This is a genomic window from Allonocardiopsis opalescens (genome assembly GCF_003002095.1).
Classification (GTDB): Bacteria; Actinomycetota; Actinomycetes; order Streptosporangiales; family Streptosporangiaceae; genus Allonocardiopsis; species Allonocardiopsis opalescens.
In genome coordinates this window covers 617110-668869 of the sequence record NZ_PVZC01000004.1, presented here as the reverse complement: position 1 = coordinate 668869, position 51760 = coordinate 617110, and the positions used below count along the sequence as shown (strand labels likewise).

The 51760-nt window shown below is 75.9% G+C and carries 63 protein-coding genes (2 of these 63 running past the window's edge); 37 read left to right on the top strand and 26 right to left on the bottom strand.

From position 1 onward, the window contains the following. The 3 genes from CLV72_RS16715 to CLV72_RS16705 all read right to left on the bottom strand — a co-directional run. A protein-coding gene (locus CLV72_RS16715; RefSeq protein ID WP_281262424.1) for a sugar O-acetyltransferase crosses the window boundary here: on the bottom strand, window positions 1-44 show its start. The gene continues 511 nt to the left of window position 1, outside the view; the window shows 44 of its 555 coding nt (coding positions 1-44); the start codon lies at window positions 42-44; the stop codon falls past the left edge of the window. Between the two features lie 68 nt (window positions 45-112). Further along, window positions 113-1057, bottom strand: a complete 945-nt coding sequence (locus CLV72_RS16710) for an alpha/beta fold hydrolase (protein WP_106246824.1) — start codon at window positions 1055-1057, stop codon at window positions 113-115. 63 nt (window positions 1058-1120) lie between these two features. Further along, window positions 1121-1582, bottom strand: a complete 462-nt coding sequence (locus CLV72_RS16705) for a hypothetical protein (RefSeq protein ID WP_106246822.1) — start codon at window positions 1580-1582, stop codon at window positions 1121-1123. A gap of 131 nt (window positions 1583-1713) precedes the next feature. Here CLV72_RS16705 and CLV72_RS16700 point away from each other — a divergent pair, with 131 nt between their 5' ends. Further along, window positions 1714-3057, top strand: a complete 1344-nt coding sequence (locus CLV72_RS16700) for a DUF2252 domain-containing protein (protein ID WP_106246820.1) — start codon at window positions 1714-1716, stop codon at window positions 3055-3057. An 18-nt stretch (window positions 3058-3075) separates the two neighbouring features. On the opposite strand, the gene CLV72_RS16695 is transcribed toward CLV72_RS16700, so the two are convergent. Next, the gene (locus tag CLV72_RS16695) at window positions 3076-3774 is read right to left on the bottom strand and encodes a septal ring lytic transglycosylase RlpA family protein (RefSeq protein ID WP_245930247.1); all 699 of its coding nucleotides are present in this window, start codon (window positions 3772-3774) and stop codon (window positions 3076-3078) included. Window positions 3775-4225: 451 nt separating this feature from the next. On the opposite strand from CLV72_RS16695, the gene CLV72_RS16690 reads away from it, so the two are divergent. From CLV72_RS16690 to CLV72_RS16680, 3 genes are read left to right on the top strand one after another with little or no spacing between them, the layout of a single operon-like run. Then, a complete protein-coding gene (locus tag CLV72_RS16690; protein WP_106247123.1) occupies window positions 4226-5260 on the top strand; it encodes a sigma-70 family RNA polymerase sigma factor in 1035 nt (344 codons plus the stop codon). Between the two features lie 50 nt (window positions 5261-5310). Then, window positions 5311-5952 carry a LysE family translocator gene (locus CLV72_RS16685; protein WP_106246818.1) on the top strand — a complete coding sequence of 214 codons (642 nt, stop codon included), beginning with the start codon at window positions 5311-5313 and terminating at the stop codon, window positions 5950-5952. Window positions 5953-5959: 7 nt separating this feature from the next. Beyond that, window positions 5960-6736 carry an MOSC domain-containing protein gene (locus CLV72_RS16680; RefSeq protein WP_106246816.1) on the top strand — a complete coding sequence of 259 codons (777 nt, stop codon included), beginning with the start codon at window positions 5960-5962 and terminating at the stop codon, window positions 6734-6736. An 8-nt stretch (window positions 6737-6744) separates the two neighbouring features. Here the strand turns inward: CLV72_RS16680 and CLV72_RS16675 are convergent, their stop codons facing one another. Further along, window positions 6745-6966: a hypothetical protein gene (locus CLV72_RS16675; RefSeq protein WP_211302914.1), complete on the bottom strand. Its 222-nt coding sequence runs from the start codon at window positions 6964-6966 to the stop codon at window positions 6745-6747. Between the two features lie 73 nt (window positions 6967-7039). Between CLV72_RS16675 and CLV72_RS16670 the strand changes: the two genes are divergently transcribed. Next, window positions 7040-7990, top strand: coding sequence for a LysR family transcriptional regulator (locus CLV72_RS16670; RefSeq protein WP_106246812.1), 951 nt, complete (start codon window positions 7040-7042; stop codon window positions 7988-7990). Here CLV72_RS16670 and CLV72_RS16665 read toward each other — a convergent pair. After that, window positions 7987-8868: an EamA family transporter gene (locus CLV72_RS16665; protein ID WP_245930245.1), complete on the bottom strand. Its 882-nt coding sequence runs from the start codon at window positions 8866-8868 to the stop codon at window positions 7987-7989. The two genes, CLV72_RS16670 and CLV72_RS16665, sit on opposite strands and share 4 nt — an antisense overlap. A gap of 73 nt (window positions 8869-8941) precedes the next feature. Here CLV72_RS16665 and CLV72_RS16660 point away from each other — a divergent pair, with 73 nt between their 5' ends. Further along, window positions 8942-9913: a LysR family transcriptional regulator gene (locus CLV72_RS16660; protein ID WP_106246807.1), complete on the top strand. Its 972-nt coding sequence runs from the start codon at window positions 8942-8944 to the stop codon at window positions 9911-9913. Here the strand turns inward: CLV72_RS16660 and CLV72_RS16655 are convergent. After that, window positions 9888-10358, bottom strand: coding sequence for a GNAT family N-acetyltransferase (locus CLV72_RS16655; protein ID WP_106246805.1), 471 nt, complete (start codon window positions 10356-10358; stop codon window positions 9888-9890). The genes CLV72_RS16660 and CLV72_RS16655 overlap by 26 nt on opposite strands. 181 nt (window positions 10359-10539) lie before the next feature. After that, on the bottom strand, window positions 10540-11163 hold the full coding sequence (locus CLV72_RS16650; protein ID WP_106246802.1) for a class I SAM-dependent methyltransferase: 624 nt from the start codon (window positions 11161-11163) through the stop codon (window positions 10540-10542). A gap of 131 nt (window positions 11164-11294) precedes the next feature. Between CLV72_RS16650 and CLV72_RS16645 the strand changes: the two genes are divergently transcribed. Next, window positions 11295-11882 carry a helix-turn-helix domain-containing protein gene (locus CLV72_RS16645; RefSeq protein ID WP_106246799.1) on the top strand — a complete coding sequence of 196 codons (588 nt, stop codon included), beginning with the start codon at window positions 11295-11297 and terminating at the stop codon, window positions 11880-11882. A gap of 43 nt (window positions 11883-11925) precedes the next feature. After that, a complete protein-coding gene (locus CLV72_RS16640; RefSeq protein WP_106246797.1) occupies window positions 11926-12702 on the top strand; it encodes a maleylpyruvate isomerase family mycothiol-dependent enzyme in 777 nt (258 codons plus the stop codon). A gap of 11 nt (window positions 12703-12713) precedes the next feature. Here CLV72_RS16640 and CLV72_RS32850 read toward each other — a convergent pair whose 3' ends face one another. Beyond that, complete coding sequence (locus tag CLV72_RS32850) at window positions 12714-13061, bottom strand: winged helix-turn-helix transcriptional regulator (protein WP_245930244.1); 348 nt, start codon at window positions 13059-13061, stop codon at window positions 12714-12716. Between the two features lie 148 nt (window positions 13062-13209). On the opposite strand from CLV72_RS32850, the gene CLV72_RS16630 reads away from it, so the two are divergent. Continuing rightward, a complete protein-coding gene (locus CLV72_RS16630) occupies window positions 13210-14082 on the top strand; it encodes an NAD(P)-dependent oxidoreductase (protein ID WP_106246793.1) in 873 nt (290 codons plus the stop codon). Window positions 14083-14130: 48 nt separating this feature from the next. Here the strand turns inward: CLV72_RS16630 and CLV72_RS16625 are convergent, their stop codons facing one another. After that, window positions 14131-14550 (bottom strand): nitroreductase family deazaflavin-dependent oxidoreductase, encoded by a 420-nt coding sequence (locus CLV72_RS16625; protein WP_106246791.1) that lies wholly within the window; start codon window positions 14548-14550, stop codon window positions 14131-14133. Between the two features lie 95 nt (window positions 14551-14645). Between CLV72_RS16625 and CLV72_RS32255 the strand changes: the two genes are divergently transcribed. Together CLV72_RS32255 and CLV72_RS16620 are read left to right on the top strand one after the other, a co-directional pair. Beyond that, entirely contained in the window at window positions 14646-14792 is a 147-nt protein-coding gene (locus tag CLV72_RS32255; protein WP_170141000.1) for a hypothetical protein, read from the top strand. Window positions 14793-14826: 34 nt separating this feature from the next. After that, window positions 14827-15825 (top strand): helix-turn-helix transcriptional regulator, encoded by a 999-nt coding sequence (locus CLV72_RS16620; protein WP_106246788.1) that lies wholly within the window; start codon window positions 14827-14829, stop codon window positions 15823-15825. Window positions 15826-15865: 40 nt separating this feature from the next. Here CLV72_RS16620 and CLV72_RS32845 read toward each other — a convergent pair whose 3' ends face one another. Genes CLV72_RS32845 through CLV72_RS16605 form a run of 3 tightly spaced genes read right to left on the bottom strand, consistent with a single transcriptional unit; the run spans window position 15866 to window position 20062 of the window. Continuing rightward, a complete protein-coding gene (locus CLV72_RS32845) occupies window positions 15866-17713 on the bottom strand; it encodes a DUF998 domain-containing protein (RefSeq protein ID WP_106246786.1) in 1848 nt (615 codons plus the stop codon). A 22-nt stretch (window positions 17714-17735) separates the two neighbouring features. After that, window positions 17736-19340, bottom strand: a complete 1605-nt coding sequence (locus tag CLV72_RS16610) for a hypothetical protein (RefSeq protein WP_146159463.1) — start codon at window positions 19338-19340, stop codon at window positions 17736-17738. Continuing rightward, window positions 19322-20062, bottom strand: coding sequence for an ABC transporter ATP-binding protein (locus CLV72_RS16605; protein WP_211302910.1), 741 nt, complete (start codon window positions 20060-20062; stop codon window positions 19322-19324). The genes CLV72_RS16610 and CLV72_RS16605 overlap by 19 nt, the downstream gene beginning before the upstream one ends. A gap of 326 nt (window positions 20063-20388) precedes the next feature. On the opposite strand from CLV72_RS16605, the gene CLV72_RS16600 reads away from it, so the two are divergent. The 4 genes from CLV72_RS16600 (at window position 20389) to CLV72_RS16585 (ending at window position 23615) form a co-directional block, all read left to right on the top strand. Next, the gene (locus CLV72_RS16600) at window positions 20389-21507 is read left to right on the top strand and encodes a sensor histidine kinase (RefSeq protein WP_106246780.1); all 1119 of its coding nucleotides are present in this window, start codon (window positions 20389-20391) and stop codon (window positions 21505-21507) included. Window positions 21508-21539: 32 nt separating this feature from the next. Next, on the top strand, window positions 21540-22262 hold the full coding sequence (locus CLV72_RS16595; RefSeq protein ID WP_245930243.1) for a response regulator transcription factor: 723 nt from the start codon (window positions 21540-21542) through the stop codon (window positions 22260-22262). A gap of 106 nt (window positions 22263-22368) precedes the next feature. Continuing rightward, window positions 22369-22950 carry a Uma2 family endonuclease gene (locus tag CLV72_RS16590; protein WP_106246778.1) on the top strand — a complete coding sequence of 194 codons (582 nt, stop codon included), beginning with the start codon at window positions 22369-22371 and terminating at the stop codon, window positions 22948-22950. A gap of 89 nt (window positions 22951-23039) precedes the next feature. Next, window positions 23040-23615 (top strand): dihydrofolate reductase family protein, encoded by a 576-nt coding sequence (locus tag CLV72_RS16585; protein ID WP_106246775.1) that lies wholly within the window; start codon window positions 23040-23042, stop codon window positions 23613-23615. Window positions 23616-23637: 22 nt separating this feature from the next. Here the strand turns inward: CLV72_RS16585 and CLV72_RS16580 are convergent, their stop codons facing one another. Beyond that, window positions 23638-24408 (bottom strand): nucleotidyltransferase domain-containing protein, encoded by a 771-nt coding sequence (locus tag CLV72_RS16580; RefSeq protein ID WP_245930242.1) that lies wholly within the window; start codon window positions 24406-24408, stop codon window positions 23638-23640. A gap of 113 nt (window positions 24409-24521) precedes the next feature. On the opposite strand from CLV72_RS16580, the gene CLV72_RS16575 reads away from it, so the two are divergent. Continuing rightward, window positions 24522-25139, top strand: a complete 618-nt coding sequence (locus tag CLV72_RS16575; RefSeq protein WP_106246771.1) for a GNAT family N-acetyltransferase — start codon at window positions 24522-24524, stop codon at window positions 25137-25139. Window positions 25140-25149: 10 nt separating this feature from the next. On the opposite strand, the gene CLV72_RS16570 is transcribed toward CLV72_RS16575, so the two are convergent. Then, a complete protein-coding gene (locus CLV72_RS16570; RefSeq protein ID WP_106246769.1) occupies window positions 25150-25806 on the bottom strand; it encodes an MOSC domain-containing protein in 657 nt (218 codons plus the stop codon). A gap of 88 nt (window positions 25807-25894) precedes the next feature. Then, entirely contained in the window at window positions 25895-26527 is a 633-nt protein-coding gene (locus CLV72_RS16565) for a class I SAM-dependent methyltransferase (RefSeq protein WP_106246767.1), read from the bottom strand. Between the two features lie 77 nt (window positions 26528-26604). On the opposite strand from CLV72_RS16565, the gene CLV72_RS16560 reads away from it, so the two are divergent. From CLV72_RS16560 to CLV72_RS16525, 8 genes are all read left to right on the top strand, one after another. Further along, the gene (locus CLV72_RS16560; protein ID WP_106246764.1) at window positions 26605-27108 is read left to right on the top strand and encodes a MerR family transcriptional regulator; all 504 of its coding nucleotides are present in this window, start codon (window positions 26605-26607) and stop codon (window positions 27106-27108) included. 26 nt (window positions 27109-27134) lie between these two features. Next, entirely contained in the window at window positions 27135-28421 is a 1287-nt protein-coding gene (locus tag CLV72_RS16555; RefSeq protein ID WP_106247118.1) for an amidase, read from the top strand. A gap of 59 nt (window positions 28422-28480) precedes the next feature. Continuing rightward, window positions 28481-29740 (top strand): MFS transporter, encoded by a 1260-nt coding sequence (locus tag CLV72_RS16550; protein ID WP_106246761.1) that lies wholly within the window; start codon window positions 28481-28483, stop codon window positions 29738-29740. 13 nt (window positions 29741-29753) lie between these two features. Further along, window positions 29754-30113, top strand: a complete 360-nt coding sequence (locus CLV72_RS16545; RefSeq protein WP_106246759.1) for a MerR family transcriptional regulator — start codon at window positions 29754-29756, stop codon at window positions 30111-30113. 167 nt (window positions 30114-30280) lie between these two features. Next, the gene (locus CLV72_RS16540) at window positions 30281-31210 is read left to right on the top strand and encodes an ABC transporter ATP-binding protein (protein WP_106246756.1); all 930 of its coding nucleotides are present in this window, start codon (window positions 30281-30283) and stop codon (window positions 31208-31210) included. Continuing rightward, complete coding sequence (locus CLV72_RS16535; protein ID WP_211302887.1) at window positions 31207-31944, top strand: ABC transporter permease; 738 nt, start codon at window positions 31207-31209, stop codon at window positions 31942-31944. Before CLV72_RS16540 ends, CLV72_RS16535 begins: the two co-directional genes overlap by 4 nt. A gap of 5 nt (window positions 31945-31949) precedes the next feature. Further along, window positions 31950-33236 carry a sensor histidine kinase gene (locus tag CLV72_RS33660; RefSeq protein WP_281262423.1) on the top strand — a complete coding sequence of 429 codons (1287 nt, stop codon included), beginning with the start codon at window positions 31950-31952 and terminating at the stop codon, window positions 33234-33236. After that, the gene (locus CLV72_RS16525) at window positions 33229-33879 is read left to right on the top strand and encodes a response regulator (protein ID WP_281262422.1); all 651 of its coding nucleotides are present in this window, start codon (window positions 33229-33231) and stop codon (window positions 33877-33879) included. The genes CLV72_RS33660 and CLV72_RS16525 overlap by 8 nt, the downstream gene beginning before the upstream one ends. A 12-nt stretch (window positions 33880-33891) precedes the next feature. Here CLV72_RS16525 and CLV72_RS16520 read toward each other — a convergent pair whose 3' ends face one another. Beyond that, a complete protein-coding gene (locus tag CLV72_RS16520; protein ID WP_106246754.1) occupies window positions 33892-34494 on the bottom strand; it encodes a response regulator transcription factor in 603 nt (200 codons plus the stop codon). Window positions 34495-34513: 19 nt separating this feature from the next. Continuing rightward, window positions 34514-35659 (bottom strand): sensor histidine kinase, encoded by a 1146-nt coding sequence (locus CLV72_RS16515; protein ID WP_106246751.1) that lies wholly within the window; start codon window positions 35657-35659, stop codon window positions 34514-34516. Window positions 35660-35794: 135 nt separating this feature from the next. Between CLV72_RS16515 and CLV72_RS16510 the strand changes: the two genes are divergently transcribed. Continuing rightward, entirely contained in the window at window positions 35795-36679 is an 885-nt protein-coding gene (locus CLV72_RS16510; protein WP_106246749.1) for an ABC transporter ATP-binding protein, read from the top strand. Window positions 36680-36727: 48 nt separating this feature from the next. Continuing rightward, window positions 36728-37456 carry an ABC transporter permease gene (locus tag CLV72_RS16505; protein ID WP_106246746.1) on the top strand — a complete coding sequence of 243 codons (729 nt, stop codon included), beginning with the start codon at window positions 36728-36730 and terminating at the stop codon, window positions 37454-37456. A 48-nt stretch (window positions 37457-37504) separates the two neighbouring features. On the opposite strand, the gene CLV72_RS16500 is transcribed toward CLV72_RS16505, so the two are convergent. Both CLV72_RS16500 and CLV72_RS16495 read right to left on the bottom strand, forming a co-directional pair. Then, window positions 37505-38281 carry an SRPBCC domain-containing protein gene (locus CLV72_RS16500; protein ID WP_211302886.1) on the bottom strand — a complete coding sequence of 259 codons (777 nt, stop codon included), beginning with the start codon at window positions 38279-38281 and terminating at the stop codon, window positions 37505-37507. 147 nt (window positions 38282-38428) lie between these two features. Continuing rightward, a complete protein-coding gene (locus CLV72_RS16495; protein WP_106246741.1) occupies window positions 38429-39037 on the bottom strand; it encodes a TetR/AcrR family transcriptional regulator in 609 nt (202 codons plus the stop codon). An 84-nt stretch (window positions 39038-39121) separates the two neighbouring features. Here CLV72_RS16495 and CLV72_RS16490 point away from each other — a divergent pair, with 84 nt between their 5' ends. Continuing rightward, window positions 39122-39550: a nuclear transport factor 2 family protein gene (locus CLV72_RS16490; protein ID WP_211302885.1), complete on the top strand. Its 429-nt coding sequence runs from the start codon at window positions 39122-39124 to the stop codon at window positions 39548-39550. On the opposite strand, the gene CLV72_RS16485 is transcribed toward CLV72_RS16490, so the two are convergent. Then, on the bottom strand, window positions 39499-39948 hold the full coding sequence (locus tag CLV72_RS16485; protein WP_106246738.1) for a winged helix-turn-helix transcriptional regulator: 450 nt from the start codon (window positions 39946-39948) through the stop codon (window positions 39499-39501). The genes CLV72_RS16490 and CLV72_RS16485 overlap by 52 nt on opposite strands. Window positions 39949-40033: 85 nt before the next feature. Here CLV72_RS16485 and CLV72_RS16480 point away from each other — a divergent pair, with 85 nt between their 5' ends. Then, window positions 40034-40891 carry an SDR family NAD(P)-dependent oxidoreductase gene (locus CLV72_RS16480; protein WP_245930240.1) on the top strand — a complete coding sequence of 286 codons (858 nt, stop codon included), beginning with the start codon at window positions 40034-40036 and terminating at the stop codon, window positions 40889-40891. 248 nt (window positions 40892-41139) lie between these two features. On the opposite strand, the gene CLV72_RS16475 is transcribed toward CLV72_RS16480, so the two are convergent. Continuing rightward, on the bottom strand, window positions 41140-41508 hold the full coding sequence (locus CLV72_RS16475; RefSeq protein WP_106246732.1) for a winged helix-turn-helix transcriptional regulator: 369 nt from the start codon (window positions 41506-41508) through the stop codon (window positions 41140-41142). 68 nt (window positions 41509-41576) lie between these two features. On the opposite strand from CLV72_RS16475, the gene CLV72_RS16470 reads away from it, so the two are divergent. The 3 genes from CLV72_RS16470 to CLV72_RS16465 all read left to right on the top strand — a co-directional run bounded on the left by CLV72_RS16470 (window position 41577) and on the right by CLV72_RS16465 (window position 43388). Continuing rightward, entirely contained in the window at window positions 41577-42230 is a 654-nt protein-coding gene (locus CLV72_RS16470) for a DsbA family oxidoreductase (RefSeq protein ID WP_106246729.1), read from the top strand. 207 nt (window positions 42231-42437) lie between these two features. After that, the gene (locus CLV72_RS31790) at window positions 42438-42770 is read left to right on the top strand and encodes a hypothetical protein (protein WP_146159462.1); all 333 of its coding nucleotides are present in this window, start codon (window positions 42438-42440) and stop codon (window positions 42768-42770) included. Between the two features lie 69 nt (window positions 42771-42839). Continuing rightward, the gene (locus CLV72_RS16465; RefSeq protein ID WP_106246727.1) at window positions 42840-43388 is read left to right on the top strand and encodes an EF-hand domain-containing protein; all 549 of its coding nucleotides are present in this window, start codon (window positions 42840-42842) and stop codon (window positions 43386-43388) included. Between the two features lie 280 nt (window positions 43389-43668). Here the strand turns inward: CLV72_RS16465 and CLV72_RS16460 are convergent, their stop codons facing one another. Beyond that, window positions 43669-44580 carry an NADP-dependent oxidoreductase gene (locus CLV72_RS16460; protein ID WP_106246725.1) on the bottom strand — a complete coding sequence of 304 codons (912 nt, stop codon included), beginning with the start codon at window positions 44578-44580 and terminating at the stop codon, window positions 43669-43671. Window positions 44581-44861: 281 nt separating this feature from the next. On the opposite strand from CLV72_RS16460, the gene CLV72_RS16455 reads away from it, so the two are divergent. Next, complete coding sequence (locus tag CLV72_RS16455; protein WP_106246723.1) at window positions 44862-45080, top strand: hypothetical protein; 219 nt, start codon at window positions 44862-44864, stop codon at window positions 45078-45080. A gap of 62 nt (window positions 45081-45142) precedes the next feature. Here CLV72_RS16455 and CLV72_RS16450 read toward each other — a convergent pair whose 3' ends face one another. Continuing rightward, the gene (locus CLV72_RS16450; RefSeq protein WP_106246720.1) at window positions 45143-46174 is read right to left on the bottom strand and encodes an ankyrin repeat domain-containing protein; all 1032 of its coding nucleotides are present in this window, start codon (window positions 46172-46174) and stop codon (window positions 45143-45145) included. A gap of 217 nt (window positions 46175-46391) precedes the next feature. Next, window positions 46392-47066: an ArsR/SmtB family transcription factor gene (locus CLV72_RS16445; protein ID WP_106246717.1), complete on the bottom strand. Its 675-nt coding sequence runs from the start codon at window positions 47064-47066 to the stop codon at window positions 46392-46394. Between the two features lie 64 nt (window positions 47067-47130). On the opposite strand from CLV72_RS16445, the gene CLV72_RS33290 reads away from it, so the two are divergent. Together CLV72_RS33290 and CLV72_RS16435 are read left to right on the top strand one after the other, a co-directional pair. After that, window positions 47131-48654: an isocitrate lyase/phosphoenolpyruvate mutase family protein gene (locus tag CLV72_RS33290; protein ID WP_106246715.1), complete on the top strand. Its 1524-nt coding sequence runs from the start codon at window positions 47131-47133 to the stop codon at window positions 48652-48654. Between the two features lie 52 nt (window positions 48655-48706). Further along, window positions 48707-49366, top strand: coding sequence for a LysE family translocator (locus CLV72_RS16435; protein WP_106246713.1), 660 nt, complete (start codon window positions 48707-48709; stop codon window positions 49364-49366). Between the two features lie 13 nt (window positions 49367-49379). On the opposite strand, the gene CLV72_RS16430 is transcribed toward CLV72_RS16435, so the two are convergent. Then, window positions 49380-49964: a TetR/AcrR family transcriptional regulator gene (locus CLV72_RS16430; protein WP_106246711.1), complete on the bottom strand. Its 585-nt coding sequence runs from the start codon at window positions 49962-49964 to the stop codon at window positions 49380-49382. Window positions 49965-50065: 101 nt separating this feature from the next. Here CLV72_RS16430 and CLV72_RS16425 point away from each other — a divergent pair, with 101 nt between their 5' ends. The 3 genes from CLV72_RS16425 to CLV72_RS16415 all read left to right on the top strand — a co-directional run. Then, window positions 50066-51040 (top strand): aldo/keto reductase, encoded by a 975-nt coding sequence (locus tag CLV72_RS16425; RefSeq protein ID WP_106246708.1) that lies wholly within the window; start codon window positions 50066-50068, stop codon window positions 51038-51040. Window positions 51041-51073: 33 nt separating this feature from the next. Continuing rightward, entirely contained in the window at window positions 51074-51406 is a 333-nt protein-coding gene (locus tag CLV72_RS16420; RefSeq protein ID WP_106246706.1) for a YrdB family protein, read from the top strand. A gap of 188 nt (window positions 51407-51594) precedes the next feature. After that, window positions 51595-51760: the start of a DUF7507 domain-containing protein gene (locus tag CLV72_RS16415; RefSeq protein WP_170140999.1), read on the top strand. The gene runs 1172 nt beyond the window's last position; 166 of the gene's 1338 nt are visible here — the first part of the coding sequence; its start codon is at window positions 51595-51597; the stop codon falls past the right edge of the window.

Here is a 51760-nt window from a genome sequence, read left to right as displayed (position 1 = left end):
ATGTACAGCTCACCGGCGAGCATGCGCTCTTTCTGGCTGGCCACTGCGCTCCCTTCGGCGGGCCGCCCCGGCGGCGGCCCCGGTCCATCCAAGCACCGCCGGGGCGCGCCGCTCAGCCCGCGGCCGCGAGGAAGTCCGCCACCACGGCGGCCACCCGGTCGGGGTCCTCGGCGACCATGGCGTGGCTGGCGTCGGGCAGGTGGTGGCCGCTGAGGAGCGGGACGGCGGCGGCCGTGGCGGCCAGCCGCTCGCGCAGCCAGGCGCGGTAGGCGTCGTAGAGTCCGGCGAAGGGCTCCTGGTGCGGAAGGTTGCGGGTGGCGTGCAGGGCCAGTACCGGCACCCGGGCGTCACGGTAGAGCGCGAACACGTCCAGCTCGCGCAGCGCGCGCTGGATCTGGGCCAGTGTGTCCGGTGCCGGGCGCAGCCGCAGGACCTCGCCCTCGGGGACCAGGTTGCGCTCGGTGGTCGCCGCCCGGGCGTCCCCGGGGAAGGCGCCGCCGCCCAGCGCGGCCTGGCGCTGCTGCTCGATCAGGGCGTCGGCCTGTGCACGGGTCATCGGCGGCGGCCCGGCGCTCATGGCGTCGAAGAGGGCGTGCAGCCGGTCCAGTTCGGCGGCGGCCTGCCCGGGGTCCAGGCCGGGCAGCTGCTCGGGGCGGGTCGGAGTGGGGTTCCCGTCGATGTTCACCGCTCCGGGGCAGTCGGGGGTGCGGCGGGCCCAGTGCGCGGCGGCCATGCCGCCCAGCGACCAGCCGACCACCGCCGGGCGCTCCAGCCGCAGTGCGCCGGCCACGGCGGCGAGGTCGTCGAGCACCGCGTCCCAGTCCCACGGCCCGTCGCCGGAGCGGCCGTGCCCGCGCAGGTCGGGGGTGATGACCCGGTACCGGCCGCGCAGCCGCGCGGCCAGCGGGGTCATCGCCGCCAGGTTGGCGCCGCCGCCGTGCAGCAGCAGGAGCGGCGGCCCGTCGCCGCCGTGGTCGCGGACGGCGATGGGGACGGGTCCGGTGCTGACGACGGTGTCGGTGGCGGGGTGGGGCGCGAAGGGCGCAGGTGCGGTCACGGTGTCTCCGGATCGGGATGGGGGCGGCCGAGCGGTCGCCGGGGAAGGGGGCGGTGGTGGGGCTCAGGCCTTGGCGCGCTCGCGCACCGAGGCGGTGCTCACGCCGCCGTCGGGGTGGCGCTCCAGCCGGCCCCGCACGACGAGGTCGTGCACGAACTGCCTGCTGACGCCGAGCATCGCCCCGGCGGTGGCGTAGGAGACGGAGGCGGCGACCGGATGGCCGACGCGCCGCACCACCACCCGGCCCAGCGGTGTGCGCCACCACTCCGCGGGCGGGTCGAAGGGGCCGTCGTCGGGATACAGCGCCATCAGCAGCCGCATCACGGTGCGCATCGCCGCGTCGTCGTCGCCGCCGAGCAGCTCGCCGGCCCAGCCGGCCGCCTTGCTCGCCGTCCACACGCGCAGCTCCGCCAGGGCGTCGCTCTCGCCGAGCAGGATCTCGGCCGGGTCCAGGACCCGGATCTCGACCTGCCTGACCAGATAGTCGATCAGCTCGGTGCGCGACGGTGCCCGGTTGCCGCCCACGTCTCCTCCTGCGCCGGCGCGGGGCGGGCCTCATGCCCACCGCCTATTGACAGCAAGTGTCAACCTATTGACGCTTCATGTCAATAGACGGTCTTCCGGCGCGTTCCCGGCGGACCGGGCATCATCGGGGCATGGACTCCCTAGCGGACACCCTGCGCACCGACGACACCGCGTCCCGCCGCGAGTGGATCGTCACCACCCTGGTCGAGGCCTTCGAAGTGCTGATGCACGCCGACCCCGGCGCCTTCCGGACCAAGTTCCGCAAGATGGCCGCCGACCCCTTCGCCTTCTACCGGGGCAGCGCCTGCCTCTTCTACGCCGACGTCGCCCGCCTGGACGACCCCTGGGCCGACGAGCGCACCGGCCGCGTGTGGATCCAGGGCGACCTGCACGCCGAGAACTTCGGCACCTACATGGACGGCGAGGGCTCGCTGATCTTCGACGTCAACGACTTCGACGAGGCATACCTCGGCCACTTCACCTGGGACCTCCAGCGCTTCGCCGCCAGCGTGGCGCTGCTGGGCTGGCGCAAGGCCCTGTCGGACGCGGCCATCGACCGGCTGGTGGAGACCTACGCCGCCGCCTACCTCGACCAGGTGCGCTGGTTCGTCGACCAGCCCGACGACCACGCCTACTCGCTGCGGCTGGGCACCACCGAGGGCGCCGTGCACCGCGTGCTCCAGCAGACCCGGCTGCGCACCCGGCTCACCCTGCTCAACGCCCTCACCGAGACCGAGGGCTTCGACCGGCGCTTCCGCGAGGCGCCGGGCGTGCGGCGGCTGGACCGCGCCGAGCACGACGCCGTGTGCGCGGCCTTCGCCGGCTACCTGGACAGCATCCCCGAGCACAAGCGCTTCCGCGGCGTCGCCTACGACGTCAAGGACGTGGTGGGTGTCGGCGGCTTCGGCATCGGCAGCGCCGGGCTGCCCGCCTACAGCGTGCTGATCGAGGGCTTCAACGAGGCGCTGGACAACGACATCGTGCTCTCGATGAAGATGGGCAACATCGCCGCGCCCAGCCGCGTGGTCACCGACCCGCGCATCGCCGGCTACTTCGCCCACCACGGCCACCGCACCGCCGTGTCGCAGCGCGCCCTGCAGGCGCACGCCGACCCGCTGCTCGGCCACACCGAACTGGACGGGATCGGCTACGTCGTCAGCGAGGTCTCCCCCTACCAGAGCGATCTGGACTGGAGCGAGCTGACCGAGCCCGGCGAGATCGCCCCGGTGCTGGACTACCTGGGCCGGGCCACCGCCAAGGCGCACTGCGTGTCGGACTCCGACTCCGACCAGACCCTGGTCGGCTTCCAGACCGAGGAGGCGATCGAGTCCCGGCTGCGCGGGCACGAGCGGGAGTTCACCGCCTGGCTGGTGGAGTTCGCCCGCGACTACGCCGCCGCGGCGCGCGAGGACCACCGACTGTTCGTCGAGGCCTTCCGCAATGACGAGATCCCCGGCGTGCGGTCCACCGCCTGAGCGGCGCCCCGGGCGCCCTCACTCCTCGACGATCGCCCACTCCACGTCGACCACGCCCTGGTCCAGGGAGGCGATCTCCTCGAAGGCGGCCGTGGACAGGTCCAGGCAGCGGCCGTCGATGTAGGGGCCGCGGTCGTTGATGCGCACGATCACCGACCGCCCGTTGTCGGGGTTGGTGACCTGCACGCGGGTGTCGAAGGGCAGGGTGCGGTGGGCCGCCGTCATCGCGGTCGGGTCGAAGGTCTCACCGCTGGCGGTGGGCTGCGGGTCGCCGTAGCTGGACGCCTCGCAGCTGCCGCCGCCCGAGGTCGTCACGGCCTCGCCGCCGGAGTCCCCGGCGTCCCCGCCCGAGCCGCCGCCGGAGCCGCCGGACTCCTCCGACGGCTCCTCGGGGCTCGGCTCGGGCGCGGCCAGCCGCGCGGAGGCGTCGCTCGCGGCGCCGGCGCCCAGGTCCTCGGCGGGCGGCGCCGACGGGGACGGCGAGGGCGCGGCCGAGGGCGGCGCCGTCTCCTGGGACGCGCGGGTCGGCGAGGGCTCGGCGGAGGCGGCCGGGGCCGTCTCGGGCGCCAGCGCCTCGGCCACCACGGCCGTCGGCTCGACGCCCCGGTCGGCCAGCACGGCGGCGGTGCCGACGCCGGCGGCGACCAGCCCGACCAGCAGTACGGCGATGACGGTGCGCGCCCGGCGGCGCGGGCGGCGCAGGCGGTGGTTGCCCACGGGATGTCCTTCGATGGGGGATGTTCGGGGCCGGCGGCGGGCCGGCCGCCACGGGGGTGCGGCCGGCCCGCCCGCAGGCGGCCCGGAGGCGCGGGGGCGCGGTTCCGGGACGGCGGGGGCGGCCTGGGAGCGGTTCGGCGCCGGGGGCAGGAGGCGCGACGCGCCGCTGGGGGCCGCGGCGAACACCCTGGTCGGATGGTCGGATACGGCCGTGACCGACGGTAATGCATAACAAGGGGATAACGGGACCCTTTGCTGGGCTTTCGTTTACCCGGGAGCCGCCGGGCGGTCCGGCGGCGGACGCCTCCGCGCGCCCGCAGGCCCGTACCGGTGGGCGAAGCGCTCACCTGCACCGACACGCGGGAACGGGCGCATGTGGCATTCCTCACGGCGGGCGCGCGCCGGCGGCCGGAGGCTGTCGGAGGGGGCGGCTACCGTGGGGGTCATGTCGATGAACTCCCAGGTCACCCCGGTCGACCTGGCCGCCCCCGACCGGTCGGGCCCTGACGGCGCCGCCGACTTCCCCCGGCTGGCCGACCCCTACCGGCACGAACTGCTCGCGCACTGCTACCGCATGGTGGGCTCCCTCCACGACGCGGAGGACCTGGTCCAGGAGACCTACCTGCGCGCCTGGCGCGGGTACGCCGGCTTCGAGGGCCGTTCGTCGCTGCGCACCTGGCTGTACCGGATCGCCACCACCGTCTGCCTCACCGCGCTGGGCCGGCGCGCCCGGCGGCCGCTGCCCACCGGCCTGGGCCAGCCCGGCTCCGACGCCGCCGACCCCCTGGTCGAGCGCGCCGAGCTGCCATGGCTGGAGCCGGTCCCCGACGCCCTCGTCGGCGCGGGCTCCGGCGGCCCGGCCGATCCCGCCTCGGTCGTCACCGAGCGTGAGAGCGTGCGGCTGGCCCTGGTGGCCGCGCTCCAGCACCTCCCGCCCCGCCAGCGGGCCGTGCTCATCCTGCGCGACGTGCTCAAGTGGCGGGCCGCCGAGGTCGCCGACCTGCTCGACACCAGTACCGCGGCCGTCAACAGCGCGCTGCAGCGGGCCCGCGGCCACCTCGCCGTGGTCGGCCCCACCGAGGACGGCACCGCCGAGCCCTCCGCCGCCCGCCAGCGCGAGCAGATCGACCGGTACGCCGCCGCCTTCGAGCGCAAGGACGTCGCCGGGATCGTCCGGCTGCTCACCGACGACGTCGTGTGGGAGATGCCGCCCTACGCCAACTGGTACCGCGGCTCCGACCAGGTCGCCACCCACCTGCGCGATCGCTGCCCGGGCGGGCCCGGCGACTTCTGGGTCCTGCGCACCGCCGCCAACGGCCAGCCCGCGCTGGCCCTGTACCTGCGCGGCCCCGGCGGCGCCTACCGGCCCTTCCTGCTGCAGGTCCTCGCCTTCAGCGGCTCCGGCCGCATCTCGCGCGTGGTGAACTTCATGGACGTCCGGCTCTTCGCCGCCTTCGGCCTGCCCGAGGAGCGCCCGCCGCGCTGACGGCGGTACCCGAACCGCGCAAATCGGGCGGCCGCGTGCTTGGATGGAGCATGGTCTCCCCCGACCGGCTGCTCGCCTTCGCCGCCATGTCCTTCCTGCTGATCATCGTGCCCGGCCCCAGCGTGCTGTTCGTGGTCGGACGGGCGCTGGCGCAGGGGCGCCGCGCCGCGCTGACCACCGTCGCGGGCAACACCCTGGGCGCCTACGCGCTGGTCGTGGTGGTGGCGGTGGGGATCGGCCCGATCGTGGAGCGCTCGGCCGTGGTCTTCACCGCGCTGAAGCTCGCGGGCGCCGCGTACCTGGTGTACCTCGGCGTCAAGGCGCTGCGCGAGCGCGGCGCGCCCCAGGCCGCCGTGCCCGGCGGCGGCGCCCCCGCGCACGGCGGCCTGCGCACCCTGCGCGAGGGCTTCGTGGTCGGGGTGACCAATCCCAAGACCGTCGTCTTCTTCGCCGCCGTGCTGCCGCAGTTCACCGATCCCGCCCAGGGCCACGCCGTGGCGCAGATGCTGCTGCTCGGCCTGGTGTTCAACCTGATCGCGGTGGTCGCCGACAGCATGTGGGGGCTGGCCGCGGCCACCGCCCGCGGCTGGTTCACCGGCTCGCCCCGGCGGCTCTCGCTGGTCGGCGGGGCGGGCGGCCTGACCATGATCGGACTCGGCGTCACGGTCGCCGTGACAGGACACAAGGAGTAGTACGCACATGTCCGCTGCGCACCAGGCGCCGCCGCCCTTCCGGGGCTCGCTGGCGCGGCTGTACCGGTGGCCGGTGAAGTCGCTGCGCGGCGAGGCCGTGCCCGAGGCCGCGCTGGACGCGGCCGGGCTGGCCGGCGACCGCGCCTACACCCTGCTCGACGAGCGGCCGAACCGCGAGGAGGCCGTGCTGACGGTGCGGCAGCGCCCGGCGATGCTGCACTGGGCCGCCGCCTACCCGCCCGGCCCCGCGCCGTCGGGGCCGCCGGTGGTGACCGGACCCGACGGCACCCGCTACGGCTGGGAGGACCCCACGCTGGCCGAGGCGCTGGCGGCCGGGCTGGACCTGCCGCTGCGGCTGGGCGCCGCCCTGCGCCACCAGGACCGGCCCGGCACCGTGCTGGTCACGACGGAGTCCTCCCGGGCCGCCCTGGAGGCCGAACTCGGCGCGCCGGTGGACCTGCTGCGCTTCCGCCCCAACCTGCACCTGGCCTTGGACGCCCCGGCCTTCGACGAGGAGACCTGGGGGCCGGGCACCGTGCTCACCATCGGTGCGGCCGTGCTGGAGACGGGCGGTGAGAGCACCGGGCCGTGCGTGCGCTGCGCCGTGCCCAGCTGGGACCCGCGCGGCGAGCGGCGCTGGCCGGAGCTTCAGTCGTGGGTCATCTCGCGGCACGACAACCTCTTCGGCACCATCATGCAGGTGACCCGGGCGGGCGTGGTCCGCGTCGGCGATCCCGTCACCCTCCAGCCGGCCGCCGACCTGGACACGGCCGGGCAGGTCTAGGCGCGCCGCTAGCCGTCGGCGGGCGGGGCGCCGCAGGCGATGGGTGCGGGCCAGGCGCCGCCCAGGCGGCGCACCTGGAGGCGGCCGCAGGCGCAGCGGGTGTAGACGAGCGTGCCGGTGGAGGTGGAGTGCCGGGACACGACCTCGAAGGGCTGGTCCTCGGGCCAGCCGCACCGGGCGCAGGCGCCCGGCCTCGGGGTGGGCATGGGATCGGGCTGGACTGTTGCCATGCCTCCAGTCTGGGCGGGGCGACCGTTCAGGTCCATCGCAAGTTTCTGTACCGGATCGTGTAGCCTCGGCTACATGATCGATCTCCGGCGGCTCCAGGCGCTCCGCGTCCTGCACCAGCACGGCACGGTCACCGCCGCGGCCCAGGCCCTGCACCTCACCCCCTCGGCCGTCTCCCAGCAGATCCGGCTGCTCTCCCAGGAGCTGGGGGTGGAGCTGCTGCGCCGCGAGGGGCGCCGGGTGCACCTCACCCCGGCGGCGCGCACCCTGCTCGACCACGCCGACCTGCTGCAGGCCCAGTGGGAGCTGGCCCGCGCCGACCTGGACGCCCACACCGAGGGCGGCCTCGGTGAGCTGCGGATCGCCAGCTTCCCCACCGGGCTGGCCTCCTTCGTCGCCCCGGCCGCGCTGCGGCTGCGCGCCGAGCACCCGCGGCTGGCGGTGCGGATGTCCGAGGTCGAGATCCGCGGCTGCTTCGACCGGCTGCTCTCCGGCGACGTCGACATCGCGGTGCTGGTGCCGCTGCCCGGAACCCCGCCGCCCGACGATCCCCGGTTCCGGCAGTTCCCGCTGTGGGCCGACCCGCAGGACCTGATCGTCCCGGCCGGGCACCCGCTGGCGGCGCGCCCGTCGGTGGCGCTGGCCGAGGCCGCCTACGAGCCGTGGATCGCCGCCCCCGACACCGTGGACTGCCACCAGGAGATCATGGTCGCCTGCGCCACGGCCGGGTTCACCCCGAGGATCGTGCACGAGGTCCAGGAGTGGAACGCCATCGCCTCCCTGGTCGCGCACGGCTTCGGCGTCTGCCTGATGCCCAGGCTCGCCCCGATCCTGCCCAGCCTCGACGTGGTGCGCGTCCCGCTGCACGGCGTGCCCACCCCCTCGCGGCACTTCCTGGCCTGTGTGCGCCGGGGCAGCGAGCGCCGGCCCGCCATCGCCCACGGCCTGGCCGCCCTGCACGCGGTGGCCGCCGGCCTGGAGACCTCCGCGCCCGTCCCCGCCGAGGCGGCCCCGGCCGGCGTCTAGCGGCCGCGCCGCCCCGTCCAGGCCACCGCGCCGCTGGAGGCGGCCACCACGCAGCCGACCGCCAGCCACTGCCGCAGCGTCAGGAACTCCCCCAGCACCACCAGCGCCGCGCAGGCGCCGACGGCCGGCTCCAGGCTCTCCAGTACGCCGACCACCCGGGGTGGCAGGCGGCGCAGCGCGGCAAGGTCCAGCGCGTAGGGCAGCACCGCCGAGAGCACGGCCACGCCGAGCCCGGCCGCAAGAACGCCGGGGCGCAGCAGCGCGGCACCGCCGTCGGCGATGCCGAAAGGCAGCGTGAGCAGCGCCGCCCACACCACCGCGAGCGCCAGCACCGAGCCGTCGGCGGCGCGCGCTCCGGCCCGGCGGCTGAACAGCAGGTAGGCGCCCATGGCCGCGCCGGAGGCCAGCGCGAGCGCGACCCCGGCCGGCGGCAGCTCCGATCCCCCGCCGCCCCACGGGACGGCGAACAGGGCGAGGCCCAGGGCGGCCAGCGCGGCCCAGCCGAGGTCCGCACGGCGCCGCGAGCCCAGCAGCGCGACGGTCAGCGGCCCCAGGAGCTGCAAGGTCACCGCGACCCCGACCGGCAGGAAGACCAGCGCGGGGTAGACCAGGTTCATGCCGGCGATCGCCGTGCCGAAGCCCACCGCCAGGCCGGCCGCCCGCGCCGTGCGGGGCGGCCGCGGGCGGTAGAGGGCGCACAGCACCAGCGCGGCCAGCCCCAGGCGCAGCGCGGCCACGCCCATCGGCCCGACCTCGCCGAACAGCAGCTTGCCGAAGGACTGGCCCAGCTGGACGCTGAGCACGCTGCCCAGCACCAGCCAGGCCGCCGAGCGCGGCGGCGCGCCGGAGCGGGTGGCGGTCACGCGGTCAGTGGGCACCTCCGCAGTCTGCGGGCAGCGGACCATGAAGGTCCATCGCTGATCTCCGAAGGAAATCGTGTAGCGTTCCTGCATGGTCGACCTGGACCGGCTGCACGTGCTGCGGATGCTCTACCGCCACGGCACCGTCACGGCGGCCGCCGACGCCCTGCACCTGACGCCGTCGGCGGTCTCGCAGCAGATGCGCGCCCTCGCCGCCGAACTCGGCGTCGGCCTGCTCGAACGCGACGGCCGCCGGGTGCGGCTCACCCCGGCCGCGCACATCCTGCTGGGCCACGCCGACCTGCTCCAGGCGCAGTGGGAGGAGGCCCGCGCCGACCTCGACGCTCACAGCGGCGCGGCCGCCGGGCGGCTGCGGCTGGCGAGCTTCGCCACCGGCGTCGCCTCGTTCCTCGCCCCGGCGGCGGCCCGGCTGCGCGGCGAGCACCCCCGGCTGGCGGTGGAGCTGACCGAGGCCGAGACGACCGACTGCTTCGACCTGCTGCTGGCCAAGGAGACCGATATCGCGGTGGTGGTGCCGCTGCCCGGCACCCCCTCGGCCGACGACCGGCGCTTCGTCCGGCGGCCGCTGCTGGACGACCCGCAGGACCTGCTGGTGCCCGTCGGTCACCGCCTGGCCGGCCGGGAGCCCGTCGAACTGGCCGAGGCGGCGGACGAGAGCTGGATCGCGGCGCCGGACCGGCTCGACCACCACCAGCTGATCCTGGCGGCCTGCGCCACCGCCGGGTTCACCCCGCGCATCGAGCACCGCGTGCAGGAGTGGAACGCCATCTCCATGCTGGTCACCCACGGTCTGGGCGTGTGCCTGATGCCCCGGCTGGCGCCGGTGCCCGCCGACCGGTCCGTGGTGCGGATCCCGCTGCGCGGCGAGCCCGCGCCCTCCCGGCGCTTCCTGGCCTGCGTGCGGCGGGGCAGTGAGCGGCAGCCCGCCGTCGCGGCCGGGCTGGCCGCGCTGCGCCAGGTCGCCGAGGAGCGCGCCGCCCGCTCCGGCGGCCGGCTCGCGGACCAGCGCCGGCCCGTCAGCCCCGGTCGATGCGGAGCTTGAAGCCCACGTGGGTCGGGGCGAAGCCCAGGCGCTGGTAGAAGCGGTGCGCGTCGGCGCGGCTCGCATTGGACGTGAGCTGGACGAGGCCGCAGCCGCGCCGCGCCGCCTCGTCGATCGCCCACCGCACCAGGCGGGCGCCCAGACCGGTGCCGCGCATGTCGGCGTGCACGCGGACGGCCTCGATCTGGGCGCGGGTGGTGGCGGTGAGCGACAGGCCGGCGATCACGGTGAGCTGGAGGGTGCCGACCACCCGGCCCGCCGCCTCGGCGACCACCAGCAGCTGGTCAGGGCTGGCCGCCATCGCGCGGAAGGCGGCGCGGTAGGGCGCCAGGTCGCCGGGGGTCTCCCGGGTGGCGCCGAGCGCGTCGTCGGCCAGCAGCGCGACGATCGCCGGCACGTCGTCTTCGACGGCCGGCCGGATTGTCGCGGTCGAGGTGTCGGACATGGCCTCCCCCAGGTCGGCGTGCGCCGTCCAGCCTGGCAGACGCGGTCGAGCGGTGGCGACCGGGGGCGGCGGTGGACAGGTCCACCGACGCGGAACCGGCCGCCGCGGCTCCCCGCGGCGGCCGCGGCCCGAAGCCCGCACCGCGCCCCTCCCGCCCGGCGCCGCCGTGGCGATCGGCGGGTCAGGGGCGCCGGCGGGCGCGCAGGACGGCGTCGTGGATGGTGACCGTGCGGCCGCCGTGGCCGGCTTCCCGGGACCGGGTCTCGGCGACGGCGAGGTCCCAGCGCCCGGGATCGAGGCCCGCCGCCAGCTCCGCCGTGGTGACGTGCGCCCCGGTCACCGGGCGGTGCGGCCCGGCGCTGTGCGCCTCGGCGTGGTCGTGGCCGACGACCAGCAGGGTGCCGCCCGGGGCGACCGCCGCGGCCAGCCGGCCGAGCAGCCGCTCCATCGGTTCCACCGTGTGCACGTAGTGGGTGGAGACCAGGTCGAAGCGGCCCTCGGGCGGCGTCCACGCGGTCAGGTCGGCGCGCACCCAGTCGATCCGGCCCGCCACCTCGGCGCCGAGGGCGTCGGCGCGCTCGCGCGCACGCGCCAGCGCGGTGGCGGAGACGTCCACCGCCGTCACCCGCCAGCCGCGTGCAGCGAGCCACGCGGCGTCGGCGCCCTCGCCGCAGCCGGCGTCCAGCGCCGCGCCGGGCGCCAGGTCGGCCGCCTCCGCGAGCAGCTGCGGGTTGGGCCGCCCATGGGCGGCGCCGTGGCCGCGGTAGCGCTCTTCCCAGTACTCCTCGTCGAAGTCCTTTGACACGATGCTCTTCCTTCCAGGGTTCACCGGCCGCGGCGCCGCGGGACACGGCGGCTCAGGGCCGTCCGGTGACGACTGTGCGGCCACGGCCGCCAACACTGCAAGTTCTGTTGCCGATCTGGCAAAATGGTGGGATGGACGACGACCTCGACGCGGCGCTCGGCGCCGTCGGCCCCCGGCTGCGCGCGCTGCGCCGGGAGCGCGAGACCACGCTGGCCGAGCTCTCCGCGGCCACCGGCATCTCGGTGAGCACCCTGTCCCGGCTGGAGTCGGGTGCCCGCCGGCCCAATCTCGAACTGCTGCTCCCACTGGCCAGGGCGCACGGCGTCGCGCTGGACGAGCTCGTGGGCGCCCCGCCCACCGGGGACCCGCGCATCCACCTGCGCCCGGTCACCCGCGGCGGTATGACGATGCTGCCGCTCACGCGGCGGGCCGGCGGCATCCAGGCGTACAAGCTGGTGATCCCCGCCTCCAGTTCCCGGCGGGAGCCCCACCCGCAGACCCACGAGGGCTACGAGTGGCTCTACGTGCTCAACGGCCGGCTGCGGCTGGTGCTGGGCGAGCGCGACCTGGTGCTCACCCCGGGCGAGGCGGCGGAGTTCGACACCCGCGTCCCGCACTGGTTCGGCGCCGCCGACGGCGAGGCGGTCGAGTTCCTCAGCCTCTTCGGCAGCCAGGGCGAACGCGCGCACCTGCGCGCCCGCCCCGCGGCCAAGCGCTGAGCCGCCCCTGTCCGCGGGCGGAGCGCTTTGGCAGACTGCCCGCATGGACATCGCCGGACGCGTCGACGCGCTGCGCCGCGAGGGGCGGCTGCTGGCCGACGCGGCCGAAGGGCTCGATCCGGCCGCCCCGGTGCCGACCTGTCCCGGCTGGGTGCTGCGCGAGCTGCTGCTGCACCTGGGCGGCGTGCACCGCTGGGCGGCGGCGCACGTGCGCGAGCGGCGCACCGAGCCGCTGCTGCTGGCGCGCGCCGAGGACATCGAGCCCGATCCGCCCGGCGACGCCGGCCTGGTCGCCTGGTTCCGCGCCGGGCACAGCGCCCTGGTGGCGGAGCTCTCGGCGGCCCGGCCCGAGCTGGAGTGCTGGACCTTCCTGCCCGCGCCCTCGCCGCTGGACTTCTGGTCGCGCCGCCAGCTGCACGAGACGGCCGTGCACCGCGCCGACGTGTACGCCGCGGCGGCCGCCCCCGTCGAGTACCCGACCGGGCTGGCGCTGGACGGTGTCGAGGAGATCCTGACCGGTTTCGCCGCGCGCCGCCGGTCCCGGCTGCCCGGCGAGGCCCCGCGCACCCTGCTGCTGACCGCGCTGGACGCCCCCGTCCGCTGGCGGGTGCGCGTCGGCCCCGAGGGCAACGCGGCGGTGCGCGAGGACGGCGCGGCGCCGGACGAGCCGCCGGGGCCCGGCGGCTGCGCCGTGCGCGCCCGTGCCGCCGAGCTCTACCTGCTGCTGTGGAACCGGCGCGGCGCCGAGGGGCTGGACGTGCGCGGCGACGCCGGGCTGCTGGCCGACTGGCGCGCCTCGGTGCGGGTGCGCTGGAGCTGAGTCGCCGCCCCTCAGTCGCGCGGGATGGCCTCGATCGTCTCCATGTGCACCTCGCCCCACTCCCCGAGCGGGATCAGGGCGGTGTTCAGCGAGTCGCCGAAGGAGGTGAGCGAGTAGACGACCTTCGGCGGCACCTGCTCGTGCACCTTCCGGTCGACCAGCCCGGCCTTCTCCATCTCGCGCAGCTGCTGGATCAGCATCTTCTCGCTGATGCCGGCGACCCGGCGGCGCAGCTCGCCGAAGCGCCTGGGGCCGTGGTGCAGCTCCCACAGCAGCAGCGCCTTCCACTTGCCGCCGACCACGTCGACGGCGGCGTCCAACCCGCAGGAGTACTGCCGCTTCTTCACCGCGTCCTCCACAAACGAAAAGGTAAGTACCCTACAAAATAGTAGGTACTTGTCCGAAAGTCTGCACTGCCACCAGCATGGACACGTCCCCGCCGCACGGCGGGGACGCGGTGCGGCGGGGACGTCCCGCGCACCGCAGCCGACTGGGACGGAGCGGACAATGACGGACGAGCGCACGCCGGTGACGGTCATCGGCCTGGGCGCGATGGGCCGGGCGCTGGCCGGCGCCTTCCTCGACAGCGGGCACCCCACCACCGTGTGGAACCGCAGCCCCGGCCGCGCCGACGCCCTCGCCGCTCGCGGCGCCGCCGTGGCGGCCACGGCCGCCGAGGCGGTCACCGCGAGCCCGCTGGTGGTGGTCTGCCTGCTCGACGACGCCAGCGTGCACCAGGTGCTCGACCCGGTCGCGAGCACGCTGACCGGGCGCACGCTGGTGAACCTCACCAACGGCACCCCCGCGCAGGCGCGCGAGACCGCCGACTGGGCGGCCTGGCACGCCGCCGACTACCTCGACGGCGGCATCATGGCGACGCCGCCGCTGATCGGGAGGCCCGAGGGCTTCATCCTCTACAGCGGCTCGCGCACCGCCTTCGACGCCCACGAGCGGACGCTGGCCGCGCTGGCCAGGCCCAGCTACCTGCACAGCGACCCCGGCCGCGCCGCCCTGTACGACCTGGCGCTGCTCAGCGGGATGTACGGCATGTTCGGCGGCGTCTACCACGCCCTGGCGCTGGTTCGCTCGGAGCGGGTGCCCGCCAAGGAGTTCGCCCCGCTGCTGGAGGCATGGCTCACCGCCATGCTCCCGGCGCTGCACATCGACGCCGCGGGCGCCGACTCCGGCGAGCGCACCGACGCCGACGCGAGCATCGCGATGCAGGCCACCGGCTACGTGAACCTGCTGGACACCAGCCGGGCCCAGGGCGTCAGCACCGAGATGGTCGAGGCGATGGGCGCGCTGCTGAACCGCGCCGTCGCGGAGGACACCTCCGACCTGGTGGGCCTGCTCGCCGCCGAGCGCGCGCCCGCGAAGTGAGCCGCGCCGGGCGCGCCGCCGGGAGTCGCGGGCGGCGCGCCCGGTCGTTCAGGCGCGGCGCAGCACCACCACCGGGATCTCGCGCTCGGTCGCGGCCTGGTGGTCGGCGATGAACGGCTGCTCCGCGAGCACCGCCGCGTACACCCGCTTCCGCCGCTCCCCCGACGGCACCTCGGCCGTCGCCGCGAAGCGCTCGCCGTCCAACTCCACCGCCACCTCTGGATGCTCCACCAGGTTGCGGAACCAGTCGGGATGGTCCGGGGCGCCCCGGTTCGAAGCGATCACCACCAGGTCCCCGCCGTGGCGGACGTAGCCCAGCGGCACGGTGTGCTCCCGGCCGGTGCGCGCGCCCGAGGTGGTGAGCAGCAGCAGCCGGAATCCGGGCAGCGTCTCGGTCAGCCGTCCCGCCGCCGCCCGGTACTCCGCGACGACCCGCTCGTTGAACGCCTGCTGGTCCTTGATGTCCATATCGCCGAGCCTTCCAGCGGAAGCTGACAACCGGTGTCAGGTACAGGTGCGCCGATCGCCTGCGCGCGGGCGGGCGTGCTGGGAGACTGCGGACCGTGACGGAGACCGGGGACGTCGGTGCGTACGACGCCGATGACGACGACGAGGAACTGGTCCGCCCGGTGCTCGAAAGGATGGCCGATCCGGCTCCGGGGATCCCGATGGAGCAGGTCATCGCCGAGTTCACGGCGGAGCGGGACTGAAGCGGGTCCGGGCGCCCCCGGCTAGTCTCGGGCCATGCGTGCCGGCCGCCTGCTCTCGATCCTGATGCTGCTGCAGGCGCGCGGCGGGATGACGGCGCGGCAGCTGGCCGAGGAGTTGGGCGTGTCGCTGCGCACGGTGTACCGCGACGTGGAGGCGCTGAGCGAGGCCGGGGTGCCGGTGTATGCCGACCGGGGGCCGGCGGGCGGGTACCGGCTCGTCGACGGCTACCGCACCCGGCTGACCGGGATGACCAGCGACGAGGCCGAGTCGCTCTTCCTCACCGGGATGCCGGGACCCGCGGCGGAGCTGGGGCTCGGCGGAGTGCTGGCCGGGGCCGAGCGCAAGCTGATGGCCGCCCTCCCCGCCGAGCTGCGCGAGCGCGCCGGACGGGTCCGCGAGCGCTTCCACCTGGACCCCACCGGCTGGTTCCGGGCGGCCGACGAGGTGCCGCACCTGGCCGCCGTCGCGGGAGCCGTGTGGGAGCAGCGCGAGGTCGAGATCCGCTACGAGCGCTGGAAGCGGCCCCGCGAGGTGGTGCGGCGGGTGCGCCCGCTGGGGATCGTGCTGAAGGCGGGTGCCTGGTACCTGCTGGCGCTGACCGGCGGCGAGGTGCGCACCTACCGGGTGTCCAAGGTGCTCACCGCGCATGTCCTGGACGAGCGCTTCGAGCGCCCGCCCGGCTTCGACCTGGCCGCCGCCTGGAGCGCGTGGGCGGCCCGCTTCGAGGCCGGCGTGCTGGTCGGCGAGGCCGAGCTGCGGATCTCCCCGCGCGGGCTGATGATGCTCGGCTTCCACTTCGGCGAGCGCATCGCCGCCGCCGCCCAGGCCAATGCCGGCCCGCCCGACGCCGACGGGTGGGTGCGCACGGTCATCCCGACCGAGAACATCAACGTCGCCCACCACGACATGCTGCGGCTGGGCGAGGACGCCGAGGTGCTCGGCCCGCCCGAGCTGCGCGAGCGCATGGCCGCCACCGCCCGCGCCTACGCCGCCCGCTACCTGGCCGACCGGTCCGTCCCGGCCGGCCCCTGACGCCGGGCGGGCCGGCGACCGTGCCCGCCCGGCCGCCGGCTCAGGACTCCCGCGCCGGGCGCCGCAGCGTCCTGGCGGCCAGGACGGCGAAGAAGGCCCAGCCCGTGCCCAGGGCCAGCTTCTGGTACAGGCCGCCCAGGTGGGCGTAGTCCCCGGCCGCGATGATGAAGCCGGCGAAGGCCAGGCCGCTGGCGACCGCGTAGACCGCCCAGCCCCACCCCGAGCCCCGGGCGAACACGAAGCAGGCCAGCACCAGCGCGACGAAGGCCGCCACACCGACCACGTCGTGCGCGATACCGGTGGGAGTGACGGCGGCCAGCGGCCCGGGCGGGGTGCCCGGCGGGTACCAGCCGATCGGGTCGCCGGGGAACACCCCGCTCAGCACGATGCCGACCCCGTGCACGGCGACCAGCGGCGGCCCCCACAGCGATCCGGGCCCGGGCCGCAGCGCCCGCCGCAGCCCGACCGCGAAGGCCGGCGCCAGCACGCCCCACACCAGGAAGTTCACCGTCTGCACCCAGCCGCCGGGACCCAGCGCGAGCGAGCTGACCGGCTGCTGGAGCGGGTCGTAGCCGGGGCGCACCGCACCCTGCACCAGGAAGGCCGCGACGAACAGCGGCGCCCCGACGGCCCCGCACATCAGCAGCGCCCGGGTGAGCCGCCCCCGGTCGGGCGACGGCGCCGGGCGCACCGGCCGGCCGGCGTCCCGATAGACCAGGCGGCGCAGCAGCGCCTCGGCCGGGCCGCGCCGCCCGGCCCGCTCCAGCGCCCAGGCCAGTGCGGCCCCGGCCGCCCACACCGCGGCGCCCGCCAGCGCCGCGCCCGCCGAGTGCAGGTACGCGCCCAGGCCCAGGCCCAGCGGGCCCAGCAGCAGCGCCAGCGCGAGCGACAGGAACAGGTAGCAGCTCAGCGAGCGCTTGCCCACCGCCGCCAGCACCCGGGCCGCCGCGGCACGCTCCACGCCGGGCCGCGCGCCCACCAGCCCGAACAGGGCGGCGTAGCCCAGGCCGCCGGCCGCCCCGGTGAGGACGTGCACCCCGCTCAGCAGTCCCGTCACCGCCGGCTCCGGCTGCCACAGGCCCGCGCCGACCAGGGCCAGCGGCACCGCGCCGAGCACCGAGACCGGCAGGCAGACGGCGGCCGTGCGGCGCAGGGCCGCCCGGTGCTCGCCCGGCCGGTCCAGCATGCCGCGGCGGCCCGCCCACGCGCCCAGCAGGACCATGACCGGCACCGGGAAGCCGAACAGCGTCGAGAGCAGGCCGAAGGGGTAGCCGAACAGCCGCGCGAGCAGCGGCTCCGCCAGGACCCCCGGGCTGAATCCGGTCGCGTCCGCGTGCAGCACGGTGGCCGTGGCGAGGCCGTAGGCCACGCTCAGCACCGCCAGCACCGGGGCCAGCACGCACGCGGCCACCAGCGGCGCCCGCTCCGACCGCAGCAGCAGCCAGGCGGTGAGCAGCCCGGCCAGCCCGTAGGGGCCCAGGATCTCCGGCGGGAACACCAGCACGCCGTGCACGAGCCCGAACAGCAGCAGGTAGCCGTGGCGGCGCCGCAGCAGCCGCCGGACGCCCTTGTCCGGGGTGCCGTTCGCCCGCTGCCGCGCCACCAGCACGGCCAGGCCGTAGCCGAACAGCGCGGCGAACATCGGGTAGGCGCGGTTGTCGAGCAGCAGCAGCTCCGCGAAGCGCACGGCGGCGTCCAGCGGGCCGCCGCCCTCGGGGTGGTTGAGCACACCGGGCGCGGTCGCGGACAGGTACAGCGGGGCGTAGGCGAGCGCGATCAGCAGCAGCATCGCACCCCGAGCCAGGTCCGGCGCAAGGGAGCGCTCGGAGTCCGTCACCGGCCCCCGCGCAGGGGTGTCCGGGGGTGCCGCGTCGGGCGGGGCGGTCATCGGTCGTCGTCCTCTCATCGGTTCAGACGGGTGCGGTCAGCGCGGCGAGCAGTTCGGGGCCCCGTTCGGCCAGCCGCCGATGCGCCGCCCGGCCCAGCAGCACCGCGGCCGCCGCCCCGATCGCGGCGCCGGCCGCGACCCCGGCCCACACGGCGAAGGGCAGGCCGCCCAGGGTGCCCAGGGCGACCAGCGCGGCCGGGGGCAGCGCCGTCAGCCACAGCAGCGGGTGGAACAGGTGCCGGGCGAGCCCGGCGCGGGCGCCGGCGGGGCCCGGGTGGGAGAACCCGCCGGTGGCGCCGCCCTCCGCGCCGATGGCGTGCCCGGCCGCGACGGAGTACCACACGACCAGCCCCGAGCCGGCGCCGAGCATCGCGGGCAGCACCGCCACCAGGTAGGGCCGGGCCGCCGCGGTCACCTCCCCGCCCACCTCGGGCGGCAGCACGAAGGCGACGGCACCGAGCAGCACCGCGATCGGCGTGAACACCGCCAGCCAGGCGAACTGGCGGCCGCGCACCTCGGCGCGCTCACTGCCCGGGGTGACCAGGGTGTGCCACAGCGCGCTGCCGTCGAAGCCGAACAGGTTCGCCGACTCCTTGGCCGCGACGGCGACGGCGAGCGGCGCGACGATCGGCACCAGGTAGGGCCAGTCCACCGCGAAGGCGGCGATGACGGGGATGGCCGCCGTGCCGACGACGGCGACCACGATGATGTGCATCCCGGTGTCGCGCTGCCAGCTCCGCAGCGCCCGCACGGCGGCCGCCGAGGCGGCCGACCAGGCGAGCGGGCGGGCAGCCGCGCGGCGGCGGGCCCGGGCCCGCAGCCGGCCCGCGACGGCCCGCGCGCCCAGCTCGCGGCGGAGCAGCACCGCCCACAGGCCCAGCAGGGCGGCGTCGAGCAGCGCCAGCCCGGCCAGCCCGCCCGCCGCCGCGGCCCAGTCGGCGCGGGCCGCGCCCAGCACCGCGAGCGGACCCCAGCCCGGCGGCGCCAGCAGCAGCCAGCCGGGCAGTTCAGGGCCGGCGCCCTCGGCCAGCCGGACGGCGAAGCCCAACGCGTACGGCCAGCCCATCAGCCCCGCGGTGAGACCGACACCGATCAGCACACTGACCAGCAGCGGGACCAGGTCCATGCCCAGGCGGGTGCGCAGCGCCGCCCCCGCGGCCGAAGCGACGGCCCGGCAGGCCAGCAGCACCAGCGCCGTCTGCAGCGGCACCGCGGCCAGCGCGACCGCCAGCGGCCCCGGGCCCAACCCGGCCCCCCACACCGCCAGCGAGCAGAACGCGAGCAGGGCGAGCGCCGCGGGGACGCCCGCCGCGGCCGCCGCCAGCAGCCCGGCCGCCAGCCGCCAGGCCGGCAGCGGCAGCAGCGCGAAGTAGCCGGGACGCAGCGTCGTGTCGGTGCCCAGCACGAAGGGGCCCAGCGCCCAGCCCAGCGTCCACAGCGCGAAGGCCCCCGCGAGCAGCCGGGCGCTCGCCTCGGGGGCGCCCAGGTCGGGCAGGGCCGCCAGCACCGTGGCCGCCGCCGCGAGCAGGCCCGCGGCGCCGCCCGCCACCGCGCGCACCGCCCGCCAGCCCGTCCAGCCGTTGCGCAGCACCGCGTACTTCATCCGGATCAGGACGAGACCAGCCACAGCAGCCCCTCCTCCCCGCCGGTGCGCTCGCCGACGATGTCCACGAAGCGCTCCTCCAGGCTGCGGCCGCCGCGCACCTCATCCACCGGGCCCGAGGCGACCACGCGCCCGCCGGTGATGACGGCGACGTGGTCGCAGACCGCCTCCACCAGCGCCATCACATGGCTGGACATCACCACCGCGCCGCCCGAGGCGACGAAGCGGCGCAGGATCGCCCGGACGGTCAGCGCCGACACCGGGTCGACCGCCTCGAAGGGCTCGTCCAGCACCAGCAGCCGGGGCGCGTGCAGCAGCGCGGTGGCCAGACCCAGCTTCTTGCGCATCCCGGCGGAGTAGTCGATCACCAGGGTCCGCTCGGCCCCCGCCAACTCCAGGACGTCCAGCAGCTCCTCGGTGCGGTCGGCCACGGTCCCCCGGCCCAGGCCGCGCAGCAGCCCGAGGTAGTGCAGCAGCTCGCGGCCGGTCAGCCGCTCGGGCAGCAGCAGGCCGTCGGGCAGCACCCCGAGCAGGGTCTTGGCGCGCACCGGGTCCGACCACACGTCGGCGCCGCAGACCCGCGCCGTCCCGGCGTCGGGGCGCAGCAGCCCGACCGCCATGGACAGGGTGGTGGTCTTCCCGGCGCCGTTCGGCCCGACCAGGCCGTAGCAGCTGCCGGGCGGCACGCTCAGGCTCACCCCGTCGGCCGCGACGGTCGCGCCGAACGCCTTGCGCAGGCCCGACATCTCCAGGGCGGGTTCCACGCCCACCTCCGCTCGCCTCGGCGCGACGCCCCCGGCGGCCGCCGCGCGGACCCGGCCGGGCCCGCCGACAGCCTCGCCGCGCGTGCCCGGCCCGCGCGTCGGCCGGACGGCCACGCCCGCCCGACCGAAGTCGCGGGCCGGCGACCAAGGTCGCGGCACCGTCGACCTTCGGCCACTGCCGGGGCGGCCGGACGTCGGTAGCCTGGCGGCGCACGGCGCCGGACGGAGGGAGCGGTGGGCTGAGCGGGCACGGTGCGGAGACGGCGCGCGGCGGCGCGCGCGAGCGGTGGCTGGACCTCGGCTGCGTCGTGCTGGCCGCGACGCTCGGCGTGGCCTTCCTGCTCAACGTGGACGGCGGCGTCCCTACGGGCTGGGCGCTGGCCATGGAGCTGGGCCTGGGCCTGATCGCCTGCCTGGCGCTGCTGGTGCGCCGCCGCTGGCCGGTGTGGCTGGCCCTGGCCGAGCTGGTGCTGATGACGGTGTCGGTCGTCGGCTGGGCGGCGGCCGGCGCGGCCGTGTACACCGTGGCCGCCCACCGGCCGCCGCGGTACACCGCCGCGGTGGTGGCCTGCTACCTGCCGGCGCTGGCCTTCTACATCTTCGCCTTCCACGCCTACGCCGTTCCGGCCGCCACCGGCTCCTTCTGGGCCACGCTGCTGACCACGCTGCTCGAACTGGCCGTGGTGGTCGGCGGCGGCCTGCTGGTGCGCTCGCGGCGGCTGCTGATGGAGAGCCTGCGCGAGCGCGCCCACCAGGGCGAGGAGCGGCAGCGGCTGCGGCTGGAGGAGGCCCGCCGCCAGGAGCGGGAGCGGATCGCCCGCGAGATGCACGACGTGCTCGCCCACCGCATCTCACTGCTGGCCATGCACGCCGGGGCGCTGGAGTTCCGCCCCGACGCTCCCCCCGCCGACGTGGAGCGGGCCGCCGGGGTGATCCGGTCCTGCGCCTACGACGCGCTGGAGGACCTGCGCGAGGTGATCGGGGTGCTGCGCGCCGAGGACGGCACCGGCGCCGAGCGGGGCCGCCGCCCCCAGCCGGTCCTGGCCGACCTGGACGAGCTGGTCGCGGAGTCGCGCGGCGCGGGCATGCGGCTCAGCCTGCTCCGCGAGCTCGACGACGCCGCGTCCGTGCCCGCCGCGATCGGCCGGCACGCCTACCGGGTGGTCCAGGAAGGGCTCACCAACGCCCGCAAGCACGCCCCGGCCGCGTCCGTGCGCGTCGGCGTGACCGGCGGCCCGGGTGAGGGCCTGGCCGTGGAGATCCGCAACTCCCTGCCGCCCGGCACCGCCGCCGCCGAGATCCCCGGCGCGGGAGCCGGCCTGGTCGGCCTGCGCGAACGCCTGGAACTGGCCGGCGGCACCATCGAGCACGGCCGCACCCCCGACGGCGACTTCCGGCTGCGCGGCTGGCTCCCGTGGCCCGGCTGACCGGGCCGCCCGCGGGCGCGGGGGCCGGTAGCGTGGCCGGCGTGAACGCTCCGATCCGGGTGCTGGTGGCCGATGACGACCCGCTGGTGCGCTCGGCGCTGGGCATGATGCTGGCCGCAGCGGGCGACGTCGCCGTGGTGGCCGAGGCCGCCGACGGCGCCGAGGCCGTCGCGGCGGCCAACGAGCACCGCCCCGGAGTGGTGCTGATGGACATCCGGATGCCCCGCGTCGACGGCCTGGCCGCCACCGCGCGGCTGCGTGCCCGCCCCGGCGGCCCCGAGGTCATCGTGCTCACCACCTTCGACTCCGACGACCACGTCCTGGGCGCGCTGCGCGCGGGCGCCAGCGGCTTCCTGCTCAAGCACACCCCGCCACCAGAGATCCTGCGCGCCATCCGCCTGGTCGCCGCCGGAGAGCCGATGCTCTCCCCCGAGGTGCTGCGCCGGATGATGTCCCTGCTGGGAACCAGTACCGGCGCCAAGGGAGCCGGCGCCCGCCCCGAGGACCCCGCCGCCCGCCGCCGCACCCGGGCCCGCGCCGCCCTGGACTCACTCAGCCCGGGCGAACGCGAGGTCGCCCTGCTCGTCGGCCAGGGCCGCACCAACGGCGAGGTCGGCACCGAACTCGGCGTCAGCGTCGCCACCGTCAAGGCCCACGTCTCCCGCCTGCTCACCAAGCTCGACCTCAACAACCGCGTCCAGGTCGCCCTGCTGGTCCACGACGCGGACCTGGACGACGGCACGGCGGCGGATTGATGAACCCGAGCTCGCGAAGACGGCACATTGTCATCGCCGCCCACCATGCCTGCCGCTAACCTGGGCACGAACGCGCTTCTAGGTCCCGACCAGCCAGGGAGGGGTTATGACCGCCGAGCCGTTGCCCGATTGGTTCTTCCCACCGCCTGGCGGCTGGACCGCTGAGGACCTGGACCGACTGCCACCGGAAGCTCCGGACCACATTGAGTTGATCGATGGAGCGCTTGTCGTGATGTCGCCGCACCGCACCTTCCACTCGCGCGTCATGTGGCGGCTGGCCGCCGCCCTGGACGCGGCGGCGCCCGTCGGCGTCGGGGTGGACATCGAGGTGACGGTCCGCCTTGCCAAGCGCCAGCGGCCGGAGCCTGATGTCGTGGTTTTCACCGAGCGCCGTCCCGAGGAGGCCAACCGCACCTACCACCTGCCCGAAGAAGTCCTCCTGGTGATCGAGATCGTTTCGGCCGAGTCGGAGGAGCGCGACCGCGAGACGAAGCCGCTGAAGTACGCCAAGGCGGGCATCCGCCACTTCTGGCGGATCGAGGAGGAGGAGCACGACCGCCCGGCCGTGTACGTGTACGAGCTCGACGCCGCGACCGAGCGCTACGTGCCCACCGCGATCGTGCGGGACCGGCTCAAGCTCGATGTACCGTTCCCGCTGGACATCGACGTGGCCGCCCTCTTCCCCTGACCTGGTCGAGCCGGACTGCGTCCGGTGTCACCCCGGGACGCCAGACTGGTGGCCGTCCGGTGAGGCACGGTCGACCGAGGAGGAGTCCCATGGGCAAGGTGGTCTTCGACATGAGCATGTCGCTGGACGGGTACGTCATGGCGACCGGCGCCACCCCGGACGAACCGCTCGGCAAGGGCGGCGACCGGCTGCACGAGTGGGCGATGGAGGCCGACGCCGCCGGCCGCGAGCTGCTGGACGCCTCCGTCGCGAACGCGGGCGCCTTCATCGGCGGCCGCCGGACCTACGACGACTCGATCCGCTGGTGGGGCGCTGACGGGCCGACCGGAGCCGCGCGCTTGCCGCTGTTCGTCGTCACCCACCAGGCGCCCGAGGAGTCACCTGACAACGGGGTCTACACCTTCGTGACCGACGGGATCGAGAGCGCGCTGCGGCAGGCGAGGGAGACCGCCGGCGGCAAGGACGTCTACGTGATGGGCGGCCCGGACGTCGGGAGCCAGTTCGTCAAGGCGGGGCTGGTCGACGAGATCGGGGTCCACCTGGTCCCCGTGGTGTTCGGCGGCGGCGTCCGGCTCCTCGACCTCGACGCGCACCTCCAGCTGGAGGTGGCCCAGGTGATCGACACCCCCCAGGCCACGCACCTGCGCTACCGCGTCGTGAAGTGAGGCCGCACCGCCCGCGCGGGGGTCAGTCCGGCACGCCCGCGTCGCGGAAGGCGTCCTCGATCAGGGCGCCGGCCGCGTCGACGGCCGCGGTGAGGGCGGCGGGCTCCGGGCCCATCCGGGCGACGGCGTCGTCCACCGCCCGCAGCCCGGCCCGCTCCAGCAGGGTCTTCTCGTTGGTGACCCACGCGCCGCGTGCGGCGAGGACGGCGTGCGCCGCCTGCGCGGCGGCGGTGGCCACCGTGCCGGCCGTCTCGGTGCGGCGGCCGTGCGCGGCGTGCCCGGCCCGGGCGTAGGCGAGGGTGAGGCGGGCGGTGTCGCGCCAGTGCACGGCGGCGGCGCGCCGCAGCGCGGGCGGGTAGTCCGGCCGGGGCAGCTCGCCGTGCAGCACCCGGCTGAGGGCCAGTTCGCCGACGATGAGGTAGCTGGGGATGCCCGCCAGGTGGAACATCAGCGGCTCCCTGTGGAAGCGGCCCGCCTCGGCCTCGGCGATCTCGTGCTCGACCGCGGCGAGCTCGCGGTAGTGCACGTCGACGCGGCGGCCGTCGACGGTCAGCCACGCGCCGCCGTTGAACACGCCGCCGCCCCAGCCGCCGATCTCGGCCACCTCCCCCGGCCAGCCCAGCGCCCGCAGGTCGGCCGGGTCGAAGCCGGCGCGGTAGTAGACGGCCAGGTCCCAGTCGCTGTCGGGGCGGTGGGTGCCCTGGGCGCGCGAGCCGCCGAGGGTGACCGCGCGCACGCCGGGCAGCCCGGCCAGCCGCTCGGTGACATGGGTGAGGAAGGTCGGGTCGTCCACGGTGCACCTGGTTCTCGTCACGGGGGTGGGGTGCGGCCCCAGGCGGGCCGGCGGCCCGTCCCGGACGCCGAAAGCTGTTGTGGGAGCCCTCCCATAGGCGCCAGAGTGATCACATGACATGTGAGATCCGGCCGTACCGGCCCTCGGACCGGGACGCCCTCTACGACATCTGCGTGCGGACCGGGCACGAAGGCGGCGACGCACGCGGCATGTACGGCGACGACGACCTGCTGCCCAGCATCTTCGCGGGGCCGTACGCCTACCTGGAGCCCGAACTGGTCTTCGTGGCCGACAACGGCGAGCGGGCGGTCGGCTACATCCTGGGCACCGCCGACACGGCGGCCTTCGCCAAGCGCTTCCGGGAGGAGTGGCTGCCCGGGGTGGCCGAGCGCTTCCCGGCGCCGCGGGACCCGGCCACCCCCGCCGAGCACATGGCCGACCTGATGCACCATCCCGAGCGGATGGTCAGAACGGAGCTGGTGGACGGCGGCTACCCGGCGCACCTGCACATCGACCTGCTCCCCGACTACCAGCGCTCCGGCCTCGGCCGCGCGCTGATGACCCGCTTCCTGGCCGCCCTGGCCGAGCGCGGCGTCCCGGCCGTGCACCTGTCGATGCTCACCGCCAACACCGCCGCCCGCGCCTTCTACGACCGGGTCGGCTTCCACGAGCTGACGGTGCCCGACCCGGGGCCGCTCACCTTCCTCGGCCGCGCGACCGGCACCGCCTGAGCGCACCGGCTCAGGCGGGGTCGAGTTCGACCGGCACCCGGCGGAGCACGCGGGCGCGCACGTCGGCGGTGAGGTCGTCGGCGGCCAGCAGACCGGGCAGCAGTTCGGGCCGCAGGGTGAGGGCCTGGAACACCATGGCGACGGTGACCTCGTGGTCGGGGCGGTGCTCGACCACCACGGGATCGCCCGCGCGGATCGTGCCGGCTTCCAGCACCCGCAGGTAGGCGCCGGGCAGCGCCCGCCGGGTGAAGGTCTTCACCCAGCCCTGGCGCTCCATCCAGGCGGCGAAGGTCTTGCACGGCGTGCGCGGGTCGGTGACCTGGAGCAGCAGGTCGGCGCCGATCCGCCACCGCTCGCCGACGCGGGCGCCGCAGACGTCCAGGCCCGAGGTGGTGAGGTTCTCGCCGAAGGCCCCCGAGGGCAGCCGGGTGCCGAGTTCGCGCTCCCAGCCGTCGAGGTCCTCGCGGGCGTAGGCGTAGACGGCCTGGTCGGCGCCGCCGTGGTGCTCGGTGTCGCAGATCTCGTCCCCGGCCACCCCGCTGCGGCCCGCGCCGGGCGCGCTGATCGCCACCGGGCCCTCGACGGGCCGCTTGTCGATGCCGCTGCGCCCGCTCTTGGCCGCGATGGGCCGCGCCGTCCCGGCGTTCACTGACAGTACATGTGCCACACGGCGACCGTAGACCGCCGCGGGCCCGCCCTCAACGTGATTTCGGCGCGGGGCGCGGCGGCCCCCGCCGGCGCCGCGACCGGCGGCTTCAGCCGCCGTGCTGGGGCCGGTGCGCCACGACCTCGTCGACCAGGCCCAGCGCGAGGCGGCGGTGCCGGTCGACGGCGAAGCCCCGCTCGGCCGCCAGCCGCAGCGGCCGGCGGCGCACCGGGCGGCCCCCGCGGCGGGCGCGGGCGGGCTCCAGCCAGCGCATGGGCGGGTGCGCGTACTCGACGTGGTCGATCAGCAGCAGCCGCCCGCCCGGGCGCAGCACCCGGTACATCTCGCCGATGGCCGCCGCCTGGTCCGGGATGGCGCACAGCGCGAGTGTGCACAGCACCGTGTCGAAGGAGGCGTCGGCGAAGGGCAGCCGCTGCGCGTCGGCCTCGCGCAGCTCCACCGGGCGGTCCAGAGCCGCGGCGCGGCGGCGGGCCTGCGCCAGCATGCCGCCGCTGAGGTCGACGCCGGTCACCGCGGCGCCCTCGGGATAGTGCGGCAGGTTCAGGCCGGTGCCGACGGCGACGTCCAGGGTGCGGCCGGCGGCCCGGCGGCACAGGCGGGCGCGGGCGTCGCCGATGAGCCAGTGCTCCATGCGGGCGTTGCGGTCGTAGCCGGCCGACATCCGGTCCCACTGGCGGCGGGCGCGGGCGGTGGCGTCGTCGGTCGGTCGTGTCTCGGTCATGCCGGTCACCTCGGTTCGGCGGGCGCGGAGGCCCGGTCGTGTTGACTTCTCCGCCCACTGTGCAAGTTAATGTCAACATGAAGTCAAGCGTGCACGTCGCCGCCGGCTCGCGGATCGACCCCTCGGCCGAACTCACCATCGGCGAGCTGGCCGGGCACTTCGGCCTCGCCACCCACGTGCTGCGGCACTGGGAGACGATGGGCCTGCTCCAGCCGGCCCGGCGGGTGTCGGGCCGGCGCCGCTACACCTACGAGCACGTGATCACGACCGTGCTCATCCTCCAGGGCAAGGCGGCCGGGTTCTCCCTGGAGCAGATGCGCACCATCGTGGCCGGTCCCGGCCGCGAGGAGCAGCGCGCGATCCTCGCCGACCACCTGGCCGAGCTGGACCGCAGGCTCGCCCGGCTGCGGCAGGCGCGCGAGGCGGTCGCCCACCTGATGCAGTGCTCGGCCGAGAGCATCGCGAGCTGCCCGTCCGTGCGCGAGATGGCCGAGCGGATGGCCACCGGCGCCGAGTACGAGTGCGACGACGCCCCGTCCCCCGTCGTCCACGACGCCATCACCTCCGGCTGCGAACGCTGAATGCGGCGGCGGTAGCGTCCATGTCCATGGAGAGCCTGCCGAGCCGGTGGTCCCTGGCGCAGGGCGCGGCGGCCGACCCGCTCGCCGCCGCCGAGCGCGCCTGCGACCGGATCGACGCCGTCGACGCCCGGGTGCGGGCCTTCGTGCCCGAGCCCGGGCGGCGCGAGCGGCTGCGCGCCGAGGCCGCCGCGCTGCCCCATCCCGGTCCCGGTCCGCGCCCGCCGCTGTACGGCGTCCCGGTCGGGGTGAAGGACATCATGCACGTCGACGGGCTGCCCACCCGCGCGGGCTCGCGGCTGGAGCCCGGACTCCTCGCCGGAGCGCAGGCCGAGGTGGTGCGCCGGCTGCGCGCGGCGGGAGCATTGGTCGCCGGGAAGACCGAGACCGCCGAGTTCGCGGTCTTCGCGCCCGGCCCCACCCGCAACCCGCACCGCCCCGGCCACACCCCCGGCGGGTCCAGCGGCGGCTCGGCCGCCGCGGTGGCGGCCGGCATGGTGCCGCTGGCGCTGGGCACCCAGACCATCGGCTCGATCGTGCGGCCCGCCGCCTACTGCGGGGTGGTCGGCTTCAAGCCCACCCACGGCCGGGTGCCCGTCGCCGGGGTGCTGCCCAACGCGCCGACCCTTGACACCGTCGGGGTCGTCGCCGCCGACACGGACACCGCCGCCCGGGGCGCGGCGGTGCTGTGGGACGGCTGGCGGCCGGCGTCGCCGGGCGGGCCGCACCCCGTGCTCGGCGTGCCCGCCGGGCCCTACCTGGAGCAGACCGAACCCGCCGCCCTGGCCGCCTTCCATGAGCGGCTCGACGGCCTGCGCGCCGCCGGGTACCCGGTGCGGACGGTCCCGGTGATGGCCGATTTCGAGTGGATCGCCGCCACGCTGTTCACCGTCAACCGCTACGAGCTGGCCCGGGCGCACACCCGCTGGTTCGGCGAGCACGGCCACCGCTACCGCCCCGAGACGGCCGCGATGATCCGCCAGGGCCTCGCCCTCACCGCCGCCGACCACGCCGACGCGCTGCGCGCCCGCGACGCCTTCCGCGCCCGGCTGGCCGAGGCCGCCGCCGGGGCGGCCGTCGACCTGTGGGCCGCCCCGTCCGCGACCGGCCCGGCCCCGCACGGCCTGGCCGCCACCGGCGACCCGGTCATGTCGCTGCCGTGGAACCTGGCCGGCCTGCCCGCCGTCACCCTGCCCGCCGGCACCCTGGACGGGCTGCCCGTCGGCCTCCAGCTCGTCGGCCGCCCCGGCGCCGACGAGCAGCTGCTCAGCTGGGCCGGGGCGGTCGCGCGCCACCTGCCCGCGGCACCCCGCTGATCCCCGCGGCCGCCGCCGGCTTGACCTTGACGCCGGTGTCAGGGTTCTAGCGTCCGCCTATGGACTCCCATCGACGTGACCTTCCCCTGCGGCGGGCGGGGATCGGCTGCCTGCTGCTGGCCTCCTTCGCCGTCGGCACCGACGACTTCGTGGTGGCCGGGGTGCTGCCGGAGATCTCCGCCGGGCTGCGGGTGAGCGAGGCGGCGGCCGGACAGCTGGTGACGGTCTTCTCGATCACCTACGCGCCGGCCGCCCCCGTCATCGCCGTGCTGACCGCCCGGCTCCCCCGCCGCGCCCTGTTCACCGCCGCCACGGCCGTGTTCGCGCTGGCGAACGCGGCCGCCGCCCTGGCGCCGGACTACCCGGTGCTGATGGCCTGCCGGGTGCTCGCGGCGCTGGCCGCCGCGGCGATCACCCCGGCGGCCTTCGCCATCGCGGCCGCGACGGCCCCCGAGGGGCGCACGGGGCGCGCCGTCGGCACGGTCGCCGCCGGGCTGACCCTCGCGCTCGCGCTCGGCGTGCCGCTGGGCACCTGGCTGGGCGGCGCCTACGGCTGGCGGTCGACCTTCGTCTTCGTGGCGGTACTGGCCTGCGCCGTCCTGGCGGCCGCACCGGTGCTGCTGCCGCCGCTGCCCGGTGCGGAACCGGTCGGCGCGGGCGGCCGGCTGCGGCTGCTGGCCCGCCCGCCCGTCCTGCTCGGCGCCGTGGGGACCGTGATCGGCGCGACCGGCGGCCTGATGACCTACACCTACATCGCGCCGATCGCCCGCGAGCTGTCGGGCGCGGACACGGCCGGCCTCGCGGTGATGATCGCGGTCCTGGGCGCGGCGGGCGCCGTCGGCACGGTGCTGGGCGGGCGGGCCACCGACCGCTGGGGTGCGGACCGGGCGCTGCTGGCCACCCTGGCCGGGCAGGTGGCGGCGACGGCGGCACTGGCCGTGATCGGCCTGCTCGGCGGCGGGGGCGTCCCGCTGCCGGTCACCGCCGCCGTCTTCGCCTGCTGGGGGCTGGCCGGGTGGGCCTTCAACCCGCCGATGAACACGCGCTCGCTGCGGCTGGCCGGCCCGGCCGGGACCGAGGCCGTTGCGCTGAACACCAGCGCCCTGTACGTCGGCATCGCCCTCGGCGGCGCCGTGGGCGGCGCCGCGGTCGCCGGTTACGGTGGGACGGGCGTGGCGGTGGCGGCCACGGCGATCGGCCTGGCCGCGATCGTGCTGATGGCCGTGTCGGTGGCGCGCCACCCGTCCGCACCGGAGGCGGCGCACGCGCCCGCCGGCCGGCCCGCCGCACCGGCGGCGGAGCCGGAGCGGCCGAACTGAGGAGGTGGGCCCGATGCGCATCGGCGAGCTGGCCAGGCGGACCGGCGCCTCGCCCCGGGCGCTGCGCTACTACGAGCAGCAGCGGCTGCTGGCGTCCGGCCGCGGCGACAACGGCTACCGCGAGTACAGCGAGGACGCGGTGGTCCGGGTCCGCAACATCCGGCTGCTGCTGGCGGCCGGGCTCGGCTCCGACGACATCCGCGAACTCGACGCGTGCCTGTCCAGGGACCTCGCCGGCGAGCCCACCTGCGCACAGGCGGCCGAGCTCTACCAGCGCAGGCTGGACGCCGTACAGGCGCGCCTGGACGCGCTCCTCGACGTCAAGGAGAGGTTGAGCGCCCAGCTCGGCGAGATCCGGGCCGGGCGCGCCTAGCCGCCGCGGTCCGCCGCCCGTCAATCGTCCGATCGGATGACCCGCGATCCTCCGCGCGGCGCCGAGGGACGCCCGCCGGGCCGATTCGGCGGACCCGTCCGCACCGGCATCGTCAGGGGCGCGCCGCCGGACCCGGCGGCGTGCGTCGGCGAGGAAGGCGGACCGCGATGGCGACGGTCGTGCAGGTCGAGCGGCTGCACAAGCGGTACGGGGAGCGCACCGTGCTGGACTCGGTGTCCTTCGGTGTCGAGGACGGCGAGATCTTCGGAGTCCTGGGGCCCAACGGCGCGGGCAAGACCACCGCCGTGGAGTGCCTGTCCGGGCTGCGCAGGCCCGACGGCGGCACCGTGCGGGTGCTGGGGCTGGACCCGCGCACCGAGCGCGACCGGCTGCGGCGGGTGCTCGGCGTGCAGCTGCAGGAGAGCCGGCTGGCCGACCGGATGAGGGTCGGCGAGGCGCTGGACCTGTACGCCTCCTTCTACTCCGAGCCGGCCGACTGGCGGGAGCTGATGGAGCTGGTCGGGCTGGCCGACCGGCGCGACACCCCCTACGCCAAGCTGTCGGGCGGCCAGAAGCAGCGGCTGTCCATCGCGCTCGCCCTCATCGGCCGGCCCAGGGTCGCGATCCTGGACGAGATCACCACCGGGCTCGACCCGCAGGCCCGCCGCGACGCCTGGGAGCTGATCGAGGCGGTGCGGGCGGGCGGGGTGACGATCGTGCTGGTCACCCACTTCATGGAGGAGGCCGAACGGCTCTGCGACCGGGTCGCGCTCTTCGACGCGGGCCGGGTCGCCGCCGTCGACACCCCCGCGGGCCTGGTCGGCCGCTCCGCCGCCCGCCAGCGCGTCGTGTTCCGCCCCTCGGCGCCCTTCGAGGACCGGCTGCTCACCGAGCTGCCCGAGGTGGCCGAGCTGGTCCGCACCGGCGCGAGGGTGGAGGTCGCGGGCTCCGGCGAGCTGCTGCACGCCGTGACCGCCGCGCTCGCCCGCCACCAGGTCGTCGCCGGCGACCTGCGCGTCCACCATCCCACCCTCGACGACGCCTTCGTCGCCCTGACCGGCCGCCGGCTCGGGACGGAACAGGAGAGCCCCCGATGACCATGCTGCTCAAGCTCACCGCCGTGGAGTCCAGGCTGATGCTGCGCGACGTGGCGTGGCTGTTCACCCTGGGCGTCCCGCTGTTCGTCATGCTCGGCTTCGGGCTGCCGTTCGCGCTGAGCCCCGGTGGGCCGCCGCCGGAGGCCGTGAGCGGGATCGAGTCGCTGGTGGTGACGGCGGTGACCATCGCGCTCGGCCTGGTCGGCCTGTACATGGTGCCCACGGCGCTGGCCGCCTACCGGGAGAAGGCCATCCTGCGGCGGCTGTCCACCACCCCGGCGCGCCCGGCCGCGCTGCTGGCGGTCCAGCTGCTGCTCCAGCTGGTGCTGGCGGTGGTCTCGCTGGTGCTGCTGGTCGGCACGGCCGCGCTGCTGCTGGGCACCGGGCTGCCCGAGCGCCCGGCCGCCCTCCTCGGCGTCCACCTGCTCGGCGCGGCCGGCACCTTCGCCATCGGGCTGCTGATCGCGGCGGTCGCCCCCACCGCGCAGGCCGCCAACGGCATCGGGGTGCTGCTGTACTTCCCGCTGGCCTTCCTGTCCGGCCTGATGCTGCCCAGGGAGCAGATGCCGGCCGCCCTGGCGGCCGTCGGCGAGTTCACCCCGCTGGGCGCCTTCCGCTCCGCCGCCGAGGCGGCGTGGACGGGTGCGGACCAGCAGGTCCTTCCGCTGGTCATAATGGCCGGGTACGCGGTCGCGGTGGGCGCGGCCGCGGTGAGGTTCTTCCGCTGGGAGTGACACCCGTGATCCCCGAGACCGGCCGGCCCGACGGCACCCCGCTGGCGCGGTGGGCCGTCCGGCTGGGCCGCGGGGGCGCGGTGGCGCCCTACCTGCTGCTGGCGGCCTCCACCGTCGCCACCGTGCTGGACCCCCAGCATTCGGTGCAGCACCGGCTGGTCACCGTCGCGCTGGCCGTGTGCACGGCGGTGTGGCTGGCCGCCCTGGGGCCGCGCCCCGGCGCCGTGCGCGGCCCGGTCCTGGACGCGGTGTTCTGCGTCGGCGTGCTGGCGCTGATCGTGCTGCTGGTCACCCGCGGCTCGTGGTTCGGCCTGTTCGCCTTCATGGGCTACGTCTACTCCTGGTACCAGCTGCCGGGGCTGTGGCGGCTGCTGGGGGTGGCGGTGGCGGCCGGGGCGAGCACCGGCTGGTGGGCCTGGGGCGCCGAGGGCTTCGCCTCGGCCACCCCGGCGGGGATCGCCACCTACCTGGTGGTCGTCGGCACGATCGTGGTGCTGGTGGCGATCTTCAGTTCGATGGGCCAGCTGACGGAGGCGCGCAGCGAGCGGCGTGGGCGGATGGTCGCCGAACTCGCCGAGGCCAACGAGAAGCTGGCCGCCACCATGCGCGAGAACGAGGGGCTGCACGCCCAGCTGCTCGCCCAGGCGCACGAGGCCGGCGTGCTCGACGAGCGGCAGCGGCTGGCCCGCGAGATCCACGACACCCTCGCGCAGGGCCTGACCGGCATCATCACCCAGCTGGAGGCCGCCGACCAGGCGACGGAGCCCGCGGCGCACCGCAGGCACCTGGACAACGCCGCCGGACTGGCCAGGAGCAGCCTGGCCGAGGCGCGCCGCTCGGTGCACGCGCTGCGCCCCGAGGCGCTGGAGGCGTCCCGGCTGCCCGACGCGCTCGCCGAGGTGGCGCGGGCCTGGTCGCAGATGCACGGCGTGCCCGCCGAGGTCGCCGTCACCGGCGAGCCGCTGCCGCTGAGCGCCGACGCCGACGTCACCCTGCTGCGCACCGCGCAGGAGGCGCTGGCCAACACGGCCAGGCACGCCGGTGCGCGGCGGGTCGGCCTGACCCTCTCCTACCTGGAGGACGCGGTGATCCTGGACGTGCGCGACGACGGGGCCGGCTTCGAGCCCGCCGCCCCGGTCGGGCCGCGGCCCGACGGCGGCGGCTTCGGGCTGACGGCCATGCGCCAGCGGCTCGAACGGCTGGGCGGCCGGCTGGAGGTGGAGTCCGAGCCGGGGGCCGGCACCGCGGTCTCTGCCACCCTGTACGCGCCCCGGGCGGCCGCCAGTGCCTGAGCCGCCCGCGCCGATCCGGCTGCTCATCGTGGACGACCACCCGGTGGTCAGGGACGGCCTGCGCGGCATGTTCCACGGCGAGGCGCGCTTCGCGGTGGTGGCGGAGGCGGCCGACGGCGCCGAGGCGGTCGCCCAGGCGGCGGCCTGGCGGCCCGACGTGGTCCTGATGGACCTGCGGATGCCGGTGCTGGACGGCGTCGGCGCGATCACCCGGCTGGCCGAGCGCGGGCTGACCGCCCGGGTGCTGGTGCTGACCACCTACGACACCGACGGCGACGTGCTGGCCGCCGTCGAGGCCGGGGCCACCGGCTACCTGCTCAAGGACGCCCCGCGCGCCGAGCTGTTCCGCGCGGTGGAGGCGGCGGCCCGGGGCGAGGCCGTGCTGTCGCCCTCGGTGGCCGCGCGGGTGCTGGGCCGGGTGCGCGCCCCAGCGCCCGAGGTGCTCAGCCCCCGCGAACTGGAGGTGCTGGCGCTGATCGCCCGCGGCGGCACCAACCGCGAGGCCGCCGCGAGCCTGTTCATCAGCGAGGCGACGGTCAAGAGCCACCTGGCGCACATCTACGCCAAGCTCGGGGTGAAGGACCGCGCGGCCGCGGTCGCCGCCGCCTTCGAGCGCGGCCTGCTCACCCCAGGCGGCCGCTGAGCGGGCCGGGCGCTACAGCCAGTCGTGCTGGCGCGCGTAGCGCGCCGCCTCGTGGCGGGTGCGCGTCTGGGTCTTCTGCATCGCGTTGGACAGGTAGTTGCGCACCGTGCCCTCGGCCAGGTGCAGCCGGGCGGCGATGTCGGCCACAGAGTAGCCCTCGCCGGTCTCGCGCAGGACGTCGGCCTCCCGCTCGGTGAGCGGGCAGTCGTCGATGACGGCCAGCGCGGAGACGTCCGGGTCGATCCAGCGCCGGCCCTCGTGCAGGCCCGCGATGACGGTGGCGATGTGCGCGGGCTCCGCCGACTTGCTGACGAAGCCCTGCACGCCCAGCCGCAGCGCCTTGCGGAGCACGCCGGGCCTGGCGTGGCGGGTCAGCATCAGGATCACCTGCTCGGGCCGGGTGCGGCGGATCTCGGCGACGGCGCCGAGCCCGTCGGTGCCGGGCATCTCCAGGTCGATGACGAGCACGTCGGGCCGGTGGCGCAGGGCGGCTCGCACGGCGGCCTCGCCGTCCTCGGCCTCGGCGAGCACGGTGATCTCCCCCTCCAGCGGGAGCAGCGCGGCCAGCGCCTTGCGGAGCAGGGCCTCGTCGTCGGCGAGCACCACGGTGGTCATCGGTCGTCCCTCCGGATGTTCACAGGGCGGCGCCCGAGCGCAGGCGCGGGAAGGCGGCGGCCGTCAGGAAGCGCCCGTCCCCGCGCTCCACCGTCAGTTCGCCCCCGTCGTCGGCCACCCGCTGCCTGAGGGCGGACAGGCCCCTCAGCTCGGGCGGCGAGTCCTCCCGCACGCCGTCGTTGACGATGGTGATGCCCGACTCCGACAGGGTGATCCGCACCTGCCGGGCCTGGGCGTGCCGCAGGATGTTGGTCGTCGTCTCGCGCAGGACCTGGCCGAGCAGCTCGCCCGCCCGCGGGTCGACCTCGGCCTCGCGGTCGACGCGCACCCGGATGCCCGCCGCCTCGAAGAGGTTCTTGGCGTTCTCCAGCTCCGCGGACAGGTTGAGCCGCCGCTGCGCGTAGGCGAGCTCCTTGGTCTGGGTGATGGTGTCGCCGACCAGGGCGCGCACCTCGCGCAGCTCCTCCTCGGCCCGTGCGAGGTCGCTGCGGAGCAGCTTCTCGGCCAGCGCGGTCTTCAGCTTCACCACGTGCAGGGTGTGGCCCTGGATGTCGTGCAGGTCGCCGGCGAAGCGGACGCGCTCCCGGATGACGGCCAGCTCCGCCTCGCGCTCCCTCGCCCGCTCCAGCTCGGCCAGCAGGTCGTAGACCAGCAGGTTGAGGAAGGTGAGGGCGGCTCCCCCAATGGCGACGCCCGCGGAGCCGACGAGGATCGGCAGGAAGCCGTCGAGCGGGTTCCCCTGGTCGGCCAGCAGCCGCGCCGCGAGCACCGCGGCGGCGAAGGCACCCATCCCCGCGAGCACCGCCCGCCGGCGGCGCGCCGACCGGTGGACGACGATCGTGCCCACGATCGCGAAGCCGTAGGACGCCGTCCCGCTGTCGGTCACCAGCACGCCGAAGGCCCACACGGCCGCGGTGACGGCCAGCCCGGGCGCCAGGACGCGGGAGGCGCGTCCCTGCGTCCAGCGCGAGACGGTGAACAGGGCGACGACCAGGCTCAGGACGAGGACGCACGCCTCCCACCAGCTGTCGGAGTCGCTCGCCACCAGCAGGGCGCCCACGGCCGACAGCGATCCGTGCACCACGCTGAGGTTCAGCCGGCGCAGCGTTCCCTGCGTCGTCTCGGTCCGCTCGGCCACCGTGTGCGCCCCTCCCCGCGCCGACATCTCCGGCCCAGTCTCCATCCTGCCCGGCGCCGCCACCAGTGACGCCGCGTCATGGCTCCACCCGCAGGAACGTCATGGCGGAGTGGTGACGCGGTCCCACTGCCGGACCGGCCGGCCGGCGGCTGGAATCAGGGCATGACCTCTACACCAGTCATCGACGTCGACGGACTGAACGTCAGGTACGGCGACTTCCACGCGGTGAAGAACCTGTCCTTCCAGGTGGAGCGGGGCGAGCTGTACGCCCTGCTCGGCACGAACGGGGCGGGCAAGACCTCGACCCTGGAGACCGTCGAGGGGCACCGCGCCGCCACCTCGGGCACCGTGCGGGTCTTCGGGCACAGCCCGCGCGACCGGCGCGCGGTGCGGCCCCGGATGGGCGTCATGCTCCAGGAGAGCGGTTTCTCCCCGGATCTGACGGTGCGGGAGTCCGTCGGGCTGATCGGGGCGCTGAGCGGGCGCGCCGACCAGGTCGGGCGCGTGCTCGGCCTGGTCGGCCTGTCGGACCGGGCCGGCACCGAGGTGTCCCAGCTGTCGGGGGGCGAGAAGCGGCGGCTGGACTTCGCCACCGCCGTGTACGGGACGCCGGAGCTGATCTTTCTGGACGAGCCCACCACCGGCCTGGACGTGCAGTCCAGGCACGCCCTGTGGGAGGCCGTGGACCGGCTGCGCGAGGACGGGTCCACCATCGTGCTCACCACGCACTACCTGGAGGAGGCCCAGCAGCGCGCCGACCGCATCGGGCTGATGCACAAGGGCGTCTTCCACCGGGAGGGGACCGTCGCGGAGCTGACGCGGACCCTGCCGGCCGAGATCCGCTTCTCCCTCGCCGGTCCCGCGCCGGCGCTGCCCCTGCACGCCGTGCGCGGGAGCGACGGCGGCTTCCTCATCGAGACCTTCGCCCTGCAGAAGGACCTGCACACCCTGCTCCGCTGGGCGCAGGACGGCGCGGTGGAGCTGCGGGAGCTCCAGGCCGGGCCCACCCGGCTCGACGACGTCCTGCGCTCCATCGGCGGCGACTAGCCCGCGCCGCCCGCCGGATCCCGAACACCTGAGAAAAGGACCTCCACCATGTTCCCGATCGCTCGCAGCGAGCTGATCCAGCTCTTCCGGAACCGGGCGGTTCTGGTCACCATGCTGGTCATCCCCGTCGCGTCCAGCGCGATGTACATCTACCTGCACGAGTCCGTCCCGGCCGTGAGCGCGGCGCTGGGCCTGGGCGGCATCGCCGCGGTGCTGATGTTCCTGGCGATGGCGCTGGGGCTCTACACCACCGCGGTGACCACGCTCGCCTCGCGCCGGCAGAACCTCTTCCTCAAGCGGCTGCGCTCCACGGCGGCGGGCGACGCGGGCATCCTGTCCGGGCTGCTGCTCCCGGTCACCGCGATCACGCTGGTCCAGGTGGCCGTGGTGCTGACCGTGCTGGCCGTGGTCGGCGGCGGGCCGGCCGACGTCCCCCTGCTGGTGGCGGCCGTCCTGGCGACGGCGGTCATGATGCTCGGCCTGGGGCTGGCCACGGCCGGGCTGACCAACTCCCCCGAGCACGCCCAGGTGACCACGCTGCCCGTCATGGTCGGCACCCTCGCCGTCGCCGGCTGGGTGGGGTTCACCGGCACCGAGGAGCTGGGGCTGCTCAAGCGGCTGCTCCCGGGCGGCTCGGCCGCCGAGCTGGTCGTCAACGCCTGGACCGGCGGCGCCTCCCTCGGGGACTCCCTGCTGCTGCTGGCGCCCACGCTGGCCTGGGTCGTCGTCGCGGTCGCGCTGGCGGCGCGGATGTTCCGCTGGGAGCCGCGCCGGTGACCGACCCCGGTGCGGCGGGACTAGGCCCGGCCGTCTCCACGGCCGGGCCTAGTCCTTGCCGTCCAGGTCGGGGGTGTACTGACCCGTCGCGACCTTATAGGCGGCGTCGATCTCCTCGGCGGAGGCGTAGCCGCTCTCCCGCAGCAGCGCGGTCCACGCCTGGATCGAGCCCTGGGAGAACTCCTGCGCCTCCAGGGAGCCGGCGGCGGCGGCCGGGTCGAAGTCCTCGGTGACGTGCCCGCCCAGGTAGAGGTCCAGGCCCATGAAGGCGCCGTCCCAGCCGGGGCCGACGTAGAGGGCGCCGGCCCTGGTGCCGACCGCGGCGAGGGGGACGGTGTGCTCCAGCACCAGCTCGGTGCGGCCGCCGTCCAGGGCGGTGAGGCGGAGTTCCACGATGCTGGCGGGGCCGCCGAAGGTGACGCGCAGCAGGCTGGGCCGCTCGCAGCGGACGATGTCGCCGCCGGCGTTGCCCTCCAGCTGGAAGTTCCCGCCCTCGCGCAGCTCGCCGCCGAGCTTGGTGAACCAGCGCCGGACGCGGTCGGGATCGGTGATCGCGTCCCAGACGTCGTCGGCGGGCGCGCCGTACTCGCGGCGCAGGACGACGGCGGCCAGCTCGCCGTCCTCGGACGGGCGGCCGCCGGCCTCGCGCCGGATGGCATTGAGCTGGTTGACGATGTCGATCATCGCGGGTCCTCTTCCTGGTCGGCGCGGGGTGGGCGGTGCGGCGGGGCGCGCGTCGCCGCCCCCGGCGCGGCCGTGCGCGAGTTCGGCGGCGAGCGCGTCCAGCCGCCGCTGCCAGCACCGGCGCAGCCGTTTCGAACGCATATCGGCCTCCGCGCGGGTGCGCCCGGGGGGCGCCGGGCGTGCACGCGACCAATCTGAAGCATTCACTTATATAAGTCAAGTCTAAAGTACCGAAATCGGTGTGGTCGCGGCGCTGTCGGTACCGCCTGCGAGCATGGGCCGCTCGGCCTAGGGCTCTCCGCAGGGCTCGAACCCGTGCGGCGGCCGCGGCTCGGCGCCGACGAGCGACTGCACGCAGGGTTCGAGCAGCTCGACGATCCGCTCCGGCGGCGCGTCGCGCAGCCCGTCGAGTTCGAGCAGGAAGCGGCCGACGACCACCCCGAGCGTGATCGCGCCGGTCAGGCCGGCGCGCAGCGCGGCGTCCTCGCCGGGCAGGCTCTCGTAGATCTTGCCGTGCTGCCGGTTCAGCGCCTCGCGCACGCCGCGGGCCGCCTCCGGGTGGGTCAGCATGGACCGCAGGACGGCGAGCGTGCCGTCGGGCTCCGAGGTCAGCTTGGTGCGCAGCGCGTCGAGCAGCTGCTCGGCGATCTGCTCGGGGCTGCCCTCGGCGGCGGGCTCGGCGGACTCCACCCGGGTGGCCCGGACGAACAGCTCCTCCTTGGAGCCGTAGTAGTGCATGACCAGCCCGGGGTTGACGCGCGCCTCTCGGGCGACGGCCCGGATGGTGGTGCGGTCGAAGCCGTGTTCGGCGAAGGAGCGCCGGGCGGCCCGCAGGATGCGCAGCTCGGTCTGGCGTCGCTGCTCGGAGCGGGACACGGCCTGCTTCGGTTCGGTCATCTTCTGATTGTACGTCCGTTGTATGAACCTTCCCGTTCATTGTACGCTCGTTTCATAAACGAACGTTCAATGAAGGAGTCCGCCATGTCCGCACCGACCGAGACGACCACGCCGCGTGAGATGTTCGACCGTCTGGTCGAGCTGTTCCTGGCCAAGGACCTCACCGGCTTCGCCGAGCTGTTCGCCGAGGACGGCGTGCTCGAACTGCCCTTCGCTCCCCCGGGCCGGCCCTCGGTCGTGCGCGGCCGGGCGGCGATCCGGGCGGAGCTGGCCGCCATCGCCGAGACGCCGCTGGTGCACCGGGAGTTCCGCGACATGGCCGTGTACCGCACCGACGACCCGGAGGTGGTCATCGCCGAGTACGACGCCCACGGCGAGGTGGCCGGCACGGGACGCGGCTACGTGCTGCGCTACGTGCAGGTGCTGCGGGTGCGCGAGGGCCGCATCGCGCACTGGCGCGACTACTTCAACCCGCTGGCCGGCGCCGAGCTGCTGGGCGGCTCGGCCGCCTGAGCGGCGGCCGCCCGCGCCGCCTCGATCTCGCCGCGGTGCGCCATGGCCCACTCCGCCACCGCCGACAGCGGTCCCAGCAGGGTGCCGCCCAACTCGGTGAGCTCGTACTCGACGGCGGGCGGCACGGTGGGGAAGACGGTCCTGCGCACCAGTCCGTCGGCCTCCAGGCCGCGCAGCGTGCGGGTCAGCATCCGCTGGCTGATGCCCTCCACCGCGCGGTGCAGCTCGTTGAAGCGGTACGGGCGGCGGCCGAGCAGCACCACCACGAGCACGCTCCACCGGTCGCCGACGCGCCGCAGCACGTCGGCCACCGGGCACGCCTCGTGCTCGGCCCGACGCACCGGAACGGCCAGCGGGGCCGAGACGGCAAGAGGGACGCCGGTGTCCGCTGCGCACATGAATGTGCCTCCTTACGCTGCGTGCCCGGAATGCGGATCATTTGGGCAGAGGGTACGGACAGACCGTAACGACTGGAGGCGACAGGTGCAGGCAGACACGGGGACGCCGCGGACCGTCGTGATCAGCGGGGGCACCGACGGCATGGGGCGCGGGCTGGTGCTGGACCGGCTGGCGCGCGGCGACACGGTGGTGGCGATCGGCAGCAGCGCGGACAAGGGGCGGCGGCTGCGCGCCGACGCCGAGGCGACCGGCGGCGCCGGACGGCTGCACGTCCTCCGCGCCGACCTGGGCTCGGTGGCGGAGAACCGGCGCGTGGTCGCGGGCATCCGGCGCGAGTTCGGCGCGGTGGACGCGCTGGTGCTGTGCGCCAACCGGCAGTACCTGCGGCACCGGCTGACCGGTGACGGCGTGGAGGCCACCTTCGCGCTGTACTACCTCAGCCGCTACCTGCTCGGGCACGGCCTCTACGACCGGCTCCAGGCGGCGCCGCGCCCCGTCGTCGTCAACGTCGCCGGGCCGGGGACCCGGGTGGGTGCCGTGCACTGGGACGATCTCCGGCTGGAGCGCCGCTACAGCGCGGTGCGCGCCCAGCTCCAGGCCGGGCGCGCCAACGACCTGCTCGGCGTCGCCTTCGCCGAGCGCTCGGCCGGCGCCGTGCCGTACGTGCTGTACCACCCCGGCTTCACCGCCACCGACCTCGGCGGCGTCCGGCCGCCCGTGCGCACCGTGCTGCGGCTGCTGGCCGCGGTCGCGGCCCGCCCGGTCGCCGAGGCGATCGAGCCGCTGAGCCGGTGGATCGACGCGCCGCCGGCGGCGCCGCTCACCGCCGACGACCGCGGCAAGCCGGTCCCGCTGGACCTGCGGACCTTCGACCCCGCCGCCGCCCGCCGCCTGGACCGGCTCACCGGCGAACTGCTCGCCGAGGCACCGGACCGGGACTAGCGGCAGCCGGCGCGGAACCGGCCGCCGCCGTGGCGTGAGTCACCCCCGGCGGCCCGGTCGGCCCCGGACGCTGCGCGCCTACCCCGGCGTGCGCCCCGCACCATGCTGTGCGTACTTCCCGGCGGACGGCGGGCCTGCCTACGGTCGGCTCCATGCACGGACGGGAGGCGGGTGGCGCCGGCCGGCGCCACCCGCCTCCGTGCCGAGGAGGGGCCGGCGCCGTCGGCGGGCACACCGCGCGGCGGCGGTCAGCCGGCGGCGCGGGCGCGGGCCAGCAGGATGTCGTCGGTCCGCAGCACGATCCAGTCCAGCAGCGCCTGGACGTGCTCGGCCAGCTCCTGGCCGAGCGGGGTGAGCGCGTAGCTGACCTGCGGCGGGCTGGTGGCCCGCACCCGCCGCTCGACCAGGCCGTCGGAGGCGAGCTGCCGCAGCGTCTGCGACAGCATCTTCTCGCTGATCCCGTCGATGCGGTCGCGCAGCAGGAAGAAGCGGTGCGGCCGCTCGCGCAGCAGGCTCAGCACCAGGATCCCCCACCGGCTGGAGACGTGGTTCAGCACGGTGCGGCTGGGACAGTCGCGGTCGAAGGTGTTCCTGGCTGGAGGCGCGAGGCCCGCCATCGGCCCTCCCCGGCTCGGACGTGCACGACGTGACCAACCGTACGACGCGATCCGAGGAGTGAGCGCATATGACGACCGGTGCCGGGACGGTGACCCGCGTGGACGTCTGGTTCGACTTCCTATGCCCGTGGTGCCTGCTGGGCAAGCGGCGGTTCGAGGCGGCGCTGGCCCGCTCCGGGCGCCGCGACGCCGTGGCGGTGCACTGGCGCAGCTTCGAACTGATGCCGGACCTGCCGAAGGAGCCGGGGCCGACCATCCCCGAGCGGATGCGGCGCGACCTGGGGGTCACCGCGGCGGAGGCGGCGCGCGGCATCGAGCGGCTGAGCGCCATGGCGGCCGAGACGGGACTGGCCTACCGGCTGGACATCGCCCGCCCGGTCAACAGCTTCGACGCGCACCGCCTGATGCACGCCGGCCAGGCCGGCGGGGCCGGTGACGCCGTCCGCGAGCAGCTGGGCCGCGCCTACACCGAGCACGGCGCGATCCTGTCCGACCACGCCGTGCTGGCCCGCCTCGGCCGCCGCGCCGGGCTGCCCGACGCGCTCGTGCGCGAGGTCCTGGCCGGGAGCGCGTACGCCGAGGACGTGCGCGCCGACGAGCGCGCCGCCGCCCGCCTCGGTGTCACCGGCGTGCCGACCTTCGTCTTCGACGAGAGCCAGACGGTGTCGGGAGCGCAGCCGGTGGAGGTCTTCGTCAGCCTGCTGACCGGCTCCGCCCGCTGACCCGGTCCGTCCCGCGCTCCGCGCCCGGGCGGTCGGCGGCGCCTCGGCGAACCACTCGCGGCCGAGCGGCAGGCCGAACACGGGGGCGGGCAGCCGGACGGCGGTGCGCATACCGCCGCCGTCCGGCCGGAGCCCGCCGGCTCCGAGCGGTGGGCGGCCAGGGCGTCGCGCTTGCGCCGGGCCTGGCGGCGCACGTCGAATCGGTGGGTGATCGCCTCCGACGGGCCGAACATCGCGTTCAGCACCTCGGGATCGTGGCCGCAGCAGCACCTCGTCGTCCGGATGGGCGTGGAAGGCCACGATCGTCACCATCGGAGCAGTATGGCGATGGCTTCGCAGGTTCAGTGGATTCTGTATGGTGCGGGAAAATCCGGCGCACCATGCGCCCGAAACCGTCCCTTGCCCGCCGGTCGGCCGTCCGTCGAGCCGGTGGGGGCGGTGGCCGAGGCCGTGCGATTCATCGGTTCCGGCGAACTGATTCCGCAGGTAGCGGTGCTTGTATCCGCTAAGCGGCCCGTGCGGGGCCCCGGTGATGGATAATCACCCTCGGTTACTCGTAGCGGCCAGAACCGCTGCGCCGATTTCGCCCACCGCTGTGAAAGGACCCGCATGACGACCGCCTACGCCGACGCCGTCGGCGACACTCTGGGCCGGCTCTTCGACGTCATCGACTCCGACCACGACCACCGCGTCGAATGGGCCGACTACCAACGGCTCGTCGACCGCTACCTCACCGGCTACGCCCTGGCCCCCGACAGCCGCAAGGCCGTGGCGCTGCGGACCGCCTACCGGATGGCCTGGACCGAGCTGCTGCGCCACGCCGGCGGCCCCGAGCCGCGGCTGGACCGGGCGGAGTTCATCGCCGCCCTGCGCACCGCGGTGGTCGACACCAGCAGGTTCAACCTGGTCGAGGGCCTGGCGCACGCGGTCTTCGACGTGCTCGACGCCGACGGCGGCAACACCATCGGCCGGGAGGAGGTCATCCAGCTGATGGACGTCCTGGGCGTCACCACCACCGACGGCCTCCAGGTCTTCTCGGCGATGGACGCCGACGGCGACGGCAATGTCAGCCGCCAGGAGTTCATCCGCTCCGCACGCGAGTTCTTCTACCGCGCCGACCCGCGCGCCCCGGGCGGCATCATCTTCGGCATGGTCTGACCGCGCCCCTCCGCGCGGCCGCGGCACCCACGGCCGCGACCCCGTGAACGCCGCGACCTCGTCGGCGACGGCCACCGACAATCCCCCTGCCGTCGCCGCACCCCCTCCGCGGCCCGCCACGCTGCGCAACCACTGCCTGCGCGGCTACCACTTCGCCGCAGCGATCGGCGGGACCAGGGACTGCGGCCGGGCCGCGACTACGACGCCGAACTGGTGTTCGTGATCTGCGCGCTGCACACCACACCCGGCCTCACGAATCGCCGGTGTTCCGGCGGCGCGCTCAGTCCACCACCAGCACCACCTTGCCGCGGCCGTGGCCGGTGGCGAGTTCGCGGTGGGCGTCGGCGGCGCGGGCGAGCGGGAAGACGCCGCGCAGGTGGATGCGCAGGCGGCCCGCCTCGTAGTGGCGGAAGGCGTCGGTGAGCCGGGCCGCCGAGCGCCGGTGCGGCGTGAGGCGGACGCCGAGCCCGGCGGCGCGGTCGTGCTCGACCAGGGTGATGATCTGCGCGGGGTCCTTGACCAGGCGCAGCGACACCTCCAGTGCCTCACCGCCCGCCCCGTCGATGACGGCGTCGACGCCGTCGGGGGCCGCGGCGCGGAGCCGGTCCTCCAGGCCCTCGCCGTAGGCGACCGGGACGGCGCCGAGGGAGCGCAGGTAGTCGTGGTTGGCCGGGCTCGCGGTGCCGATGACGGCGGCCCCGGCGATCCTGGCCAGCTGGACCGCGACGGAGCCGACCCCGCCGGCCGCCGCGTGCACCAGCACCGTGTCGCCCTCCCCCACCCCCAGCGCCTCCAGCGCGATGTGCGGGGTCTGCACGGCGGCCGAGAAGCCGCCCGCCACCTCCCACGGCATGCCGGCCGGCTTGGGGGCCACCTGGTCGGCCGGGACGACGACGTACTCGGCATAGGCGGTCAGCCGGGTGAAGCCCACCACCTCCGTGCCCGCGGCGGGGCCGGCGGCCCCGGTGCCGAGCCGGTCCACCACCCCGGCGAACTCGTTGCCGGGCACGCGCGGGAAGCCGTCGGGCAGGCCCGCCGGCATCCAGCCCGCCCGGACGGCCAGGTCGAAGGGTTGCACACCGGCCGCCCTGACCCGCACCCGCAGCTCCCCCGGCCCCGGTTCCGGCGTCGGGACCTCCATCAGTTCCAGCACCTCGGGCCCGCCGGGCCGGTTGAACGCGGCCGCCTTCATGGTCGGCTCCTCTCGTCGGCAGCGGTAGCGACGCTACGACCTCGACCTTGATTGAGGTCAACCGCGCCGGGGGCGGCATGCGCGCGCCGACGCCTCCCGGCGGCCGCGCCCGGCCTCCCCGGGATCCCGCGTCCGCGTGAGTACGCTCAGTAATGCATCGGTAACTCTTCGCATGGATTCCGGCGGCTTCGCCGTGATCCGGCGGACCGGCCGCGCCGGAAGAGGGGGCGCGGAGACCCGGTGACGGAGCTGTCCCCATCGAACGACACCAGGAGCCGTGTATGGAGATCATCGAGGAGTTCTTCGGCCTGCTGAGCCGGGACAACCGCGAGTGGCTGCGCGCCCAGCCCCGGCACGAGCAGCTCGCCGCGGCGCGCGCCTGGGCCACGCCCGACGGGGTGCGGGTGCCCAGCGGCGTGGGCCCGGGCGGCGTCGGCGCCCTGCCGAGCGGGAGCCCCGTCGCCCGCGCCAACGCGGTCGTGGACGGCATGCGCCGGTAGCGCGCCGCCGGGTCCGGCCGGCGGCCGCGCCGCGCGGGCGGTCCGCCCGCGCGGCGCGGCGGTCAGCCGGCGGACTCGACCCGCTCGGGCCGGTTGGGACCGGAGGCGCGGTCGCGTTCGGCCTGCTCGAGCAGGTCGACCAGCTCGCAGCGGCCGTAGTCGCGCGCCATGTCCAGCGGCGTGCGGCCGTCGAGCCCGCGCAGGTCCAGCCGGGCGCCCGCCGCGACGAACACGCGGGCGGCCTCGGTGTGGCCGTGCCAGACGGCGTCGTGCAGGGCGGTGTGGCCGGTGTAGGGGGCGCGCGCGTCCAGTTCGAGCCGCGGGTCCGCCACCAGCAGCCGCGCGACGTCCGCATGGCCCAGGTAGCCGGCCCGGTGCGCGGGCGTCGACTTGCCGCCGTCGACCAGCCGAGGGTCGGCCCCGGCGCGCAGCAGCAGCGCGACCGCCTCGGTATGGCCCTCGCGGACGGCGTCCATCAGCGGGGTCTGCCCGTCGCTGGATCTGCGGTCGAGGTCGGCGCCCCGGTCCACCTCCTCGCCGAGGGCGAGGAGGTCCCCGGTGAGAGCCGCGACCCTCAGCGGCTCGCGGTCCCGCGCGGTGTAGCGGCGGCGGGCCCGCAGGATCGCCTCGCGGTAGGGGGTGAAGTCGTCGTCGGCGCTCAGCGCCTCCATGTCCAGCGCGATGTATCCGCCGTGCGAGCGCAGCTCGGGGTCGGCGTCCTGGTCGAGCAGGAACTCCGCCATCCGCGGCCGCTTGTGCCAGACGGCGTCCATCAGCGGGGTGTGGCCGTTGAGCGCCGACTGCTGGTCGATGAACGCGCCGTGCCCCAGCAGCAGCCGGGCGGTGTCCACCACGCCGCTCTGCGCGGCGCGGTGCAGCGCCGACGCGCCCGTCCTCGTGTCGAGCAGCAGCGGATCGGCCCCGGAGGTGAGCAGCAGCTCCACCAGCTGCGGGCGGCCCAGTGCCGACGCGAGGTGCAGCGGCGGGTAGCCCAGCGGGCAGCGGCCGTTGGGGTCGGCCCCGTCGCGCAGTACCTCTTCCGCGGTCGGCAGGTCCCCGGCCATGACGGCGCGCACCAGGCGGGATTCGGACATCGGCTCTCCTGACAGGGGTGCGACGGGCCGCGCCTCCGGGGAGTGCCGCGCGGGGCGGTGGCGGCGTGGGGACGGGGCGAGGGGGCGGGCCCGGCCGGCCGCGGTGGCCGGCGCTCCAAAGTCCGCCACAGCTTCCGCGCCGAATCAAGCACGGATCGCTACACGGTCCGTCGCGTACGGAGGGCATCCCGGGACCGGGCACCGGACGCGGCGCGGTTCAGGACTCGACGCCCAGCAGCTCCCGGAAGGCCCCGGCCCCCTCCGGCGTCACGGCCAGCGCGCGCCCGGAGCCCAGCCGCCGCACCCACCGCCGCTCCAGCGCCGCGGCGCACAGCGCCGCCCCCAGGGCCCCGGCGAAGTGGGGCCGGCGCTCGGTCCAGTCCAGGCAGGCGCGCACCAGCGGTCGGCGCGCCCCGGCGGGGCGGCGGTACCCGAGCTCCTCGGCCAGCCAGTCCCGTCCCGCAGGGGTCACGGCGAGCCCGGCGTCGGCGGCGACCAGGCCGCGGCCGACCATCGCGTCGGCCAGCGCCACACCGAGCCGGCCCGCCAGGTGGTCGTAGCAGGTGCGGGCGCGCGCCTCGGCGCCGGCCCGCGCCGAGGCGCGCAGGCCGCGCGGGCGGGCGGTGTCGGGGGCGAAGGAGGCCACCGCCTCGATCAGGGCGGCCGCCTGAGGGCCGGCCAGCCGGACGTAGCGGTGCCGCCCCTGGCGCTCCTCGGCCAGCAGCCCGCCGTCGATGAGCCGGCTCAGCTGCTCGCTCGCGGTGGAGGGCGCGATCCCGGTGTGCCGGGCCAGTTCGCCCGCGGTCCAGGCGCGCCCGTCGAGCAGCGCCTGGCAGATGGCGGCCCGGGTGCGGTCGGCCAGCAGGCTCGCCGTCTCGGCAAGGGGTGACATGGATCCATGATGCCGCCGGTATGGTTCGGTGCGCGCCGAACCGTCCGGCGCCTAGCGTCGGGGCATGACGCAGACCGTGCATGAGTTCGACCAGTACACCGACGTGCGGGCGGCGCTCGCCGACCCGGCGCTCGTGCCGCCCCCACCCGCCGAGGACGGTCCGGCCGGGGCGAGCGTGGCCTGGCTGCGGGCCTCCGTGGCCCGGTTCAGCTCCGGGGAGGCGCACCGGCGCCGCCGGTCGCTGGTCGAGGCCGAGCTGGCCCGGCTCGACCCCGCCGCGCTGCGGAATCCCGCCCCGGACGACGGGGACCTGCGGGTGCGGGTGGTGCGCACCCTGGCCGAGGCGCTGGGGCTGCCGGAGCCCGCGGCGGTGGCGGCGGCGGTGCCCGTGGTGGCCGGAGCCTACTTCGGCCACCAGGACCCGGCCGCCGACGCGGCGGTGGCGGAGCTGGTGGCGCTGCTGGGGCCGGACCCAAAGGACGAGGCGGCGATGGAGGCCGCCGCCGGGCGGATCGGCCTGCTGGTCCAGGCCTGCGACGCGACGGCGGCGCTGGTCGAGGCCGCGGCGGGCGGTGACGCGCCGCCGGCCCGGGTGCTCAGGGACGAGCCGCCGGTGCGGACCACCCGCCGCGTCGCCACCGCGGCCACCCGGATCGGCGGCCGGCCGATCGCCGAGGGCGACGCGGTGCTGCTGCGCCTGGCCGCCGACCGGGACAACCCGGTGCCCCTCGTCTTCGGCGCCCCGCCCCGGGTCTGCCCCGGCCGGGCGCACGCGCTCGCCCTGGCCGACGGCCTGCTGGGGCGCGCGCTGACCCCCTTCGCCCGGCTGCACCACCAGGCCACCCCGCTGCTGCTGCCCAATGCCTGGGACCACGCCTCCGCGGCCGCCCTGGCCGCGCAGGGCTTCCCGGCGGTAGGCACCACCAGCCTGGGCGTGGCCGCCGCCGCGGGCCTGCCGGACGGGGCGGCGGCCACCGCCGCCGCGACTCTGGAGCTGGCCCGGGTGCTGGGACGCGGCCCGCTGCTGTTCACCGTCGACGCCGAGGGCGGTTTCAGTGACGAGCCCGCGGAGGTGGCCGAGCTGGCCCGGCGGCTGCACGAGGCGGGAGCCGCCGGGATCAACCTTGAGGACGGCCGCGCCGACGGCACGCTCGCGCCCGCGCGGCTGCACGCCGCGAAGATCACCGCCGTCAAGGCGGCGGTGCCCGAGCTGTTCGTCAACGCACGCACCGACACCCACTGGCTGGGGCTGCGGCAGGAGGAGACCGCGGCCCGCCTCGCCGTCTACGAGCAGGCCGGGGCGGACGGGGTCTTCGTGCCGGGACTGTCGGATCCCGAGGGGATCGCCGAGCTGACGGCCTCGCTCCTCGTCCCGCTGAACATCCTGTACTCGCCGGCCGGTCCCGGCCTCGCCGAGCTGGCCGAACTGGGCGTGCGCAGGGTCAGCCTCGGCTCGCTGCTCTACCGCACCGCGCTGGCGGCGGCTGTCGACACCGCGACCGCCGTCCGGGACGGCAGGCCGGTGGGCCTCGCCGCCCCCTCCTACGCCCAGGTGCAGGAGTTCCAGGCGCCGGGCGCGTCCGGCTGAGGTAGCCGAATACCGGGAGGCGCCGGGGGCCGCGCCGTGCCACCATGGCGGCATGGACCTCGCCTCGCTGCCGGTGTTCGTCGGCGCCGTGCTGCTGATCTCCGCCTCGCCCGGCCCGGCCATGGCGCTGATCATGCGGCGCGCCGCCCTGCACGGCTTCCGCACCGCCGTCGCGACGGTGCTCGGGCTCGAACTGGGCCTGTACCTGTGGGCGCTGTTCGCCGCCGCCGGCTTCGCCGCCCTGGTGGCCGCCTCCGAACTCGCGTACCTGGTGCTGCGGATCGTGGGCGCCAGTGTGCTGATCTACCTGGGCGCCACCGCGCTGCGCTCGGCCTGGCGGCAGCGCCGGAACGGCGCGGCGGCGCCCGAGGCGGCGGAGACGGCGGTGGTTCAGCCGCCGGGCGGGGCCGGCGCCTGGTGGCGGGCCTTCGCGGAGGGCGCCGTGGTGCAGCTGGCCAATCCGAAGGCGGCGGTTTTCATGCTCGCCTTCTATCCCCAGTTCGTCCCGGCCGACCGGCCGCTGTTCGCGACCACCGCGCAGCTCGCGCTGCTCCAGGTGGCGCTGGAAATCGTGTTCTACCTGGCGCTGGCGGCCGGGGTGAGCCGGGCCGGCGCCTGGTTCCGGCGCCCCGCGGTGCGCCGCCGCCTGGAGGCGGTCAGCGGCACCGTGCTGATCGGGCTCGGACTCCGGGTGGCCGCCGAGGGGCGCTGACGGCCGACCGGCCTCAGTCCCGCTGCGCGCCGCCGGCGCCGTCGAGGAAGACCGCGACCACCGCGGCGCTCGCCTGCTCCACGCCCAGCCGGCGGCCGCTGACCAGCCGCAGCGCCCGTTCGACCAGGGCGGTGAACAGCTCGAACTGCACGTCGGCCGGTACGTCGGCGCGCAGGGAGCCGTCGGCCACGCCCCGCTCGATCAGCCGGCGCACCGGTCCGGCCACCCGCTCGTCGGCGGACTCGGGCAACATCCCGCGCTTGCGCTCCTCGGTCAGCTTGATGTGGATCAGCGCCGCGTACCTGCCGCCCGCCGCCAGGAAGGCGCGCGTCAGCCGCGCGATCCCCTCGCGCACCGGCACGCCGTCGAGCTCGGCGCCGGCGATGCGTTCGTCGAGATCGTCCATCGCCGCCTGCGCCATACCGGCCAGCAGGGCGTCGCGGCTCGGGAAGTAGCGGTACAGGGTGGCGCGGCTGACCCCGGCCGTCTCGGCGATATCGGCCATGCTCGCCGAGTCGCCGCGCTCGGCGAGGACCGAGGCGGCGGTGTCGAGGATGCCGGCCGAGATGCGGTCGCGCAGTGCTGGACGTCTCACCATGCCCCCAGCCTAGGTGCTTGTCTCATCGATTGACACACACATGTCTCATTGAGACGATGATGTCTCATCAATGGACAGTGCCATCGGAACGGACAGGTGCCATGGACAAGCGGCGGCTCGGCAGGACCGACTACGAGATCACCCCGATCGGCCTGGGGTGCATGCAGTTCTCCGGCAGCGGCGTCGGCGAGGGCTTCTTCCCGCCCATCGAGGCGCGGACCGCGGCCGAGGTGGTGGGCACCGCGCTCAAGGGCGGCGTCAACTGGTTCGACACCGCCGAGATGTACGGCAGGGGCCAGTCGGAGCGCGCGCTCACCACGGCGCTCAAGGAGCACGGCGTCGCCCCCGGCGAGGTGGTCATCGCCACCAAGTGGACCCCGATCCTGCGCACGGCGGCGTCGGTGGAGAAGACGATCGGCGACCGCGTCGACGCGCTGCAGGGCTACCCCATCGACCTGCACCAGATCCACACCGCGCAGGGCAACCTCTCCCCGCACACCGCGCAGCTGGCCGCGATGGCCCGGCTCCGCTCCGCGGGGAAGATCGCGTCGGTGGGGGTGAGCAGCTTCTCGGCCGCGCAGATGGAGCGGGCCGCCGCCTTCCTGGAGGCCCGCGGCACGGTGCTCGCCAGCAACCAGGTCCAGATCAACCTGCTCAACCGCGCCATCGAGCGCAACGGCGTGCTGGCCTCGGCCCGCCGCCTGGGCATCACACTCATCGCCTTCAGCCCGCTGCGGCTGGGCATCCTCACCGGCAAGTTCCACCAGGAGCCCGAGCGGATCAAGTCACTGGGCCGGATGCGGCGGATGCTGGTGAGCGAGTACCGGCCCAGTGGGCTGCGGCGCACCGCGCCGCTGATCGACGAACTGCGCGCGATCGGTGCCGCCTACGGCGTCTCGGCCGCCCAAGTGGCGCTGAACTGGCTCATCACCTACTACGGCGACACGGTCGTCGCCATCCCCGGCGCCTCGAAACCGCACCACGCCGCCGAGAGCACCGCCGCGATGGACTTCCGGCTCACCGAGAAGGAGACCGACCGCCTGGACCGGCTCTCGCGGCAGTGCGGCGCCCGCTGAGGCGCGGCCGGCGCCGGCGAGTAGCGTGACCTGGTGCGAACCGTCAACCAGCTGCTCGCCCTGGCGATCGAGATCCTGATGCTCTACGCGTTCGCGTGGTGGGGCTTCACCCTGGACGCCGGGCTGTGGGCGCGGGTGCTCTGCGGCCTCGGCGCGCCCGCCGCGGTCATCACCGTGTGGGCGCTGTGGGTGGCGCCGCGGGCCGGCCGCCGCCTCCGCCTGCCGTGGCTGGCGGTGGTGAAGGGCGCGCTGTTCGCCGCTGCGGCGCTCGCGCTGTACGCGGCGGGCATGGCCGCCTTCGCGGTCGGCTTCGCCGCCGTGGCGGCGGCCCACCTCGTGATCGCGCTGCGGCTGGACCAGGTGTAGCGGCCCCGCGCAGGCGCCGGGCAGGCGTCCGCCAAGGGAGTCCCAAGTTCTCCCCTCGGCACGGTGTGGGCGCCGCCCGGAAGCCGGTGCCGCCCGGATGATCGCTCCCGTACGGGAGCCGAACACGCGGGAGCGACATGGGCGACAGGCCGGCCTGGCGATTCACCAGGGGAAACACGATCCGGTTGGTGACGGTCTCCGCGCTGGCCGGCGCGGCGGCGGTGGTGGGGGTGGCGACCGCCGCCCCGCTGTCGCGCGGCGCCGACGCCGCGCCGCCCGAAGCGGCGGCGGAGGCGGCGGGCGCGAGCGCCGGACAGGGCCAGGCGCTCCGCCACGCGGCCGCCACGGGGGCGC

What these genes read in the sequence shown, in the direction of transcription:
- CLV72_RS16535 (WP_211302887.1), top strand. Translation starts at nt 31,207, where the DNA reads ATGACCATGCTGCTCAAGCTCACCGCCGTGGAGTCCAGGCTGATGCTG.
- CLV72_RS32845 (WP_106246786.1), bottom strand. Translation starts at nt 17,713, where the DNA reads ATGACCGCCCCGCCCGACGCGGCACCCCCGGACACCCCTGCGCGGGGG.
- CLV72_RS16545 (WP_106246759.1), top strand. Translation starts at nt 29,754, where the DNA reads ATGCGCATCGGCGAGCTGGCCAGGCGGACCGGCGCCTCGCCCCGGGCG.
- CLV72_RS16565 (WP_106246767.1), bottom strand. Translation starts at nt 26,527, where the DNA reads ATGACCGAGACACGACCGACCGACGACGCCACCGCCCGCGCCCGCCGC.
- CLV72_RS16645 (WP_106246799.1), top strand. Translation starts at nt 11,295, where the DNA reads ATGGACGACGACCTCGACGCGGCGCTCGGCGCCGTCGGCCCCCGGCTG.
- CLV72_RS16605 (WP_211302910.1), bottom strand. Translation starts at nt 20,062, where the DNA reads ATGTCGGGCCTGCGCAAGGCGTTCGGCGCGACCGTCGCGGCCGACGGG.
- CLV72_RS16485 (WP_106246738.1), bottom strand. Translation starts at nt 39,948, where the DNA reads ATGTGCGCAGCGGACACCGGCGTCCCTCTTGCCGTCTCGGCCCCGCTG.
- CLV72_RS16585 (WP_106246775.1), top strand. Translation starts at nt 23,040, where the DNA reads ATGGGCAAGGTGGTCTTCGACATGAGCATGTCGCTGGACGGGTACGTC.
- CLV72_RS16640 (WP_106246797.1), top strand. Translation starts at nt 11,926, where the DNA reads ATGGACATCGCCGGACGCGTCGACGCGCTGCGCCGCGAGGGGCGGCTG.
- CLV72_RS16505 (WP_106246746.1), top strand. Translation starts at nt 36,728, where the DNA reads ATGTTCCCGATCGCTCGCAGCGAGCTGATCCAGCTCTTCCGGAACCGG.
- CLV72_RS16560 (WP_106246764.1), top strand. Translation starts at nt 26,605, where the DNA reads ATGAAGTCAAGCGTGCACGTCGCCGCCGGCTCGCGGATCGACCCCTCG.
- CLV72_RS16510 (WP_106246749.1), top strand. Translation starts at nt 35,795, where the DNA reads ATGACCTCTACACCAGTCATCGACGTCGACGGACTGAACGTCAGGTAC.
- CLV72_RS16550 (WP_106246761.1), top strand. Translation starts at nt 28,481, where the DNA reads ATGGACTCCCATCGACGTGACCTTCCCCTGCGGCGGGCGGGGATCGGC.
- CLV72_RS16625 (WP_106246791.1), bottom strand. Translation starts at nt 14,550, where the DNA reads ATGGACATCAAGGACCAGCAGGCGTTCAACGAGCGGGTCGTCGCGGAG.
- CLV72_RS16515 (WP_106246751.1), bottom strand. Translation starts at nt 35,659, where the DNA reads ATGTCGGCGCGGGGAGGGGCGCACACGGTGGCCGAGCGGACCGAGACG.
- CLV72_RS16690 (WP_106247123.1), top strand. Translation starts at nt 4,226, where the DNA reads ATGAACTCCCAGGTCACCCCGGTCGACCTGGCCGCCCCCGACCGGTCG.
- CLV72_RS16670 (WP_106246812.1), top strand. Translation starts at nt 7,040, where the DNA reads ATGATCGATCTCCGGCGGCTCCAGGCGCTCCGCGTCCTGCACCAGCAC.
- CLV72_RS16685 (WP_106246818.1), top strand. Translation starts at nt 5,311, where the DNA reads ATGGTCTCCCCCGACCGGCTGCTCGCCTTCGCCGCCATGTCCTTCCTG.
- CLV72_RS16700 (WP_106246820.1), top strand. Translation starts at nt 1,714, where the DNA reads ATGGACTCCCTAGCGGACACCCTGCGCACCGACGACACCGCGTCCCGC.
- CLV72_RS16465 (WP_106246727.1), top strand. Translation starts at nt 42,840, where the DNA reads ATGACGACCGCCTACGCCGACGCCGTCGGCGACACTCTGGGCCGGCTC.
- CLV72_RS16470 (WP_106246729.1), top strand. Translation starts at nt 41,577, where the DNA reads ATGACGACCGGTGCCGGGACGGTGACCCGCGTGGACGTCTGGTTCGAC.
- CLV72_RS16660 (WP_106246807.1), top strand. Translation starts at nt 8,942, where the DNA reads ATGGTCGACCTGGACCGGCTGCACGTGCTGCGGATGCTCTACCGCCAC.
- CLV72_RS33290 (WP_106246715.1), top strand. Translation starts at nt 47,131, where the DNA reads ATGACGCAGACCGTGCATGAGTTCGACCAGTACACCGACGTGCGGGCG.
- CLV72_RS16675 (WP_211302914.1), bottom strand. Translation starts at nt 6,966, where the DNA reads ATGGCAACAGTCCAGCCCGATCCCATGCCCACCCCGAGGCCGGGCGCC.
- CLV72_RS16520 (WP_106246754.1), bottom strand. Translation starts at nt 34,494, where the DNA reads ATGACCACCGTGGTGCTCGCCGACGACGAGGCCCTGCTCCGCAAGGCG.
- CLV72_RS16575 (WP_106246771.1), top strand. Translation starts at nt 24,522, where the DNA reads ATGACATGTGAGATCCGGCCGTACCGGCCCTCGGACCGGGACGCCCTC.
- CLV72_RS16475 (WP_106246732.1), bottom strand. Translation starts at nt 41,508, where the DNA reads ATGGCGGGCCTCGCGCCTCCAGCCAGGAACACCTTCGACCGCGACTGT.
- CLV72_RS16445 (WP_106246717.1), bottom strand. Translation starts at nt 47,066, where the DNA reads ATGTCACCCCTTGCCGAGACGGCGAGCCTGCTGGCCGACCGCACCCGG.
- CLV72_RS16590 (WP_106246778.1), top strand. Translation starts at nt 22,369, where the DNA reads ATGACCGCCGAGCCGTTGCCCGATTGGTTCTTCCCACCGCCTGGCGGC.
- CLV72_RS16620 (WP_106246788.1), top strand. Translation starts at nt 14,827, where the DNA reads ATGCGTGCCGGCCGCCTGCTCTCGATCCTGATGCTGCTGCAGGCGCGC.
- CLV72_RS16680 (WP_106246816.1), top strand. Translation starts at nt 5,960, where the DNA reads ATGTCCGCTGCGCACCAGGCGCCGCCGCCCTTCCGGGGCTCGCTGGCG.
- CLV72_RS16540 (WP_106246756.1), top strand. Translation starts at nt 30,281, where the DNA reads ATGGCGACGGTCGTGCAGGTCGAGCGGCTGCACAAGCGGTACGGGGAG.
- CLV72_RS16435 (WP_106246713.1), top strand. Translation starts at nt 48,707, where the DNA reads ATGGACCTCGCCTCGCTGCCGGTGTTCGTCGGCGCCGTGCTGCTGATC.
- CLV72_RS16655 (WP_106246805.1), bottom strand. Translation starts at nt 10,358, where the DNA reads ATGTCCGACACCTCGACCGCGACAATCCGGCCGGCCGTCGAAGACGAC.
- CLV72_RS16495 (WP_106246741.1), bottom strand. Translation starts at nt 39,037, where the DNA reads ATGACCGAACCGAAGCAGGCCGTGTCCCGCTCCGAGCAGCGACGCCAG.
- CLV72_RS16450 (WP_106246720.1), bottom strand. Translation starts at nt 46,174, where the DNA reads ATGTCCGAATCCCGCCTGGTGCGCGCCGTCATGGCCGGGGACCTGCCG.
- CLV72_RS16425 (WP_106246708.1), top strand. Translation starts at nt 50,066, where the DNA reads ATGGACAAGCGGCGGCTCGGCAGGACCGACTACGAGATCACCCCGATC.
- CLV72_RS16455 (WP_106246723.1), top strand. Translation starts at nt 44,862, where the DNA reads ATGGAGATCATCGAGGAGTTCTTCGGCCTGCTGAGCCGGGACAACCGC.
- CLV72_RS16630 (WP_106246793.1), top strand. Translation starts at nt 13,210, where the DNA reads ATGACGGACGAGCGCACGCCGGTGACGGTCATCGGCCTGGGCGCGATG.
- CLV72_RS16490 (WP_211302885.1), top strand. Translation starts at nt 39,122, where the DNA reads ATGTCCGCACCGACCGAGACGACCACGCCGCGTGAGATGTTCGACCGT.
- CLV72_RS16460 (WP_106246725.1), bottom strand. Translation starts at nt 44,580, where the DNA reads ATGAAGGCGGCCGCGTTCAACCGGCCCGGCGGGCCCGAGGTGCTGGAA.
- CLV72_RS16500 (WP_211302886.1), bottom strand. Translation starts at nt 38,281, where the DNA reads ATGCGTTCGAAACGGCTGCGCCGGTGCTGGCAGCGGCGGCTGGACGCG.
- CLV72_RS16555 (WP_106247118.1), top strand. Translation starts at nt 27,135, where the DNA reads ATGGAGAGCCTGCCGAGCCGGTGGTCCCTGGCGCAGGGCGCGGCGGCC.
- CLV72_RS16430 (WP_106246711.1), bottom strand. Translation starts at nt 49,964, where the DNA reads ATGGTGAGACGTCCAGCACTGCGCGACCGCATCTCGGCCGGCATCCTC.